Raw genomic sequence first — 56574 nt, forward strand, 5'->3', positions numbered from 1 at the left:
CCCACTCCTCTGCACCAGAACATATCCGGCGAACTTCGCGCCGCGCTCCGCCGACCGGTGCGGGACGCCGGCCTTCGAGTGCTCGAAGCCGTGAACGTCCGCCTGAGAGCGGGCCGGATCCCGATCCCCGACCTGGTCATCACCAACGACATCGATCTGAGCGTGCTCGTGATCGAGGCCAGCGACGTGCACCTGGTTTGCGAGATCGTCTCTCCCAGCAACGCGGCCACCGACAAGGTGCTCAAGATGCACTACTACGCCGCCGCGCGGATCGAGTGGTACCTGCTGATCGAGCAGGAGACCCTGACGATGCACCTCTACCAGCGGCAGGGCGCGCACTACGTCGAGCGGTCCGTCACGAAGGCGGGCGAGGTGCTGGAGCTGACCGAGCCCGTTCGGGCGACGATCCGCCCCGAGGAGCTGCTCGGCTGACGGGTGTCGGTGGGCTCGCCTAGGGTCGGGCGCATGACGGGATTCGACGCGGCGACCGCCGCCGTCCAGGCCGCCCTCGACGCGGGAGCCCGCTACGCGGACGCCCGGGTGATGCACCGCCGCTACGAGTCGATGTCCGCCCGCAACGGCGACATCGAGGAGCTGACCCAGGACGAGAGCATCGGCCTCGGTGTCCGCGCGCTGGTCGGGTCGAGCTGGGGCTTCCACGCCGTACCCGAGCTGTCGGACGCCGCGGCCCGCGACGCCGGCCGGCGCGCCGCGGCGATCGCCACCGCGAGCGCGCGGGTCCCGGGCCCGCCGATCGACCTGGTCCCCGTCGAGGCGACGGTGGCGAGCTGGGCCTCGGGCTGCAAGGTCGACCCGCTCGGCGTGCCGCTCTCCGACAAGGGCGACCTGCTGGTCCGCGCCACCGCGACGATGCGCGAGCACGGCGCCGACCTGGCCGAGGGCCTCTACCAGATCTGGGACACCGCCAAGTGGTTCGTCTCCAGCGAGGGGCACCGCGTCGACCAGCGCATCCGCGAGTGCGGCGGCGGCATCTCGGCCACCTCGATCGGCGACGGCGAGACCCAGCGCCGCTCCTACCCGAGCTACCGCGGTCAGTACGGCACCACGGGGTGGGAGCTGGTCACCTCGCTGGACCTGGCCGCCCACGCCGCCCGGATCGCCGAGGAGTCGCGGGAGCTGCTCACCGCCCCGGAGTGCCCGTCCGGCGAGACCGACCTGATCCTCGGCGGCGAGCAGCTCGCCCTCCAGATCCACGAGTCGGTCGGGCACGCCATCGAGCTCGACCGGATCCTCGGCTGGGAGGCCGCCTTCGCCGGCACGTCCTGGCTGGACCTGACCCGGCTGGGCACGCTGCGCTACGGCTCGGAGCTGATGAACGTCACCATCGACCCGACCATCCCCGGCGCGCTGGGCAGCTTCGGGTTCGACGACGAGGGGTCCCCGGCGGTCAAGCGGGACGCGGTCCGCGAGGGGCGCTGGGTGGGGGTGCTCGCCGGCCGGGACTCGGCCGCCGTCGCCGGCCTCGACTACGGCGGGAGCGTCCGCGCGGACGGCTGGGCGCGGCTGCCGATGGTGCGGATGACCAACGTGGGCCTGGAGCCGGGCCCGCACACGCTCGACGAGATCATCGCGGCGACCGACGACGGGGTGCTCATGGACCTCAACCGCTCCTGGTCCATCGACGACAAGCGGCTCAACTTCCAGTTCGGCTGCGAGGTCGGCTGGGAGGTGAAGAAGGGCCGCCGGGGGCGGATGCTGCGCAACCCCACCTACACGGGGATCGGGCCGACCTTCTGGCGCTCGATGGACATGCTCTCGTCCGAGATCGTGCCGTGGGGCACGCCGAACTGCGGCAAGGGGCAGCCCGGCCAGACCGGGCACACGGGCCATCCGGCCGCCCCGGCCCGTTTCCGCAACGTCCGGGTGGGGGTGCGGGCATGAGCGAGCTGGATCTCGCGGGCCACGTGGTGGAGCTGGTCCGGCGGCTCGCCGGGCCGGACGCCCAGGCCGAGGTGGTGGTGACCCGGGCCGACCTGGCGCTGACCCGGTTCGCCAACTCGTTCATCCACCAGAACGTCGCCGAGTCCGCCACGGCGGTGCGGCTGCGGCTGCACGCCGACGGGCGGACGGCCGCCGGCAGCGGCAGCCTGGTCGACCCCGACGGGTTGGCCGCGCTGGTCGAGCGCACTCTGGCGGCGACCCGGCTCGCCCCGACCGACCCGGCCTGGCCGGGGCTCACCCCGTCGACACCGGTCCCGGCCGGCGCGCCCGTGGACGAGGCCACCGCGGCCGCCTCGCCCGACGAGCGGGCCGCCCGGGTCCGCGCCTTCGTGGACGCCGTCGAGGGGCTCGAGGCCGCCGGCTACTGCCGGACGGCGCACCGATCCGCGGCGTTCGCCAACTCGGCCGGGCACTCGGCGGTGGGACGGTCGGCCGAGGCGGCCATGGACGGCATCGCCCGGGCCGGCGGCGCCGACGGGGTGGCCCGGCACTGCGCCGACCGCCTCGCCGACCTCGACGGCGGGGCGCTGGGTGCCCGGGCGGCCGCGAAGGCGCGGGCCGCGGCGGACCCCGTCGAGCTGCCTCCGGGGCGCTACGAGGTGGTGCTCGAACCGGCCGCCGTGGCCGACCTCCTCGACAACCTCGCCTGGTACGGCTTCAACGGCAAGCGGTACGCCGAACGGCAGTCCTTCGCCGAGCCGGGCGCTGCCCAGTTCGACCCGGCGTTGACCCTCGTGGACGACCCGCTGCACGCCTCCGGGCTGCCGTACGACCTGGAGGGCACGCCCCGGCGGGCGCTGACCCTGGTCGAGGCGGGCACCACCGCCGCGGTGGCGCACGACCGGCGTAGCGGCGCCGAGGCGGGCACCGGGTCAACGGGGCACGGGATGCCGGGCGGGTCGACGTTCGGCCCGCTCCCGCACAACGTCCGCCTGCTGCCGGGCGACGGCCCGGTGGAGGTGGCCGCCGGGCCGCTCAGCGCCGGGGTGACCGGCGCGGTGGCCGACCCGGACACCGCCGCGCTGGTCGCCGGGATGTCCCGTGGGCTGTTGGTCAGCGACTTCTGGTACACCCGCGTGCTCGACGCGAAGCAGCTGGTCGTCACCGGGCTGACCCGCAACGGCGTCTGGCTGGTGGAGGACGGGGTGCCCACGCGGGCGGTGCGCGACTTCCGGTTCACCGAGTCCTACCCGCGGGCGATGGGCCCGGGCCGGGTGCTCGGCCTCGGCCGGTCGCCGGTCCGCCAGCCGGACCGGGTGGACGGTTTCTGGTGGGAGACCCCCGCGCTGCGGCTGGCGTCGTGGAACTTCACCGGTGGCGCGTCCGGCTGACCGCTCAACATATTGATCTTGGTTCGGGTCTTTCCAACCTCCCGGACACACGGGACACTGCGTTGCGCGGCCGGGCCGCGAAGATCGGCGTAACGTGTGTCACTTAGCTGCGCCGGTTCGCCGGTGCGGTCTGATGCGTGCGCAAGACGTGGCAGTGGACGCGGTCTCGCCGGTCCGCTGACCGGTACGGAAGGTGTGATCCGCCGCCCCGTGAGGGCGCCGTCAGGGAGACGACTAATGACATCAACGGCAACGAGGCCGCGGGGAGCGCGGGGGCGCGCCGCCATCGCGGCGAAGACGTTGCGAACGGACCGCTGGTGGTTCGCGCCACTGATCACCGTCGTCGGGCTCAGCGCCTGGGTCATCTACGCGACGGTCCGGGTCTTCATGCACAAGTGGTACTGGGTGGACGCCTACCACTACCTGACGCCGTTCTACTCCCCCTGTGTCACCGACCGGTGCGTGGAGGGCTCCTCGCACTTCGGCAGTTTCCTGCCGGGCTGGTGGATCATCCCGGACGCGGCGCTCACCCTGCCGTTCCTGCTGCTGTTCCGGCTCACCTGCTACTACTACCGCAAGGCCTACTACCGGTCGTTCTGGCTGTCGCCGCCGGCCTGCGCCGTGCCGGACGGGCACCAGGCGTACGGCGGGGAGACCCGGTTCCCACTGCTCGGCCAGAACCTGCACCGCTACTTCTTCTACCTCGCCGCGATCATCTCGCTGATCAACACCTACGACGCGATCTACGCGTTCCACTCCCCCAAGGGCTTCGGCTTCGGCCTGGGCAACGTCATCCTGCTGGTCAACGTGGTGATGCTCTGGGCGTACACCATCTCCTGCCACTCCTGCCGGCACATCATCGGCGGGCGGCTCAAGCACTTCTCCAAGCACCCGCTGCGCTACCGGGCGTGGACCGGGGTGTCCTGGTTGAACGTCCGGCACATGCAGCTCGCCTGGATCACCCTCGGCACCCTGGCGCTGACCGACTTCTACGTCATGGCGGTGGCGGCCGGCTGGTTCAACGACCTGCGGTTCATCAACTGAGAGCCTGGACATGACTGAGACGCGAATCGAACGACACCACTACGACGTCGTCGTGATCGGGGCCGGCGGCGCCGGCCTGCGCGCGGCGATCGAGGCCCGGCTGGCGGGCAAGAAGACCGCGATCATCTCGAAGTCGCTGTTCGGCAAGGCCCACACGGTGATGGCCGAGGGCGGCGCGGCGGCCGCCATGGGCAACGTGAACTCCCGGGACAACTGGCAGGTGCACTTCCGGGACACCATGCGCGGCGGCAAGTTCCTCAACAACTTCCGGATGGCCGAGCTGCACGCGAAGGAGTCGCCGCAGCGGATCTGGGAGCTGGAGACGTACGGTGCGCTCTTCGACCGTACCAAGGACGGGAAGATCTCCCAGCGCAACTTCGGCGGCCACGAGTACCCGCGGCTGGCGCACGTCGGCGACCGGACCGGCCTGGAGCTGATCCGCACCCTCCAGCAGAAGATCGTCTCCCTCCAGCAGGAGGACAAGCGGGAGTTCGGCGACTACGAGGCCCGGATCAAGGTCTTCTCCGAGACCACCATCACCGAGCTGCTGCTCGACAACGACCGGGTGGCCGGCGCCTTCGGCTACTACCGCGAGTCCGGCGAGTTCATCCTCTTCGAGACCCCGGCCGTGGTCCTCGCGACCGGCGGCGTCGGGCGCTCCTACAAGGTCACCTCGAACTCCTGGGAGTACACCGGGGACGGTCACGCCCTCGCGCTGCGCGCCGGCGCCACCCTGATCAACATGGAGTTCCTCCAGTTCCACCCGACCGGCATGGTCTGGCCGCCCTCGGTGAAGGGCATCCTGGTCACCGAGTCGGTCCGCGGCGACGGCGGCGTCCTCAAGAACTCCGAGGGCAAGCGGTTCATGTTCGACTACGTCCCGGACGTGTTCCGCAAGCAGTACGCGGACAACGAGGCCGAGGCGGATCGCTGGTACAAGGACCCGGACAACAACCGGCGCCCGCCGGAGCTGCTCCCCCGCGACGAGGTCGCGCGCGCCATCAACAGCGAGGTCAAGGCCGGGCGGGGTACGCCAGCCGGGGGCGTCTACCTGGACATCGCCTCCCGGCTGCCGGCCGAGGAGATCCGCCGCCGGCTGCCCTCGATGTACCACCAGTTCAAGGAGCTGGCCGACGTCGACATCACGAAGGAGCCCATGGAGGTCGGCCCGACCTGCCACTACGTGATGGGCGGCGTTGAGGTGGACCCGGACTCCGGCGCGGCGTACGGCACGGTGCGCGGGCTCTTCGCCGCCGGTGAGGTGTCCGGCGGCATGCACGGCTCCAACCGGCTCGGCGGCAACTCGCTGTCCGACCTGCTGGTCTTCGGCAAGCGGGCGGGCGGCCACGCCGCCTCGTACGCCGACCAGCTCACGGCGCGCCCGGCGGTGTCGGTGGCGGCGGTGGAGGCCGCCGTGGAGACGGCGCTGGCCCCGCTCCAGCGGGACACCGGCGAGAGCCCGTACACCCTCCAGCAGGACCTCCAGGCCGTGATGGGGAACCTGGTCGGCATCATCCGTCGGGAGGGCGAGCTGGCGGAGGCCCTGGGCAAGCTGGCCGAGCTGCGCGAGCGGGTGGCCAAGGTGAGCGCGGCCGGCGGCCGGCGCTACAACCCGGGCTGGCACCTGGCCCTGGACCTGCGCAACATGCTGGTGGTCTCGGAGTGCACCGCGAAGGCCGCCCTGGAGCGGCAGGAGTCACGCGGCGGGCACACCCGGGAGGACTTCCCGGCCATGGACCCGAAGTGGCGGCGGGTGAACCTGGTCTGCTCGCTGGACGGCGACACGGTGCGGCTGACCCACAAGCCGCTGCCGAAGCTGCGCCCGGAGCTGATCTCGCTGTTCGACCGGGCCGAGTTGTCCAAGTACCTGACCGACGAGGAACTCGCCGAGTTCGACGCCCTCACCGAGGGGGAGCGCTGAGGAATGGCAACTGACAAGACGCAGGCAACCGGCAAGCCGGGCACGAAGCGGCCCTTCCGCATCTGGCGGGGCGACGAGAACGGTGGCGAGCTGCGCGACTACACGGTCGAGGTGAACGAGGGCGAGGTCGTCCTCGACGTGATCCATCGCCTCCAGGCCACCGACGCGCCCGACCTGGCGTGCCGGTGGAACTGCAAGGCCGGCAAGTGCGGCTCCTGCTCCATGGAGATCAACGGCAAGCCCCGGCTGAGCTGCATGACCCGGATGTCGACGTTCGAGGAGGGGGAGACCGTCACGGTCACCCCGCTGCGCACCTTCCCGGTCATCCGGGACCTCGTCACCGACGTCTCGTTCAACTACGAGAAGGCTCGGGAGACCCCGGCGTTCGCGCCGCCGGCCGACGTGGCGCCGGGTGACTACCGGATGCAGCAGGTGGACGTCGAGCGCTCGCAGGAGTTCCGCAAGTGCATCGAGTGCTTCCTCTGCCAGAACGTCTGCCACGTGATCCGCGACCACGAGGAGAACAAGCCGGCCTTCTCCGGTCCCCGATTCTTCATCCGGGCCGCCGAGCTGGACATGCACCCGCTCGACGCGAAGACCGACCGCAAGGAGTACGCGCAGTCCGAGATGGGGCTCGGCTTCTGCAACATCACCAAGTGCTGCACCGAGGTCTGCCCCGAGCACATCAAGATCACTGACAACGGGATCATCCCCATGAAGGAGCGGGTCGTCGACCGCAGGTACGATCCCCTTGTGTGGCTTGGTAGCAAGATCTTCCGGAGGGGTCAGGTGCCTCAGACCAGCGTGACCAGCGGGCATTCGAGCGGCGCCGTGACCGCACCCGCCGCCCACGGCGGGGTGCACTCGCACGCCGGCGGCTCGCACGACACGGCAGCCGAGCGGCAGGCGCAGCAGGGCGTCAACTGGCACCGCGAGGTGCCGCACCCGACCGCCCCCGCCGTCGACGTCAACGGCAAGCTGCCGCTGACCGAACTCACCTTCGACCGGGCCGCCGCGCCGTCGCCGTTCGGTGACGACGTGACCTTCCCGCTGCCGGCGGAGCACCTGAACTTCGCCCACCCGCAGCAGGACGAGCCGAAGCACTGAGCAGCACACCGACAACGACGACGGGGGCCGCGGCACATGCCGCCGGCCCCCGTCCCGTTTCCACCCCCGTGTCCCGCTCCGGTGGGGGAGCGTGCCCCGCTCCCGGCGGTCAGGAACCGCCGAGCCGCGGGCGCAGGGCGGCGACGATCGGCACGTCGGCCGGCAGCCAGGGGACGCTGTCGAGTTCGTCGGCCGCGAGCCAGCGCAGCTCGGAGTGCTCCAGGGCCTTGGGCTGCTCACCGTCGAGGAGGCGGGCCACGTACACCCGGAGGACGGAACGGCCGTGGGCCATCCGCACGTCGCGGCCGAGCCGCGCGCCGATCTCCACCCGGACGCCGAGTTCCTCGGCGCACTCACGGATCAGCGCGTCGGTCTCGATCTCGCCCGGCTCCACCTTGCCGCCGGGAAACTCCCAGCGGCCGGCCACCTCCGGTGGCGCGGAGCGCTCGCAGGCCAGGACCCTGCCGTCCACGATGATCGCCGCCCCGACGACCACCCTCGGCTCCCGCCGGTCCTGCCCGTTCCCGCTAACCCGTTCGGCCCGCACGGGCGTCCAGCGTGCCAGATCAATCGGCGGTTTGGGTAGCTGAGTCGACCGTCAGGTCAGCAGAACACGGAAGTGTGGGCGTGGACACACCATCTGTGCGACGACAGACTAGAGGGCGTCGACTGGGACACGGGATGGCGACGATTTGGCCACAAGCCGGCAACGACGCCTGGGAGGTGCGGTGATGCGGGTGCTGTTCAACGGCCGGGCGAAGCACGACTACCTCAGCGACGCGCTCGCCCTGCTGTCCGGATGGACCCGGGAAGGCGAGCAGATCCGCCGCACGCTCGTCCTCGACGACACCCAGCACGCCGCGCTCACCGAGCGCGTCGCGGTGGTCGCCGACGCGCTGCGCCTGCGCCCGGAGATCAGCCGCCGGGCCGACCACACCCAGATCAGGGTGGGCCACGGCGACGGCGAACCGCTCACCGAGGGCGAGGTGCTGCTGGCCGCGCGCATCGAGGACGCGGTCCGCGCCGTCACCGAGCGCTGAGCCTCCTGAAAGTCTCCTGAAAGTTTCGGGTTAGCAACTAAATCCTCCGGGGTCCACCGACCACGCGCACACCGGCCACCTCGAACGCGACGTCCGGCACCTGCACCGGCACGGTGAGGAGACCAAGCCGGCGTGGAAGACCACCGAGCTGGCCGTCTACCTGCTCTCCGTGATCGGCGTCCTGATCGCCTCGAACGCCGTCGGCGACGGCGCCGCGAACAACGGCGGGGACTACTTCGCGGCCGACAAGGCCTGGTGGTACATCACCCTGCTGACCGTCGGCTACCTGATCAGCCGGGGCCTCGCCGAGGCCGGCAGCCGCAGCCGCGACCACGACCCGCGCGTCGACCACTGACCCCACCCTCGGCGGCCCCGCCCAGCTGGACGGGGCTGCCGGCGATTCCGGGCTGGCGGGCCCCACCTACCGTCGGGGACATGGCCGATCCGACGTACGACCGCAAGGAACAGTTCCAGCAGATCCAGAGCGGGCTCCTGCCCGGCGAGCAGATCATCGCCGTCTACGACGCGATCGGCGCGGGCACCGGGTTCATCGGGCTGACCGACCGCCGGGTCGTCATCCAGGACCGCTCCTTCGTCGGGAAGCGGTACGCCATCACCAGCATCCCGTACGCGAAGATCACCAGCGTGAGCGTGGTGAGCAACAAGTCGTGGGGCGGCTCGTTCTTCTCCACCGGGGCCATCGCCATCCACGTCGGCACGCACACCTACGAGGTGGAGTTCCGGGGCGCGCAGAAGAGCCACCACGTGCACAACGTCATCCTCCACCACATCTCCTGACGTGCCGGTCGACCCGCTACCGAGACGGAGCTGCGGGCCGCCCTGGCCGGGGCCGGCTTCACCGTCGAGCGGGTGCTCGGCGGCTGGGCCGGTGAGCCGGTCGGCGCGGGCGACGACGGAGAGCTGATCGTGCTGGCCCGCGCTACACGGTGACCCGAGGATCAGCGCCGGTAGGTCAGCATGAAGTCGAGCGCCCAGTCGACGCCGTCGGTCGACCGCTCCCAGCGGCCGTCGACGGCGGCGCCGTCCTCGCGGAGTGTCCCGATGAACCGCTGGTGGAAGCCCGGCGCCTCCCGCCACATCCGCCAGACGCCGTCGGCGAAGGTCATCCGGTAGACCCGGTGCACGCCGCGGGCGTCGGCGTAGAGGACGGTGAACTCCTCCCCCGCGTCGTCCAGGCCGATCAGCTGGGTGGTCGGCAGCGGATTGTTCTCCCGCCAGGCACGCGGCGCCGTCTCCGGCACCGGATCGGCGTCGCTGTACTGGCGGAGGAACAGGCCGTCCTCCACCCAGGAGAACTCCGTCCAGCCGACGCCGAGACCCTCGACCTCCGGCTGCACGGTCCACCGTCCGACGAGCGCGTCGAGCCGCGCGAGCGCGGGATGCCGCTCCCCCATCTCGTCCTCCTCGTGTCGCTGGGACTCCGGTGTTCAGCGCCGCCTGACAGAATCGCGCGCATGCGGGGCTTGTTCGCACGGGTGCGGCGATGGTGCACGGACCAGAGACCGACCGTACGCCGGATCCGCCGTACCCTGGTGGTGGTCGTCGCCGGCGCGGCGCTGCTGGCCGGCGGCACCGCGGCCAGCGTGGCGTGGGTCCGCGGCGGCGCGGACGGTCACCTGTTCACCGAGGCCGACGTGCCGGAGGCACCGGTCGCCCTGGTCCTGGGCACCAAGGTGGAGGCCGACGGCACGCCGTCGCCGTTCCTCTCGGCCCGGCTGGAGATCGCGCAGCGGCTCTTCGCCGCCGGCAAGGTCCGGGTCATCCTGGTCTCCGGCGACCACATGAACGACGACTACGACGAGCCCGACGCCATGCGGCGCTGGCTCGTCGACCAGGGTGTGCCGCCGGAGAAGGTGGTACTGGACCACGCCGGCTTCGACACCTACGACTCCTGCGCGCGGGCCCGGCGCATCTTCGGCGTCGAGCGGGCGACCGTGGTGACCCAGTCCTTCCACCTGCCGCGCGCCGTGGCGGTCTGCCGGCAACTCGGCGTGGCGGCGAACGGCGTGGGTGACGACACGGCCCGCCGGTACGCCGACCGCTGGCGGATCAGCGCCACCCGGGAGTACGGCGCCTGTGTGAAGGCCGCCGTGGACGTGTTGTCCGGCCGCGATCCCGTGCACCTGGGCCGCCGGGAGACCGGAGTGGACGAGGCCCTGCGTGCGGGGTGACGTGCGGCCGGCCGGTCGGCGGTAGGGTCGCGGCGTGGTGAAGCTGGCCGAGGAGACCCTGACGGCGGTCGGTCGGATGACCGTCGCGGCAACCGAACTCGAGCACCTGCTGTCCCGGCTCGGTGCCGCCGACGCGGACGCCGACGAGATCTTCGCGCGCGCCGGGGCGCCGCTGCTCGCGGCCCGCGAGGCGGCACGGTCCGCACCGCCGGCCATCCGCGAGGAGTACGCCAACCTGGTCGAGGGAGCAGCCACGCAACTGGCCGTGGGCCAGGCCGCGCTGCGGGCCGTGTGGCGCGGCGGCCGGACCGATGCGGCGCTGTTCGACGAGATCACCGCGCGCCTGCTGCGCTGCCGCGACGCCCTGGACGACCGGATCCCCGTTCCGCACGAGGGTTGACGGGGCCGACCGAGCCTCCGGGAGGACCGACGCCGGCGCTATGGTCGCCCGGTGCCCGAGCTGATCGCGCCCACCACCCGGCTGCACTCCGCCTGGCTGGCGGCCCACCGGGAGTGGGGTCCCGGCCGCCACGAGGACGGTTTCGGGCTGCGCCCCGCCGACGAGGTGGTCTCCCCGGCCGGGTTCGCGGCCTGGGTGGCCCGGTTGACCGACGAGTCCGAGCGGACGCCGGATCCGGGCGGGGTGCGGTGCACGTACCGGTGGATCGTCGAGGGCTGCACCGTGCTCGGCGGGATCGCGCTGCGGCACGAGCTCGACGACTTCCTGCTGCGGGCCGGCGGCCACATCGGCTACGGCATCCGGCCGTCCGCGCGGCGGCGGGGTCTGGCCACCTGGGCGCTGGGCCGGATGCTCGACGAGGCGCGTGGGCTCGGCCTGGACCGGGTGCTGGTCACCTGCGCCGAGGGGAACGTGGCCTCGGCCCGGACCATCGAGCGCCAGGGTGGCGTCCTTGAGGACGTCCGGGACACCGAACTGGGCCGCGTCCGGCGCTACTGGATCACGCTCGAGGTGCCGCGCACGTGCCCCCCACGTTGAGTGAGAGTCCTGGTACATTCGCGCTTCGCCTCGATCGAAAGAGGAACAGCGCATGACCGGCACGGGGGCCGACTCGGGCGCGGGACCGGCCATGGACCCGGTGCCGGGCGCCGGACCAGCGGATCCTTCCGCCCACCATCCACTCGCGCAGCCGCCCGCGTTTCCGCCGCACCCGCCCGCGTTTCCGCCGCAGCCGCCGGTGCCGTGGGCGCCGCCGCCCGGCCCGCGTAACCGCACGTTCGTCGTCGCCGCGGTGATCGTGGGCGTCGTGTTGCTGGTGGGCTGCCTCGGCCTGACCGGCGGCGTGCTCCTGCTGCGCTCGGCGACGACGACCGCGTCCGGGCCGGCGGGGGAGGCGCCCCCGGCGCCGGTCACCGGCCGCAGCCCGGCTGCGACCGCCGCACCCGACGCCAGCGAGGAGCCGGTGCAGGAGGGGCCGGCGGCCAGCGGATACCCGGCCGAGGAGATCTCCGACCTGAACCGGGTGTGCGACGACGACGTCTACTACCCGCAGTCGCCGAAACGCGCCGGCAAGGCGCCCCACCCGGTGGTGCTGCTCATCGGGGACGGCTCGGGCCTGCGCTACCAGAACGGCACCTACTACTTCTCCCAGGGCCTGTCGAAGAAGGTGGAGCAGACCTGGGCGGCGGAGGCGCCCACGAAGGTGCAGATGGTCGCGTGCCTCGACCGGGTGAGCAGCGGCGCGATGATCCGCCGGTGCAAGTACGACGACCCGAAGCCGTTGACGTTGACGCTGCTGACGGCGAGCTGGCGCCTGCGGGTCTACGAGGTGGCGACCGGCCGCAAGCTGCTCGACAAGCCGATGACCGGCGACGACCGGGCATGCCCGTACGTCGTCCTGGCCGGACCGGACAAGAAGATCTACGCCGAGGTCAGTGACCGGGCCGCCGTCGCCGCGCTCCGCAAGCTGGTCAACGGCTCAGCGTGAGGCCGACTCGCGTGCCTCCAGCACGGCCAGGTCGCGCTCCGCGTAGAGCCGGTGTTCCCACTCCTCGTTGAGGACGGTCAGCAGGCACTCCCCCGGATCGGGTACCGGCGTGGCCGCGGCCAGACCGCGCGGCCCGACAATTCGCGGCCCCGGAAGGCGGGGGCAGCGAAGCGCCGGCGTCCTCGGGCAGGATGGCGCGCATGGCTGGCATGGATCATCGACGGCAGCGCCCCGTCGCCCTGGTGACCGGGGCGGGCCGCAGCGCCGGCATCGCCGCGTCGGTGGTGCTGAAGCTGGCGGAGACCGGCTGGGATGTCGCGTTCACCTACTGGACCCCGTACGACGAGCGGATGCCCTGGGGAGCCGATCCCGAGGCCGTGACGCTGCTCGCCGACCAGGCCGGCAGGCACGGGGCGAGAACCGCCGCGATCGAGGCCGATCTCAGCGATCCTGACGCCGCGGCCGGCATCGTCGAGACCGTGGGGCGGAAGCTGGGCCCGGTCGGCGCGATCGTCCTGGCCCACTGCGAGAGCGTCGACTCGGGGCTGCTCGACACCAGCATCGAGAGCTTCGACCGTCACTTCGCGGTCAACACCCGGGCGAGCTGGCTCCTGATCCGCGAATACGCCCGGCAGTTCCGCGGGGAGCACGGCAGCGGACGCATCGTGAGCCTGACCAGCGACGCCACCGTCGGCAACATTCCCTACGGAGCCAGCAAGGGCGCCCTCGACCGGATCACGCTGGCCGCCGCCCGGGAACTGGCCCACCTCGGCGTGACCGCCAACGCCATCGATCCGGGTCCCACCGACACCGGCTGGATGACCGCGGAGATCAAGGATGCCGTCCTGCGGTCCACCCCGCTCGGACGCCTCGGCCGCCCGCAGGACTGCGCGAACCTCGTCGCGTTCCTGTGCTCGCCCGAGGGCGGGTGGATCAACGGGCAACTCCTGCACAGCGACGGCGGCATCGCCTGACCGGCGTCGCGGCGGAGACAGCGGCAGCGCTCACTGCTGCCGCACGTCGGCAGGAGCGCCGATCGCCAGGTTGCGCTCGAAGATGTAGTAGATGGGCACGACACCGACGACGGCCAGCGCCGCGAGAGGGCTGAGAAAGGCGACGGCGATCGCGGTCAGGTACAGGATCGACGCTGTTCCGAACCGCAGCCGCGCCTTCCACCGGGCCCGTTCCGGCACCGGCTGCCGGAGCCGCCCCGGACCCAGGGTCCATTCGAAGATCCCGGCGAAGCTGAGCCCCATCCCCAGGAAGGCCGCCGCGTACAGGATCACCGCGACCCGGGCGTCCTGCCCGCCCAGCGCGAGGTACTCGGACACCGTCGCCGTGTCCACCGGGATGAGGACGACGAACAGCAGCAGGACGAGGTTGAGGAGGGCCAGATTCCGGTCGACGAGCGCCAGGTTCCCGATGAGGGCGTGATGGTTGACCCAGATGAGCCCGATCGTGGCGAAGCTGATCAGGTAGGCGAGAAACGCGGGCCAGTGGTCCCCGACCTGATGGAGGAGCGGGCCGTGGCCCGGGCCGGCCACGGTCAGGTTCAGCGCGAGTAGCGTGATCGCGACCGCGAAGACCGCATCGCTGAACACCTCCAGCCGGGTTCGGCTCACTCCACGGTTCTACCGCAACACCACCGTCTGAGCGGCCGGATCGGGTTCAGACGTCCCGCAGACCTGTCCCTGGTCCGCCGCGCCGCCTCTGAGCACGCCGAACTCGCTTGGAAGACGCTTCGCCCAGCCGCCCGAGCGACCATTCGGCAGCGCGACGAACCTGCTCATGAGGATCGCCGAGCGCCTGGGCGAGGGTACGAACGGGAGCCTGCCGTCCAAGTCTGTCGGGGTTGGCTACCCGCCGTGGATCTGCCGCCACATGATGCGCAGGCCGACGGGACCTTCAGTCGGGTGCACGAAGGCGCCCGGGGCCGTACCGAGGGTGGTGAAACCTTCCGACTCGTAGAGCCGGACGGCGGCGACATTGGTGTCGACGACGGCGTTGAACTGGATGCCGGCGTAGCCGGACCGGGTGGCCCACGCGATCAGGTCGCGGACCAGCGCGCGCCCCACACCCCGCTCGCGTGCCCGGGCGTCGACCATGATGCTGCCCGAGGCGACGTGTGACCCCTGGGCTGGTCGGTTGGCGTACATGTTCGCGGTCCCGAGGATGGTTCCGTCGGGGTCGCAGGCCACCGTGACCCGGCCGGGCGGCGGGGTCATCCAGTCGGCGCGTGCGGTCGCCTCGTCCGGGGTGGCGTCCATCGCGAACGTCTCCCCCGCACGGGCCACCTCGGCGATGATCGGCCAGATGCCGGGCCAGTCCTCCTCGGCTGCCGCACGGACGACGATCGGTCCGGTGTCAGCCATGTGGGCCTCCGTTGACGAGAGGGCCTGCCCGGTGACGAAGTCCGAGTGCTCGGCGATGGTGATGCGCCTCATCCCAGGATCAAACGCGTCTCAGGGACGCGCGGACGGCGGGCCCCGCGGGAAGGGTCAGACGTTGAAGCGGAACTCCACGACGTCGCCGTCCTGCATGACGTACTCCTTGCCCTCGATCCGGACCTTGCCGGCGGCCTTGGCCGCCGCCATCGATCCGGCCTCCACGAGGTCGTGGTAGGAGACCACCTCGGCCTTGATGAAGCCGCGCTGGAAGTCGCTGTGGATCACCCCGGCGGCCTCCGGCGCGGTCGCGCCCACCGGGACGGTCCAGGCCCGCGCCTCCTTGGGGCCGGCCGTCAGGTACGTCTGGAGCCCCAGCGTGCGGAAGCCCACCCGGACGAGCTGGTCCAGCCCCGGCTCGGACTGCCCGATCGACTCCAGCAGCTCCCGGGCCTCCTCCTCGGGCAGGTCCACCAGCTCGGACTCGATCTTGGCGTCCATGAAGACCGCCTCGGCCGGGGCGACCAGGCCGCGCAGCTCGTCGAGGAACTCGGCGTTGCCCAGCTCGGCCTCGTCGACGTTGAAGACGTACAGGAACGGCTTCGTGGTGAGCAGGTGCAGCTCGCGCAGGTGCTCCAGCTCGATCTTGGCGGCGGCGGCGCCCGCGTAGAGGGTGGTGCCGCCGTCGAGGACCTCGACCGCCTTCTTGGCGGCCTCGACGGCGGCGGCCCGGTCCTTGCGGAGCTTGGCCTCCTTCTCCAGCCGGGGCAGCGCCTTCTCCAGGGTCTGGATGTCGGCCAGGATCAGCTCGGTGTTGATCGTCTCGATGTCGTCGGCCGGAGAGACCTTGCCGTCGACGTGCACCACGTTCGGGTCGGAGAAGGCCCGCACCACCTGGCAGATCGCCGAGGCGTCACGGATGTTGGCCAGGAACGCGTTGCCCCGGCCCTGCCCCTTGGAGGCGCCCCGGACCAGGCCGGCGATGTCGACGAACGAGACCGGCGCCGGCAGCACCTTCTGCGAGGAGAAGATCTCGGCGAGCTTGGCCAGCCGCTCGTCGGGCAGCCCGACCACGCCGACGTTCGGCTCGATGGTGGCGAACGGGTAGTTCGCGGCGAGCACGTCGTTCTTGGTCAGCGCGTTGAACAGGGTGCTCTTGCCCACGTTGGGCAGGCCGACGATGCCGATGGTGAGACTCACGACGAGCCAGCTTACGCGGTTCGCGGCGGGAACCGCTCAGGCGGGCCGGGACGGCAGCAGCCGGGGCTCGATCCGGGTCTCCCGGACGGTGCCGTCCTCGGCCCGAACCAGCTCGTAGGCGGCCACGCCCTCCCGATCGGCGACGGCCTCGGCCAGCCGGGTGCCCCGGTAGATCAGCCCGACCCCGTCGTCGGTGCAGTGGCTGGTGGGCAGCGTGCCGTCGGCGACGAGCCGGTGCATGAGCGGCCGGCGCTGGTCCTCGCTGTCGTAGTGCACCCCGTTGCCGTACGGGAGCCAGCCGAGCCCATCGGTGAAGGCGCGCAGGGTGGGGCCGTAGCTGTCGGTGGCGCCGCCGAGGTGCCAGCAGATCGACCCGGCGGAGACGCCGCCGAGCACCACGCCGGCCTGCCAGCACTCGTGCAGGATGTCCGGCAGGCCGTGCACCCGCCACACCGCGCAGAGGTTGGCCACGCTGCCGCCGCCGACCCAGATGATGTCCTGGGCGAGCAGGTGGGCGCGGATGTCCTCGACGTTGGGCATCGGGTAGAGCGCCAGGTGGGACGGGCGGAACCGGGTGCCGGCGAACGCGCCGTAGAACACCGTGAACGAGGTGGGCTGGTCACCGACCGCCTGGTTGAGGTAGCAGACCCGGGGCGCGTCGCCGGCCTGCGCCAGCTCGGCCATCAGGTCGAACAGCTGACTGGGCCGGGCGTCCCACGGGCCGCGGTGCCGGCTGAAGAAGCCCATGCTGGTGGCGACGATGGTGGGTTCAGTGGCGGGCATGGCCGTCCTTCCGGTCGGTAGCGTCGGAGATCATCCTGCCGGATCCGGCGGCTCCGCCTCCGCCGCGGCCAGAAGGGCGCGCAGCAGATCGGCCAGCCGGTCCCGGTCGGCGGGGGGCAGTGCGTCGAGGATCCGCCGCTGCACCTCCAGACCGGCCTCGGCCGACTCCTCGGCCACGCGGCGGCCGGCGTCGGTGAGGCTCACCCGCAGCGCCCGCCGGTCGGCCGGGTCGGGCGCGCGCCGGACCAGCCCGGCCCGCTCCAGCCGGTCGAGCCGGCCGGTCATCCCGCCGGAGGTGAGCATCAGCGAGGCCGCCAGCGCCTTCGGCGCCAGCGTGTACGGCGCGCCGGACCGGCGCAGTGCGGCGAGCACGTCGAACTCGCCCCGGCCGATGCCCCAGCCTGCGTACACCTTCTCCTGACGGTCGCCCACCAGCCGGGCCAGCCGGTAGATGCGACCGAAGACGGCCATCGGCTCGGGCCGCATGCCGGCCCGCTCCCGGCGCCACTGCTCGACGATCAGGTCCACGTCGTCGGTTTCCACGGCTGTCGATTGTGCCCCACCTCGCACTTCCCCTTTCACTCGGCACTGATTAGCTTAGTGCTAAGCTACTTACCACCGAGGAAAGTAGGTCGACATGGCCCGCCGCTGGACGGACATCGCGCTCACCGCCCTCGCCCCGGCCACCTGGGGCACCACCTACCTGGTCACCGCCGAACTGTTGCCCGCCGGCCGGCCGCTCTGGTCCGGCGCGATCCGCGCCCTGCCGGCCGGCCTGCTGCTGCTCGCGCTGACCCGGCGACGGCCGCGCGGCGTCTGGTGGGGACGGGCCGCCCTGCTCGGCGCGCTCAACATCGGGGCGTTCTTCCCGCTGCTCTTCGTGGCCGCGTACCGGCTGCCCGGCGGTACGGCCGCGGTGCTCGGGGCCGCCCAGCCGCTGCTGGTCGCCGCGCTCACCGTCGCGCTGCTCCGGGAGCGGCCCGGCCGGCCGGCCCTGCTCGCCGCGCTCGCCGCCCCGGCCGGGGTCGCCCTCGTGGTGCTGCGGCCCGGCGCCGGCCTCGACCCGCTGGGCGTCGCCGCGGGGCTGGCCGGCACGGCCGCCATGGCCGCCGGCCTGGTGCTCACCCGCCGCTGGGGCCGGCCGGACGGGGTGGACACCCTGGCCGCGACCAGCTGGCAACTCGTCGCGGGCGGCCTGCTGATCGTGCCGGTCGCCGCCGCCGTCGAGGGCGCGCCGCCCGTGCCGGACGGACCGGCCCTGCTCGGGTACGCGTGGCTCGGGCTGGCCGGCACCGCGCTGGCGTACGTGCTCTGGTTCCGCGGCGCGGCCCTGCTCCCGGTGACCCGCGTGTCGGTGCTCGGGGCGCTCAGCCCGCTGACCGCCGCGACGCTCGGCTGGCTGGTGCTCGGGCAGGCGCTCAGCCCCACCCAGCTCGCCGGTTTCGCGGTGGCGGTCGGCGCCATGGTGCTCGGCCAGCTTCCCGGCCGCGCCGCGCCCGGTGACGGCGCCCGTCAGCCGGCGCGCAGCCGGCGCCAGTCGCCGGCCGGGACGTCGGTGGCCACGCCCTCGGGCAGCGCCCCGGGCGGCAGCTCCGCCGCGGCCGCCAGGGGGAGGGTGAAGCGGTGCGCCGCGGCCGGCGCGGCCGCGTGCGACTGGTCGAACAGCCAGCGCACCTCGTCGACCGTCCAGCCCAGCCCGGCCCGGCCGGCCAGCTCCCGCACCAGCCGCAGGCCGACCCGGGTGTCGTCGTCGTAGAAGCGCATGCACCAGTGGTGCGCCCACATGCCGAGCGCGCGCAGCCCGGCGGCGTCGAGCGAGCCGACCAGCCGGCCGCAGGCGGTGTCGGCGAAGGGGCGCCCGGGGTCGTCGGCCCGGTCCCGCTCGATCGCGCCGTAGGCGGCCGCCGCCACCACCCGCATCCGTTCGTAGAAGCTCTGCACCACCGCGGCGTCCAGCCGTGCCCGCCCCGACCGCATCAGCGGACACCCCGCCCGGCCACGCTCGCCATGCCCCGCACCTTTTCTTGAGTTGGTGGCGCGACGGTACCGGCCACTACCGACACTTTGCGCGGCGAAATCCGTTGCCACGCCAGGGATAGCTGGCCTGAGCTGGTGCGTCTGTACTGGTGACGACGACGAGCGGGAGGGTGGGTGGACGAGGACGACCGGGCCCGGCTGGCCGAGTTCGTGACCAGCCGCACGCCGGCGCTGATGCGGGTGGCGTACCTGCTCACCGGCGACCGGCACGCGGCCGAGGACCTGTTCCAGTCGGCGCTGGCGAAGACCATCCCGAGGTGGCGGGCGCTGCGGCACGCCGACCCCGAGGGCTACCTGCGCACGGTCATGTACCGGGAGCAGGTCAGTTGGTGGCGGCGGCTGGGGCGACGCCGGGAGACGGCGCTCACCCCGGCCGACGAGGCCGTCCAGCCGGACAGCAGCGGCGGCACCGACGTACGCCTGGCGATGCGGGCGGCGCTGCGGCTGCTGCCGCCGGCCCAGCGCACGGTGCTGGTCCTGCGCTACTACGAGGACCTCACCGAGACCCAGGTCGCCGAGGTGCTGGGCTGCACGGTCGGCACGGTGCGCAGCCGGACCCACCGGGCGGTGGCCCGGCTGCGCCAGCTCATGCCGGACGTCGAACTCCTGGAGGTACGGCGGTGACCACGCCCTTCGAGGACCTCATCCGCACCACCCTTTCCGACCTGGCCGAGGAGGCACCGAGAGTGCAGGACCAGTTGACCCCGGCGGAACGCCGGTTCCGGAACCGCCGGCGTACCACGGTGACGCTCGGCGCGGCGGGCGTGATGGCCGCCGTGCTGATCGGCGCACCCATCGCGGTGGCGGCCGGCGGCGGGAACGCGCCCCGCCCGGCAGCGCCGCCGACGCCCGCGGCCGTGTCCCCGTCCCCCGTCGACCCCACGGTGGCGCCGTCGCCCAGCGGGCCGCCCACCGCCGTGCCGAGCCCGTCCGGTGACGCGACGGCCCCGCCCGTGCCCAGCCCCTCGCGGCCGGGCCCGCCGGGCCGGCCCGCTCCGGGCCCGGGCCGGCCCGGCGCGCCCACCGCCGTCCCCTCCCCCTCCGACCCCGGTGGCGGCCCCGGCCCCCTGCCCACCCCGTCCCCGAGCCCACGCCGCTGACCCCCGGGGGACTCGCGGGCGCCGTCGCCGGCGCCCGCGGGTCCCGGTTCCGGAGCGCGGGCGGAGGTCCGCGCACGGCCGCGTCCGAATCCCGCCAGCCGACGGCCGGACCTGCGAGGCAGGATCGGTGTCATGGAACTCGACTTCGAGCGGTGCTACCGGGCCGTCGACAGCCGCGACCAGCGGTTCGACGGCTGGTTCTACACCGGCGTGACGTCGACCGGGATCTACTGCCGGCCGTCCTGCCCGGCGACAACGCCGAAGCGGCAGAACGTCCGGTTCTTCCCGTCGGCCGCCGCCGCGCAGGGCGCCGGGCTGCGCGCCTGCCGCCGTTGCCGCCCCGACGCGGCCCCCGGCTCGCCCCAGTGGGACGTCCGGGCCGACGTGGTCGGACGCGCCATGCGGCTGATCGCCGACGGGGTGGTCGACCGGGACGGCGTGCCGGGGCTGGCGGCGCGGCTCGGCTACACGGAGCGGCACCTGCACCGGATGCTCCGGGCCGAACTGGGCGCGGGGCCGCTGGCGCTGGCCCGGGCGCAACGGGCGCAGACCGCCCGGATCCTCATCGAGACCACCGGCCTCGGCCTGGCGGAGGTGGCGTTCGCCGCCGGGTTCGGCAGCGTCCGGCAGTTCAACGACACCGTCCGGGAGGTGTACGGGGCCACCCCGTCCGAGCTGCGGGTCAGCCGGGGCGGCCGGCGGGTGACCGGCGGGGCGGGCACCATCACGCTGCGGCTGGCGTACCGGCCGCCGTTGCACGCCGGGGCCCTGCTGGACTTCCTCGCGCTGCGCGCGCTGCCCGGGGTCGAGGAGGTGCGCGACGGGGCGTACCACCGGGGGTTGCGGTTGCCGCACGGGCCCGGCACCGTGTCGCTGGCCCCGGCCGACGGGCACGTGGCCGCCACCCTGCGGCTGGCCGACATGCGCGACCTGGCCCCGGCGGTGGCCCGCTGCCGCCGCCTGCTCGACCTGGACGCCGACCCGGCCGCGGTCGACGCCACCCTGGCGGCGGACCCGGCCCTCGCGCCCGCGGTGGCCGCCGAACCCGGCGTCCGCCTCCCGCACGCCGTGGACGGGTTCGAGATGGCCGTCCGCGCGATAACCACCCAGCAGATCTCCCTCCGGTCGGCGCGGACGACCCTGACCCACCTCCTGGCGGCCACCACCCCGCCCGCCGATCATGAGGTTGACGGCGAAGTCGATCTCCTGGACGGCAGTCAACCTCATGATCGACCGCTCGGGCTGCGGGCGTTCCCGAGCGCCGAGGAGGTGCTCTCGGTGGACGACGGCGCCTTCCGGATGCCGGGGGCGCGGCGGGAGACGATCCGGGCGGTGGCCCGGGCCGTCGCGGACGGCTCGCTGGACCTGGCTCCCGGTGGGGACCGGGAGGAGGCGGTGCGGCGGCTGACCGCGCTGCCCGGGGTCGGTCCGTGGACCGCGGGCTACGTGGCCATGCGCGCGCTCGGCGACCCCGACGTCCTCCTCCCCACCGACCTGGGCGTACGCCGGGGCGCCGCCGCCCTCGGCCTGCCCGACGACCCGAAGACCCTGAACGCGTACGCGGACCGCTGGCGCCCCTGGCGGTCGTACGCGGTGATCCGACTCTGGAGAGCGGCATGACCACACTGGACAGCACCGTCATCGACACCCCCGCCGGCCCCCTGAGCGTGCTCGCCGGCCCCGACGGGGCGGTACGCGCGGCCGGCTTCACGGCCGACCCGGCGACCCTCGTGCCCCTGGTCCACCCCGGACTGCGCGGCGCGCTGCGCGAGCGGGCGGACCTCGGCCCGGTCACCGCCGCCGTCCGCGCCTACCTGGACGGGGACCTGGCCGCGATCGACCCGGTCCCGGTCGAGCAGCGGACCGGCGGCGCCTTCATGGCCCACGCCTGGCAGGTGCTGCGGGACGTCAGGCCGGGCGACCCGGTGACGTACACCGGTTTCGCCGCGCTGGCCGGGCGGCCGCCGGCGGTCCGCGCTGCGGCGGCCGCCTGTGCCCGCAACGCCGCGGCGCTCTTCGTGCCCTGCCACCGGGTGCTGCGCACCGACGGCACGCTCGGCGGCTACCGGTGGGGCCTGGACGTGAAGAAGTGGCTTCTCGGGCATGAGGGACGGGTGACCGCTAGCTGACAGCGGTGCTGTCGCCCCCTGCCGCTACCGTCGGGTAGTGCCTGCGCTGAGCGACGGCAACCCCGTGGCGCCCCCCGACGCCCGTCCCCACCCGCTGCGCAACCTCTGGCGACTGCGGCCCTACCTGCGCCCCTACGCGTCGGAGTTCGCCTGGCTGCTGCTCGCCGCCCTGGCCGCCACGGCGGCGAGCCTGGCCGTGCCCCTGGTCGTGCAGCGGGTGGTGGACGGGCCGGTGGCCCGGCACGACGTGGCCGGGCTGCTCCGGCTCGGCGCCCTCGCCCTGCTGCTCGGCCTGGCCGAGGCGGTGCTGATCTTCATCCGGCGGTGGACCCAGTCCTCCTCCTCGGTCGGCATGGAGGCGGCCATCCGGGCCGACATCTACGCCCACCTGCAACGCCTGCCGACCGACTTCCACGACCGGTGGCAGTCCGGTCAACTGCTGTCCCGGGTCACCAGCGACCTGTCGGTGCTCCGCCGGTTCCTCTCCTTCGGCCTGCTGTTCCTGGTGCTCAACCTGGTCACCTACGCGGCCGTCGTGGTGCTGCTGGTCCGGTTGCACCCCTGGCTCGGGCTGCTCGTGGCGGCCAGCGCCGTCCCGCTGTTCCTGATCAGCCGCCGGTTCGCCCGGCACTACCACGCGGCGTCCCGCCGGATGCAGGACCAGCAGGGCGACGTGGCCACGCTGGTCGAGGAGACCGCGCAGGGGCTGCGCACGATGCGGGCGTACGGGCGGGGGCCGGAACTGGCCGCCCGGTTCGCCACCGGCGCCCGCCGGCTGCACGACACCGGGATCCGCAAGGCCCGGCTGCTGGCCCGCAGCTCCGCCCTGTTCGACCTGGTGCCCAACCTGACCCTCGGGGTGGTGCTGGTGGCCGGCGCCGCCGCCGTCGCCCGCGGCGGGCTCACCATCGGCGCGCTGGTCGCCTTCGTCAGCCTCCAGCTCATGCTGATCTGGCCGGTGCAGTCGCTCGGCTGGATCATCGCCAACGGGCAGGAGGCGGCGACCGCCGCCGACCGGATCCAGGAGGTGCTGGACACCCCGCCCTCCATCGTCGACGCCCCGCACGCCCGCGCGCTGGACCGGGCCGAGGTGCGCGGCCGGCTCCGCTTCGAGCGGGTGAGCTTCCGCTACCCCGGCGGCCCGGCGCCGGTGCTGCGCGAGGTGGAGCTGACCGTGGAGCCGGGCGAGACGCTGGCCGTCGTCGGGGCGACCGGCTGCGGCAAGACCACCCTGCTGTCCCTGGTCCCCCGGCTGCACGAGGTGACCGGCGGCCGGGTCACGCTGGACGGGCACGACCTGCGCGACCTGCGGCTCGGGTCGCTGCGCCGGCTGGTCGGGGTGGCCTTCGAGGAGCCGACGCTGTTCTCCATGTCGGTCTGGGAGAACCTGACGCTGGGCCGGCCGGAGGCCGGCGAGGAGGAGGTCCGGGCCGCGCTCGCGCTGGCCCAGGCGGAATTCGCGTACGACCTGCCGTGGGGGCTGGCCACCCGCGTCGGCGAGCAGGGGCTCTCCCTCTCCGGCGGGCAGCGGCAGCGGCTGGCACTGGCCCGGGCGGTGCTCGGCCGGCCCGCCCTGCTCGTGCTCGACGACCCGCTCTCCGCGCTCGACGTGCACACCGAGGCGCTGGTCGAGGCGGCCCTGCGCCGGGTGCTGCGGGACACCACGGCCCTGCTCGTGGTGCACCGGCCGTCCACGGTGGCGCTGGCCGACCGGGTGGCGCTGCTCGACGGCGGCCGGATCGTCGCCGTGGGCACCCACTCTGAGCTGCTGGCCGGGGTCCCGGCCTACCGGGCGGTGCTGTCCGCCGAGCCGGAGCGGCGGACGGACGGCGCCGGCCTGGTGCGGTCGTGACCGGACCCGCGGTGCCGCCCCGGATCCCGCGGCAGCGCGGCGACCCCGCCCTCGACCGGTCGCGGCAGGGCGGCGACCCCGACCGCGGCCCGGCGCGGCAGCGCGGCGACCCCGGCCTCGACCTGGGGCGCTGGCGCGGGCGGGCCACCGATCCCGACGCCGACCGCAGCCGGGCCGAGGACTCGTCGCCGGAGGCGGTGGCCCGGCTCCGGCGTCGCAGCCGGGCCCTGCTCCGCGACCTGCTCCGCCCGCACCGGGCCCGGCTCGGGGTGGCCGTCTCCCTGCTGCTGGCCCAGAACGCCGCCGCGATGGCCGGTCCGTACCTCGTGATGCTCGGCATCGACCGGGGCATCGGCCCGCTGCGCGACGGCGACGCGGGCCCGCTGATCGCCGTCGCCGCCGCGTTCGTCGTCGCCACCGGCACCGAGTACGCGACCCGGCGCGCCTTCCTCTCCCTCGCCGCCCGGATCGGCCAGGCCGTCCTGCTCGACCTCCGCGAACGGGTGTACGGCCACTTCCTCCGCCTCGACGTCGGCTTCCACGAGCGCTACACGTCGGGCCGGATGGTGTCCCGGCTGACCAGCGACCTGGACTCCATCGCCGAGCTGGTCGACGGCGGGATCGACAAGCTGGTGATGGCCGCGCTGTCGGTGCTGTCGGTGGCGGGCATCCTGCTCTGGCTGGATCTGCCGCTGGCCGCGGTCACCCTGCTCGCCTTCCCGTTCCTGTTCTGGCTGTCCCGCTGGTTCGCCCGCGCGTCCGCCGGGGCGTACCGGCGGACCCGGGAGGCGGTGGCGCTGGTCATCGTGCACTTCGTCGAGTCGCTGCGGGGGATCCGGGCGGTGCAGGCCTACCGGCGGGAGCCCCGCAACCAGCGCATCTTCGCCGCCGTGAACGACGACTACCGGCGGGCCAGCCTGCGCGCGTTCCGGCTCATCGCGGTCTACTCGCCGGGCATCCGGCTGATCGGCAACCTGACCGCCGCGGCGGTGCTCGGCTATGGCGGCTGGCGGGTGCTGGGCGGGCGGACCGAGGTCGGGGTGCTCGCCGCGTTCCTGCTCTACCTGCGCCGGTTCTTCGAGCCGATGGAGGAGCTGAGCCAGTTCTACAACGCGCTGCAGTCGGCGACCGCCGCGTTGGAGAAGCTCGCCGGTGTGCTGGACGAGCGGCCCGCCGTGGCCGAGCCGGCACGGCCGGTGCCGCTGCCGGCCGGCCCGGGGCGGGGGGCCGTGGCCTTCCGCTCGGTCCACTTCGGCTACCGGCCCGAGGCCCCGATCCTGTCCGGCCTGGAGCTGACCGTGCCGGCCGGGCAGACGATCGCGCTGATCGGGCCCACCGGTGCCGGCAAATCCACCATCGCCAAGCTGCTGGCCCGGTTCCACGACCCGGCGTCCGGCACCGTGAGCCTCGACGGGGTGGACCTGCGGCACCTGGCCGACGCCGAGCTGCGCCGGGCCGTGGTGCTGGTCACCCAGGAGAACCACCTGTTCAGCGGCTCGATCGCGGAGAACATCCGGTTCGGCCGCCCCGACGCCGACGACGCGACCGTGGAGGCCGCCGCCCGCGCCATCGGCGCGCACGACTTCATCACCGCGCTCCCCGACGGGTACGCCACGGACGTGCACCGGCGCGGCGGCCGGCTGTCCGCGGGGCAGCGGCAGCTCGTCGCGTTCGCCCGGGCGTTCCTGGCCGACCCGCGGGTGCTGATCCTCGACGAGGCCACCTCGTCGCTGGACGTGCCCACCGAGCGCCTCGTGCAGCGGGCGCTGCACAGCGTCCTGCGGGACCGCACCGCGCTGGTGATCGCGCACCGCCTCTCCACCGTGGAGATCGCCGACCGGGTGCTGGTCCTCGACGGCGGCCGCATCGTGGAGGACGGCTCGCCGGTCGAGCTGGCCGCCGCCGGCGGCCGGTACGCCGCCCTGCACCGCCAGTGGCGCGACTCCCTGATCTGACGCCACCTTCGCGCACCCCCCCTCGAGATCTTGGCGAGTTGCCGTTCCCCTCGAACGACAACTCGCCAAGATCGCGCTGCTCGCCGCAGGTTCGGCGACAGGTCCGGCTCGCGTCAGGGGGCGTCGGGTTCTTCCCGCTCCGCCTGCCCGGCGGACGCCGAGGGCGGGGCGGCCGGTGTCGAGAGCTGGGCGGTGGTCAGGGCGGCCTCGGCGCGCAGGTCGCGGCGGATGCGGTCGACCGCCCGGCCGAAGCCGAAGAGCAGCACCAGGACCAGCGCGGCCACCCCGACGAGGACCGGGATGGTCAATGGCGGCTCGCCACCCCGGCCGTTCGCCCAGCCGCTCAGCAACGGCGGGGCCAACGCCAGGGCGGAGAGCACCAACGCGGCCATCCCGAGCGCCAGCACCCCGGCCACCCGCCCCGACTCCTCCACGCCACCGTCGGCCACGCCCCCGCCCGGCACGCCACCAGCCGGCGCGGTGGCGGCCGGGGCGGTCGTGTCGGAGGTGGTGGCGGTGAGCGTCAGGCCGAAGCCCACGGCCAGGCCGAGCCCGATCGCCGAGAGCAGCGGCGACACCTGCCCCGTGGCCGGCAGCTCGGCGCGGACCACCGGCGCGGCGAGCGGCATCGCCAGCGCGGCCAGCAGCAGGCCGGCCGCGTCCCAGGGCAGCAGGCCCGACCTGAAGCGGGCCAGCGCCGCGCCGCCGGCGACCGCCGTCAGGCCGGCCAGCACGACCGGGTAGGCCTGTGCCCGGTCGCCGGCGAAGGCGAGCTGGAGCCCGACGAGCAGGAGCGGCCCCGCGGCGAAGCCGAGCACCACCCAGCGGGCGGCCACGGCCCGACCGGCCCGGTACGCGTAGCCGAGCAGGACCAGCGCGGCCACGATGGCGACGGCGACCGGCGAGAAGTAGGCGAAGGACCCCACGAACTGCTCCCGGCGCGGCCCGACCAGGCCGTCCCGGCTGAGCCGGAACACGTCGACCACCCACCAGCGGATCACCAGCCCGCCGAGGGTGAGCAGCGCCGCCACGGCGGCCGCCACCAGTGGGCCGATCCGGGGCCGGCCGGAGCGTGCGGCCGGGCCGGGCCGGTCGAGGTGGGCGAGCACGGCGGCCACGACCACGATCAGCAGGGTCACCCCGACCTGGAGCGGCCAGGCGCGCCCGCCGTCCGGGTAACCCACCACCCCCGCCCCCAAGCGGAGCAGGTCCTCGACGGCGGAGTGCAGCACCAGTCCGGCGGCCAGCCCGGCGGCGAGCGGCCAGCGCAGCGATCGGGTGGGCCGGGACAGCGCCAGCAGCGCCCCGCCCAGCACCAGCCCCGCCGCGAGGGCACTGGCCAGCACGGTCAGCACCTGCCCGGTGGTGGGCGACTGGCGGGGCACCAGCCCGGCGCCGTGGTCGAGGGCCAGCTCGCCGACCAGGTAGTCGAGCGCCAGTCCGGCCGCGGTGACGGGCCAGCCGGGCAGCCGGCCGAACGCGGCGACGCCGGCCGGCACGACGGCGAGCAGCGCGCCGCCCGCCAGCGCGACGAGCGTGACGGTGAACTCCGACGGCCCGAACGGGAAACCCTGGGCCAGGTCGGCGAAGCCGGTCTGCCGGGCCACCGCGAGCCCGCGAGCCCCGAAGAAGGCCCCGACGGCGACCGCCGCGAGGGCGCCGGCCACTGTGGACCGGATCCCCGAGGGTGTGGGTGCGGTGTCGTCCATGGCGATGCCTCCCCCGCGTCCGTGGACGGGGCAGATGCTGTCACACGCCGCGACGGCGCGCTGCCCCTCCGGACGGGGGTGCCGGATACCGCCACGAGGCCGAAAGTCGTGGAGCGGCGCGCGCCGGCTGCCTACGATCGGCTGATGACCGACACGGCGAGGACGGCCCGCGCCGGCGTCCCCGAGCGTCCGACCCTGGACGGCATCGAGGAGACCTGGGCGCGCCGCTGGCAGGAGGACGGGACGTACGCGTTCGACCGCTCGAAGGAGCGATCGGACGTCTACGCGATCGACACCCCGCCGCCGACCGTATCGGGCGAGCTGCACATGGGGCACGTCTTCTCCTACACGCACACCGACACGGTGGCCCGCTTCCAGCGGATGCGCGGCCGCACGGTCTTCTACCCGATGGGCTGGGACGACAACGGCCTGCCCACCGAGCGACGGGTGCAGAACGTCTACGGGGTGCGCCCCGACCCGGCGCTGCCCTACGACCCGGGCTGGCAGCCGCCGGCCGCGCCGGTGAGCGAGGCCGCCCGGAAGGACCCGGTGGCGATCTCCCGGCGCAACTTCATCGAGCTGTGCGAGGTGCTCACCGCGGAGGACGAGAAGGTCTTCGAGGCGCTGTGGCGGCGGCTCGGGCTGTCGGTGGACTGGTCGCTCACCTACACGACGATCGGGCGGGTGGCCCGGGCGACCAGCCAGCGCGCGTTCCTGCGCAACCTGGCCCGGGGCGAGGCCTACCAGGCCGAGGCGCCGACCCTCTGGGACGTCGGCTTCGCCACCGCGGTGGCCCAGGCCGAGCTGGAGGACCGGGAGCGCCCGGGCGCCTACCACCGACTGCGCTTCCACGCCCCCGGCGGGCGCGAGGTGCTGATCGACACCACCCGGCCGGAGCTGCTGCCGGCGTGCGTGGCGCTGGTCTGCCACCCCGGCGACGACCGCTACGCGGAGCTGGTGGGCACCTCGGTGCGCACCCCGGTCTTCGGCGTCGAGGTGCCGGTGCACGCGCATCCGCTTGCGGACCCGGCCAAGGGCACCGGCATCGCGATGGTCTGCACCTTCGGCGACCTGGCCGACGTGACCTGGTGGCGGGAGCTACGGCTGGACACCCGGGTGGTGATCGGCCGGGACGGCCGGCTGCTGCCGGAGGCGCCGGCCGGCGTGCCCGCCGGGCCCTACGCGGCGCTGGCGGGGCAGACCGTGAACGGCGCCCGCCGCACGATCGTCGAGTTGCTGGCCGACGCGGGCGACCTGGTGGGCGAGCCCCGCCCGATCACCCACCCGGTGAAGTTCTACGAGCGCGGCGACCGGCCACTGGAGATCGTCTCCACCCGGCAGTGGTACCTGCGCAACGGTGGCCGCGACCTCGACCTGCGCGAGGAGCTGCTGGCCCGCGGGCGGGAGCTGCGCTGGGTGCCGGAGCACATGCGGCACCGCTACGAGCACTGGGTGGGTGGCCTCACCGGTGACTGGCTGGTCAGCCGGCAACGCTTCTTCGGGGTGCCGGTGCCGGTGTGGTACCGGCTCGACGACGCTGGCGAGCCGGACTGGTCCCAGCCTCTCACACCGGATGAGCCGATGCTCCCGGTCGACCCGTCGAGCGACGCGCCGCCGGGCTACGAGGAGGCACAGCGCGGGATGCCGGGCGGGTTCGTCGGCGACCCGGACGTGCTGGACACCTGGGCCACCTCGTCGCTGACGCCGCAGATCGTCGGCGGCTGGGAGACGGACGAGGACCTGTTCCGGCGGGTCTTCCCCATGGACCTGCGCCCGCAGGGGCAGGAGATCATCCGCACCTGGCTCTTCGCCTCGGTGGTGCGGGCGCACCAGGAGCAGGGTGTGCTGCCCTGGCGGGACGCCGTGCTCTCCGGCTGGATCCTCGACCCCGACCGGAAGAAGATGTCCAAGTCCAAGGGCAACGTGGTCACCCCGATGGGCCTGCTGGAGCAGCACGGTTCGGACGCGGTCCGCTACTGGGCCGCCAACGGCAAGCCCGGCATGGACCTGGCCTTCGACCCGGCGCAGATCAAGGTTGGCCGGCGGCTCGCCACGAAGCTGCTCAACGCCTCGAAGTTCGCCCTCGGGCTGGGCGCGGCGGACGCCCTTCGCGCCCCGGTGACCGCGCCGTTGGACACCGCCATGCTGGCCGAACTGTCCGGCGTGGTCGCCACGGCGACCACCGCCTTCGACGCGTACGACCACACGGCCGCGCTCATCGCCACGGAGGCGTTCTTCTGGCGCTTCTGCGACGACTACATCGAGCTGGTGAAGGAGCGCGCCTACGGCACCGGGCCGGGTGCCGACTCGGCCCGGGCGGCGCTGGCCACCGCGCTCTCGGTGCAGTTGCGGCTCTTCGCCCCGGTGCTGCCCTTCGTCACCGAGGAGGTCTGGTCCTGGTGGCGCTACGGCTCGGTGCACCGTGCGCCCTGGCCCACCACCTACGAGGTGGGCCGGGCGGTGCAGGCGCCGGGTGACCCGGAGCTGCTGCGGCTGGCCGCGGACGCGCTGGGCCAGGTGCGCCGGGCCAAGTCGGAGCGGAAGCTGTCGATGAAGGCCGAGGTGCCGCTGGCCGAGGCGCTCGGGCCGGCCGCCCTGCTCGACCGGCTCACCCTGGTGGCCGACGACGTCCGGGCGGCGGGCCGGATCGCCAAGCTCGACCTGCTCCCCGATCGCACGACCGAGCTGGTCATCGCCTGCGCCTTCTGAGCCCCCGCAGGCTCGGTCCCCCGGGAACGGAGTGGCTCTGGGTCACTCCGTTCCCGACGGGCGGCCGGCTCAGGTGGCCGAACAGGCCGTCTCGAGCTGCTTCACGGCGTCGGTGAGCGGGGCCTTGCTCGGCGCCTTCTTCGGAGCGGTCGCCCACGTGTCGGCCAGGTCCGACATCGCGGTCGCGACCCCCTTCACGGCGTCGTTGACCGTGTCGCTCGTGGTGAAGGCGTTCACGTAGAGCGAGGCGGCACCGGCGGAGTACTGGGCGCTGACCGCGGAGTGCCCGGCCGGCGGCCCGATCTTCTCCGCCGAGGCGACCTTCTTCAGCGCGGCCTTGATGTCCTTGTCGGCGGCCGTGCAGGCGGCCTTCGTGGCGGCGTCCATGGCCGGCGTGGCCGGCGCGGTGGCGCTCGGCGGGGCGGCCGGCGCCGTGGTGGTCGCCGCGTCGCTGCCGCCGGACGCCGCCGGCTTGTCGCCGTCGTCGCAGCCGGCCATGACGAGCGTCGCCACGGCGGCCGGAACCAGCAGTGCGAGCCGAGTTGAGCGCATTCGTTTCTCCCCGTTGGTGTCGTGCTTCGGCCCGCCGGAAGCTACCAGACCTGAGGGTCGTCCCGGTGCCGGATTCGGGCGGCCCCGGCAGGCTGCGGTCCACTGAGGACGCGGGGTGCCCGCTGACACGTGCGGGGCCCGCTCGGCGCACCTGGTGTCGGCGGCGCCGAGCGGGCCCGTTCCCGCCTGGGTCAGCTGGTCTCGCCGGCCACGCTGAACGAACGGAGGCGGTCCACGGCGAGCGCCGTGAAACCGACCGCGATCAGCGCGCTCATCACCGAGGCGACCGGCACGGACACGTTCGTGGCGAGCAGGTCAGTCGGTGCGATCCGGTCGGCGAGGGCGATCACGTACTGCTGGATCGAGAGCACCTTCGTGCCGCTCACGAAGTTGCCGAGCAGCCCCTCCCAGATCAGCACGTAGACGAGGCCGAGCAGCACCGGCCGCCGGGTGAGCAGGCTGAGCGCCACGAAGAAGGCGCAGTAGGCCAGCGACCCGATCGACGCGGCGACGGCGAGCCCCAGGCCGAGGCGTACCGAATGGGCGAGCACGCCCGCGACGTAGAGCGGCACGGCGACGGTGACCGCCGTGACGGCGGCGGCCACGGCCAGCTTCGGCAGGATGATCTGCCAGCGCGGCAGCGGCTTGGTGAGGATGTGCACCACCGTGCCGTCGTCGATCTCCGCGCCGAGCACACCGGTGCCGACGATCAGCGCGACCACCGGCAGCACGACGGCCAGGCCGAGCCCGACCAGCACGGCGGGCCCCCACTCGCCCGGGTCGACGCCGAGCGAGCGGGAGAGGATCGCCAGCGTCAGCAGCAGGACGGGCAGCGGGAGGAGCAGCAGGAAGCGGCGCCGGCCGAACAGGCCACGCGCGGTGATCCAGGAAACGGTCGACATGCTCAGCTCCCCACCAGGTAGGAGAAGACGCTCTCCAGCGATTCGTCCTCGGGCGTCAGCGACCGGACCCGGACGCTGCGGGCCAGCGCGATCTTCGGCAGCGCGCGGGTGAAGGCGCCGTAGTCGCCGGCGCGCACGGTCAGCCCGTCCCGGCCCAGTTCCACCCCGGTCACCGACTGCTCGGCCATCAACGCGACCGCGAGGGCCCGGTCGTCGGTGGAGCTGACCCGGAAGACGTGCGGCCGGTTGGTCATGAGCCGGCGGATGGTGCGGTAGTCGCCGGAGGCGGCCAGCCGGCCGGCGACCATCACCTGCACGGTGCCGGAGACCTGCTCGACCTCCTCCAGGATGTGCGAGCTGAACAGGATGGTCCGGCCCGCGTCACCGAGGCGGTGCAGCAGGGCCATCATGTGCAGCCGCTGCCGCGGGTCCATGCCGTTGAACGGCTCGTCGAGCAGCAGGGCCTGGGGGTCGTGCACCAGGGCGGCGGCCACGCGGGTGCGCTGCCGCATGCCCTTGGAGTAGGTGCCGATCTTCCGGTCCTGCGCGGGCTCCATCTCGACCAGCGCGATGGCCCGGCGGGCCGCGGCCTCCGGGTCGGGCAGCCGGTGCAGCTTGGCGCTGGCCAGCACGAACTCGTACGCGCTGAGGAAGGTGTGCACCGCCTCCCGCTCGCTGACCAGGCCGAGCCGCCGGTAGACGTCGGGGTTGCGCCAGGTCGGCGTGCCGTCGAGGGTGACCGCGCCGCGGGACGGGGCCAGGAAACCGGCCATCATGTGCAGCAGGGTGGTCTTGCCCGCGCCGTTCGGGCCGAGCAGGCCGGTCACCCCGGGACCGAGCCGCATGGTGACGTCGTTGACCGCCACCACGTTGCCGTACCAGCGGGAGACGCCGGCCAGGTCGAGGGTGGAGGCGGGGGTCGCCGGGGCCGCCGGCTCCGCGCTGATCGTGGTCATCGGGCGGCCACCTTCCGGTATCGCAGCAGCAGCAGGGTGACGCAGCCGGCGACCAGCAGCACGGCGACGGCCACGTAGACCGGCCCGAAGCCGCCGATCTGCGTTTCGGGATCTCCGCCGGGGACGAGCAGGTCGCCGAGGGTGTACTGGCCGACGGCATGGATCAGGGCGGTGGGCGAGCCGAGCATGGCCAGCTCGTTGACCGTGCGGGACGGCATGATCGAGAGGATGCCGACGATCGGGGCGGTCATCAGGAACACGGCCACGATGCCGCCGGCCGCGAACGCCCGCTTGCCGGTGAGCGAGGCGATCAGCAGCCCGACCGAGGCGAAGACCACCGCCCACAGGGCGGCGTAGAGCAGACCGGGCAGCAGGTCGAGCAGCTCGTCCCAGACCCCGCCCATCCCGTCCTTGGTGGTGAACGCGGCGCCCAGGAACATCACCAGCTGCGGCGCGCCGAGCAGCAGCCAGAGCGCGGTGACCAGCGACCCGAGCTTGGCCAGGGCGTAGTCGCCGCGCGGCAGCGGGCGGGAGAAGTAGAGCGGCAGCACGCCGCTGTGCAGGTCGCGGGAGACCAGCTCCGGCCCGACCACCGCGACGAAGAAGATGACCAGCCAGCTCATCGCGTCGGCGAACTGGGCGTACGTCATGACGACCGTGCCGGTCTGGGTGCGTACCGCGGTCAGCCCGGCGGCGACGATCAGCACGATGCCGACCACCAGCCAGGGGAAGATCTTCGCCTTGGCGGACCGGCCGAGACCGAAGGCGGTGCGTACGCCGTGCAGGTAGAGCGCGCCGAAGACGTGCCGGCGGCCGAGCCGCGGGCCGGTGTAGCGCTGGTAGCCGATGTCGTGGATGACGCCGGTCGGCTCAGACATGGCTGGGCTCCCTCGTGGCGAAGAGTTCGGCCACCCGGTGCCGGCGCTGGTCGAGCCGGTGCAGCGGCAGGTCCAGCTCGGCGACCGCGCCGATGATCAGGTCGTAGGTGGCGTCGTCGGCGAGCGGGACGAGCAGCAGCCGCCCCTCCCGGGACACCGGCAGGTCGAGCGCGGCGAGCCGGGCGGCGAGTTCGTCCGTGCCCTCGCTCACCTCGACCGCGAGCACGTCGGTGGCGGAGGTCATCGCGGAGATGCGGTCGGCGCGCAGCAGCCGCCCGCCGTCGATGGCGACCAGGGTGTCGCAGATCCGCTCGACCTCGCCGAGCAGGTGCGAGCAGACGACGACCGAGATGCCGAACTCGGTGCCGATCCGGTGGATCAGGCTGAGCATGGCGTCCCGGCCGGCCGGGTCGAGACCGTTGGTCGGCTCGTCGAGCAGCAGCAGGTCGGGGTCGTGCACCAGGGCCTGGGCGAGCTTCACCCGCTGCTTCATGCCGGTGGAGTAGCCACCGACGGCCCGGTGCCGCTCCTCGTGCAGGCCGACGTGGCGCAGCGCCTCGGAGGCCCGCTCCCGGGCGACCGTGCGGGGCAGACCGCTGATCCGGCCGAGGTGGGTGACCATCTCGGCGGCGGAGAGGTCGGGCGGGAGGGCGTCGTGCTCGGGCATGTAGCCGACCCGGGCGCGGACGGCCGCGGGGTCGGTGGTCGGGTCGAGGCCGAGCACGGAGACCCGACCGCTGGTCGGGGCGAGCAGGCCCAGCAGGATCTTGATCAGGGTGGACTTGCCGGCGCCGTTCGCGCCCACCAGCCCGATGATCCCCGGCTCGACCGACACGGTGAGGTCGGCCAGCGCGGTGACCCGGCCTCCGTACGTCTTGGTCAGCGACTCGGTCGCGAGCAGTGTCACGCGGCAAGCGTAGGTAGCGCGCGCCCCTCCGGGTATCGGGAAACGCTCGGGGTTGCCCCTGATTCCGCCCCGACGGTGGCCGACCGGCCGGTCCGGGCCGGTCCGTCCGGCCGGCGGAGCGCCGAGGACGGCCGGTTTGCCGGCCGGTGACCGGGAGGTGGAGTGGCGCTCTCGACCGATCGCCGGTGGGCTGAGAAACTGTGTGCCGGCCGGTGAGTTGGGGGTTTCATGAGCAACGGGTGGGTGCTGCCCGAGGATGTGCTGCGGGACGCGCCGGCGTACGCGCCAAGGCCCGCTGAGCTGGCCGACCTGGGGTTGCTGCTGACCGGGGCGTACGCCCCGCTGACCGGCTTCATGACCCGCGCCGACCTGGCCTCGCTGAGCCGGCGCGGCCGGCTCGCCGACGGCACGCCGTGGCCGGTGCCGGTGACGCTCCAGGTGCCGGCCGCGCTCGTCGAGGGGCTGGTGCTGGACGACCCGCTGCGCCGGGCGCTGGTGCTCACCGACGGCGAGGGCGCGCCGGTGGCCGCGATGGACGTGACCGACGTCTGGCCGGTCCGCGAGGGCACGGTCGGCGTGGGCGGTGCCGTACGCCGGCTCGGCGACGGCGGCCACGGCCCGTTCCAGCGGCTGCGGCGCAGCCCGGAGGAGGTCCGGGGGCTGCTGCCCCCGGGGCGGGTGCTCGGCGTCTTCGCCGACCGTCCGCTGCACCGGCCGCAGCTCGCGCAGATCGCACACGCCGCCCGCACGCTCGGCGCGCACCTGCTGGTGCTGATCCCGGTGGGTGAGGAGGCGACCGGCGGGCTGCCGTCCGAGGCGCTGGTGCGCAGCGTGTTCGCCGCCCGGGACCGGATGCCCCCGGCCACCCTGGTGGCGGTGCCGCTGGCCCGGCGGCGCGACGAGATCAGCGACGCGCTGCTCCGGGCGCGGGTCGCCGCCGCCTACGGGGTGACCCACCTGCTCTCGACCGAGGGCATGCTCTCCGGGGCCGGCCTGCGGGTGCTGGTGCCCCGCGAGCTGGCCTACGACAGCCGTGACGGGCAGTGGCGCTGGCGGGAGGACATCCCGCCGCGCAACCGGAAGCTGGCGCTCAGCCAGGCGGAGATCGACGACCTGCTGGACCGGGGCTTCCCGCTGCCCGAGTGGCACACCCCGCCGGCGGTGGCCAAGGAGCTGGCCCGGGCCCGCCCGCCGCGCCGGCACCGCGGCCTGGTGATCTTCCTGACCGGCCTCTCCGGTTCCGGCAAGTCGACCATCGCCCGCGGTCTCGCCGACCAGCTGCGCGAGGGCGGCGACCGGAGCATCACCCTGCTCGACGGCGACGTGGTGCGCCGGGAGCTCTCGGCCGGGCTGGGCTTCAGCAAGGCCGACCGCGACCTCAACGTGCGCCGGATCGGCTGGGTGGCCGCCGAGATCGCCCGCCACCGGGGTGTGGGCATCTGCTGCCCCATCGCCCCGTACGCGGCGGCCCGGGCCACCGCCCGGGAGATGGCGCACGCCGCCGGTGCGGGCTTCCTGCTGGTGCACGTGGCCACCCCGCTGGAGGTCTGCGAGCAGCGCGACCGCAAGGGCCTGTACGCGCGCGCCCGCGCCGGCCTGATCACCGGGATGACCGGGATCGACGACCCGTACGAGGAGCCGACCGACGCCGACCTGGTGGTGGACACCACCGACATGACCGTCGAGGAGGCGGTCCAGCGGGTGATGGAGCACCTCACCGAGACCGGCTGGGTGGAGCCCCGCCTCCAGCCCGCCTGATCCGGCGCCACCGACGCCCGGCCGCCGCCGCCCCGCGAGGGGACGGCGGCGGTTCCGCGTTCGCTTCCGTTGTCCTCCGTTGCGCGCTAGTGTTCATCTTTGTTGGAACGCGTTCGACCACGTGGAGACGGGGTCGATAGTCGGGAGGTGACGGCGGGGTGCTGGCGCGGCAGCGGCAGGCGGTCATCCTGGAACGGGTCCGCGCCGCCGGGGGCGTCCGGGTCACCGAGCTGGCCGCCGAATTCGGCGTCTCGGACATGACCATCCGGCGCGACCTGGAGACGCTGCACGACCAGGGTCTGCTCGCCAAGGTGCACGGCGGGGCGACGCTGGCCGGCCCCGGCTCGACCGACGAGCCGGGCTTCCGCGCCAAGTCGGTCCGCCAGTCCGCCGAGAAGGCGGCCATCGCCGAGCGCGCCGCGCAGCTGGTCCGTCCCGGCGCCGCCGTCGCGCTCTCGGCCGGCACCACCACCGCCGAGCTGGCCCGCCGCCTGACCGACGTGCCGGGCCTCACCGTGGTGACGAACTCCCTGCCGGTGGCCGAGATCCTGCACGTCGGCGGTCGGCCGGACCAGACCGTCGTGCTCACCGGCGGGGTGCGCACCCCCTCGGACGCGCTGGTCGGCCCGCTGGCCGTGGCCGCGATCGGCGCGCTCCACCTGGACCTGCTCTTCCTCGGCGTGCACGGGATCAGCGAACGGGCCGGGTTCACCACCCCCAACCTCATGGAGGCGGACACCGACCGGGCCCTGGTGGCGGCCGCCGACCGGCTCGTGGTGCTCGCCGACCACAGCAAGTGGGGCACGGTCGGCATCTCCTCGATCGTCGGCCTGGACGCGGCGGACGTGCTGGTCAGCGACGACCGGTTGGGGGTCGACGCGCGACGGGTACTCGAGGACAGGGTGGGCGAACTGGTGATCGTGCGGGGCACGGAGGGTGCGGAGTGAAGCGTACGCAGATCGAGCTGGCCGACGGCCGCGAGTTGATCTACTTCGACGAGCGGGACGACGCGGTGCGTGACCAGCCGGACCGGCGGGAGCTGCCCCCGCCCCCGCACGCGTCGCAGCTCCGGTACGACCCGCTGACCGACGAGTGGGTGGCGGTCGCCGTGCACCGGCAGACCCGCACATTCCTTCCCCCGGCCGACCAGTGCCCGCTCTGCCCCTCCCGGGGCGACCGGCTCAGCGAGATCCCCGCCCCCGACTACGACGTGGTCGTCTTCGAGAACCGGTTCCCGTCGCTGAGCCAGCGGGTCGCCGAGGAGCCGGCCGAGATCACCCCGTTCACGCCGGTCCGCCCCGGGCGGGGCAAGTGCGAGGTGGTCTGCTTCACCGACGACCACAACGCCTCGTTCGCCAGCCTCTCCCCCGGCCGGGTGCGCACCGTTCTCGACGCCATCGCCGACCGCACGACCGCGCTGGGCGAGCTGCCCGGGGTGGAGCAGATCTTCCCGTTCGAGAACCGGGGCGTGGAGATCGGGGTGACGCTGCACCACCCGCACGGCCAGATCTACGCGTACCCGTTCGTCACGCCCCGGACCCGGACCATGCTGGCCGCCGCCCGGCGGCACTTCGAGCGCACCGGGGGCAACCTCTACGCCGACGTGCTCGCCGCCGAACGCGCCGCCGGCGACCGGGTGGTGGCGAGCAACCAGCACTGGACGGCGTACGTGCCGGCGGCGGCCCGCTGGCCGTTCGAGGTGCACGTGGCCCCGCACCGCCCGGTGCCCGACATCCCGGCCCTGGACGACGCCGAGCGCGACGCCTTCGGGCCGCTCTACCTCGACGTGCTCCGCCGCTTCGACGGGCTCTTCGACCTGCCGATGCCCTACATCGCGGCCTGGCACCAGGCCCCGGTGCACGTCGACCGCGAGCTGGGGCACCTGCACCTGCAGTTGTTCAGCATCCGGCGCGCCAAGGACAAGCTGAAGTACCTGGCCGGCTCCGAGTCGGGGATGGGCGTGTTCATCAACGACATCGCTCCCGAGCGGGCCGCGGAACTGCTCCGCGCCGCCTGAACCTCCCGCCCCACAACAGGGCGCGGGGGGCCCGGGACAGGGCCCCCCGCGAGGGAAGGGACGGCTGGCTGTGCGTGACAGCCGGGAAGGCTGGCTGATCGGCGCTCAAGCCGCGAGGCGACCGCGGTCAACCTTCCTGGACGGGACTGGCATCACGTCCACCCTGCTCAACGAGGCGCGCCCGTCCCGGGTGACGCCAGGACGCGGACACGACGGAGCCCGCCGGCTCGCGCCGGCGGGCTCCGGTGTGAACGGCGAGGGTCAGGCCGACAGCTTGCGGGCCAGGTTCTCGTCCAGCGCGTTCATGAACTCGTCGGTGGTCAGCCACGGGGCGTCCCGCGAGATGAGCAGCGCGAGGTCCTTGGTCATCTGGCCGCCCTCGACGGTCTCCACGATGACCTGCTCCAGGGTGTTGGCGAACTCGGTGACCGCCGGGGTGCCGTCCAGCTTGCCCCGGTGGGCCAGGCCCCGGGTCCAGGCGTAGATCGAGGCGATCGGGTTGGTCGAGGTCTTCTCGCCCTTCTGGTACTGCCGGTAGTGCCGGGTGACCGTGCCGTGCGCGGCCTCGGCCTCGACGGTACGGCCGTCCGGGGAGAGCAGGACGGAGGTCATCAGGCCCAGCGAGCCGAAGCCCTGCGCGACGGTGTCGGACTGCACGTCACCGTCGTAGTTCTTGCAGGCCCAGACGTAGCCGCCCTCCCATTTGAGCGCGGCGGCGACCATGTCGTCGATGAGCCGGTGCTCGTAGGTGATGCCGGCGGCATCGAACTCGGCCTTGAACTCGTTCTCGAAGACCTCGGCGAACAGGTCCTTGAACCGGCCGTCGTACGCCTTGAGGATGGTGTTCTTGGTCGACAGGTAGACCGGGTACTTGCGGTCCAGGCCGTACCGGAACGAGGCGCGGGCGAAGTCCCGGATCGACTCGTCGTAGTTGTACATGCCCATGGCGATGCCGCCGCCGGGGAAGTTGGCGACCTCCATCTCCATCGGGGCGCCACCGTCGGCCGGGGTGTAGGTGATGGTCACCTTGCCCGGGCCGGGGACGACGAAGTCGGTGGCCTTGTACTGGTCGCCGTGCGCGTGCCGGCCGATGACGATCGGCTTGGTCCAGCCGGGGACCAGCCGCGGCACGTTCGACATGATGATCGGCTCGCGGAAGACCACGCCGCCGAGGATGTTGCGGATGGTGCCGTTCGGCGACCGCCACATCTTCTTCAGGCCGAACTCCTCCACCCGGGCCTCGTCCGGGGTGATGGTGGCGCACTTGACGCCGACGCCGTGCTCTTTGATGGCGTTCGCGGCGTCGACGGTGACCTGGTCGTCGGTCGCGTCGCGGTGCTCAATCGACAGGTCGTAGTAGTGCAGGTCGACGTCGAGGTAGGGCAGGATCAGCTGCTCCCGGATCTGCTTCCAGATGATCCGGGTCATCTCGTCGCCGTCGATCTCCACGACCGGGTTGTTTACCTTGATCTTCGCCATCGGCCGGCGCTCCTCTCGGGGGACACGTGCTCAAGCAGTACGAGCGTACTGGAAACTGACCGGGGCTCCCCAGCCGGCCTCACCCCGAGGGAGAACGGGGTCGCCCGGGACGGGCCGCGGTGACATCCTTCCCGGATGCCGCTCACTCACACGGTCGGGTCTATCACGGTCACCGCGCTGGTCGACGGGGCGGGTCCCTTCTTCCAGCCGCGCGCCGAGGCGTTCCCGGACGCCACCGCCGAGCAGTGGCGCGAGGCCGACCGGCGGGACCCGGAAACAGTCACCCCGGACGGCCGCTGGTGGCTGCCGTTCCGCGCGTTCGCGCTGCGTACCGGGGACGGGCCGGTCACCCTGGTCGACGCCGGGATCGGCCCGGCCGACGCGCTCGCCGCGAGCTGGGCGCCGGTGCCGGGCCGGCTGCCGGCCGAGCTGGCCGCCGCCGGCATCGACCCGGCGGACGTGCGCACCGTCGTGCTCACCCACCTGCACACCGACCACGTCGGCTGGGCGGGCCCGCTCTTCCCGAACGCGGACCACCTGCTGCAGCGCGCCGAGCTGGCCGCGCTGGAGCTGTTCCACCCCGAGCTACCGGCCCGGCTGCTGGGGCCGTTGCGCGCCGCCGGCCAGCTCCGGGTGGTCGACGGCGACACCACCCTGACCCCCGGGGTACGCGTGCTGAGCACCCCCGGTCACACCCCCGGCCACCAGTCGGTGCTGGTGCAGGACGGCGAGAACCGCCTCCTGGTGACGGGCGACCTCCTGGTCCACACCCTCCAGTTGATCGACCCGACGCTGCGCTACGCCCACGAGGAGAACCCGTCCCAGGCCCGCGCCTCCCGCGAGACCCTCCTCAAAACCCTGCCCCCACTGACCCTGGCCACCCCCCATCTGGGCAATCCCTTCACGGCCCTCCCCTCCCCCCACCCCGTTGATCATGAGGTTCGCGGCGGTGTCGATCTCCATTAGTGCCGCCAACCTCATGATCAACGGGGTGCGAGCGCCGGCGGGATGCGCGAAGGGCGGGTCGGCGTCAGCCGGCCCGCCCTTCCGCGGTGGTTCATGGGGTCACATGTTGGCTACGTCGGACTGCTTCGCGCGGACGGCCTCGGCGGCCTCCTTCAGGGCGGCCAGCTCGTCGGCGTCCAGGTCGGTCTCGACGACCCGCTTGACGCCCTCGGCGCCGATCTCGGCCTCGACGCCCAGGTAGACGCCGGAGATGCCGTACTGCCCGTCGACCCAGGCGCAGACCGGCATGACCTCGCCGGAGTCCTCGGCCACGGCCTTGGCCATCCGGGCGGCGGCGGCCGACGGGGCGTAGTACGCCGAGCCGGTCTTCAGCAGGGCCACGACCTCGGCGCCACCGTTGCGGGTCTTGACGACCAGCTCCTCGATCTGCTCGGCCGGCATGGCCTCGCGCAGCGGCTTGCCGTCGACCGTGCTCTTCGACGGGACCGGCACCATGGTGTCGCCGTGCGAGCCCAGGGTCAGGGTCTTCACGGACTTCACCGGGACGTTCAGCGCCTCGGCCACGAAGTTGGTGAAGCGGGCGGTGTCCAGCATGCCGGCCTGGCCGAGCACCCGGTTCTTCGGGAACTGGGTGGCGAGCTGGGCCAGCGCGGTCATCTCGTCGAGCGGGTTGGAGACGACGATGACGACGGCGTTCGGGGCGTACTTGGCGACGTTCTCGGAGACCTGCCGGACGATCTTGGCGTTGGTCTCCAGCAGGTCCATCCGGCTCATGCCGGGCTTGCGGGGCAGGCCGGCGGTGATGACGACGACGTCGGAGCCCTCGATGGCCTCATAACCCTCGCCGTTGGGCCCGGTGGTGACGCCCACGACCTTGGTCTCGAAGCCCTCGACGGCGCGCGACTGGTTGAGGTCCAGCGCGAGACCCGCCGGCTTGCCCTCCACGATGTCGGTGATCACGACGGTGTCGAAGACGTCGTACTCGGCCAGGCGCTGTGCGGTGGTGGAGCCGTAGAAGCCGGCCCCGACGACAGTGACCTTCTTACCCATGGTCGTCCCACTCCCTGATACCAGTCGGTTTTCCGGACCGTATCAGCCATCCTGGCACCGATCGGGCCAGGGGCGGACGGTTATGACGTGCCTGGGCGGTCAGTCCTGCCGCTCGGCCCGCTCCACGACGTTCGTCAGGAGCATGGCCCGGGTCATCGGGCCGACCCCGCCGGGCATCGGCACCAGCTTGCCGGCCACCCCGGCCACCTCCGGGTCGACGTCGCCCGTGTAGCGGCCCTTGCCATCGGCCCCGATCACCCGGGTGATGCCGACGTCGACCACGGTCGCGCCCGGGTTGACCATGTCGGCGGTGAGCAGCCCCGGCACGCCGGCCGCGACGATGACGATGTCGGCCTCCCGGGTCTGCGCGGCGAGGTCCAGCGTGCCGGTGTGGCAGAGGGTCACGGTGGCGTTCTCGCTGCGCCGGGTGAGCAGCAGGCCGAGCGGCCGGCCCACCGTGTTGCCCCGGCCGACCAGCGCGACCTTCGCGCCGCGCAGCGGCACGTCGTGCCGGCGGAGCAGCTCGACGATGCCGCGCGGGGTGCAGGGCAGCGGGGCGTCGTAGCCGAGCACCAGCCGGCCCAGGTTGACCGGGTGCAGGCCGTCGGCGTCCTTGTCCGGGTCGATCAGCTCCAGTGCCCGCTGGGTGTCCAGGTGGGCCGGGAGCGGCAGCTGGACGATGTAGCCGTGGCAGCCGGGGTCGGCGTTCAGCTCGGTCAGCACCGCGTCGAGCTGTTCCTGGGTGGCGTCGGCCGGCAGCTCGCGACGGATCGAGGCGATGCCCACCTCGGCGCAGTCGCGGTGCTTGCCGTTGACGTACGCCTGGGAGCCGGGGTCCTCGCCCACCAGGACGGTGCCGAGCCCGGGGGTGATGCCGCGCTCCGCCAGCGCCTTGACCCGTGTCCGCAGCTCGTCCTTGATCTCCGCCGCGGTCGCCTTGCCGTCCAGGATCGTCGCCGTCACGAATGGATCGTCTCACGCTCCGGGGCCGCCCGGCCGACGACGGCAAAGGGTGACGAACTGTGACGTGGGGATAGTCACTGAGAGTCACCAAATGTGCCTCGCACCACAGGCCGGGACCGGCAGATCGCGCCGGACGCGACGCGCCGGACGGCGGTGCCGAAACCACCCGAGCGCCTCGTGACCTCCACGGACGGCACGGCCGGGCGGCGACGAAGACCCTGGTAGAGGCGCTGGGAAGTTTTGCCGTAGCAGGCCGGCCCGGCGATGACAAGCCCGGTCCGCACGTTCTGTTATCGGTTCGCAACGCTCTCGTTGTCGAAGCGCCGATCGCGACCTACCGTTACCGCTCGTTGCGCAGCGTCACCCAGCGCCGGGCCTGACTGCGCAGCGTGAGGAGATGAGGAGAGTTCATGCGTGTTCGTAGACTCGCCGCCTGGACCGCCCTCCCGCTCGTGGTGACGCTGGGCCTGGCGGCCTGCGGCAGCGGCGGGGACGGCGGATCGAGCGGTGGCCAGGACGCGGCGGTCAGTATCCAGATTTCCGAGCCGCAGCACCTGGTCCCGACCAACACCACCGAAACGTCCGGCTCGCAGGTGCTCGCCGGCCTGTTCAGCCCGCTCGTCGACTACGACGCGCAGAACAAGCCGTACGAGGTCGCGGCCCAGTCGGTGACGTCGTCCGACAACAACAAGGTCTGGACGATCAAGCTCAAGGACGGGTTCACCTTCCACAACGGTGAGAAGGTCACGTCCGACGACTACATCAACGCCTGGAACTACGGCGCGTACGCGCCCAACGGCCAGGGCGCCAGCTACTTCTTCGAGAAGATCGCCGGCTACCAGGACCTGCAGGGCGAGAAGCCGAAGGCCAAGACGATGTCCGGCCTCAAGAAGGTCGACGACCTCACCTTCCAGGTGACGCTGGCCGAGCCGTACATCGACTTCAAGTCCATGCTCGGCTACACCGCGTTCTACCCGCTGCCGGAGGCCGCGTTCTCCGCGCCGGGCGTGCTCAACGACTCGTACGAGCAGGCGCCGATCGGCCAGGGCCCGTTCAAGATGAAGGGCACCTGGCAGCACGACAGCAAGCTCGACGTCGAGCGCTACGACGCGTACCCGGGCGAGAAGCCCCAGGTGAAGGACGTCGAGTTCCGGGTCTACCAGCAGCTCACCGCGGCGTACTCGGACCTGCAGTCGGACAACCTCGACGTGCTGCCGACGATCCCGACCGAGAACCTGAGCACCGCGCAGAGCGACCTGGGCGAGAACTACCAGACCAGCCCGATGTCGTCGTTCCAGTTCCTGGCCTTCCCCACCTTCGAGAAGGACTACAGCAAGCCGGACGTGCGCAAGGCCATCTCGATGGCGATCGACCGTGACGAGATCACCAAGTCGATCTTCAAGGGCTCGCAGCAGTCGGCCCGCTCGTTCGTCTCGCCGGTCCTGCCGGGCTACCGGGACAACACCACCGGCGCCGCCGGTCAGTTCAACCCGACCGAGGCCAAGAAGCTCTACCAGGCCGCCGGTGGCCCGTCGAAGATCACCATCTCCTACAACGGGGACGGCGGTCACAAGGACTGGGTCGACGCGACCTGCAACCAGCTCAAGGCCAACCTGGGCGTCGACTGCGTCGGCTCGGCCGAGCCGAAGTTCGCCGACCTGCTGACCAAGGTCGAGAAGAAGCAGCCGGTGGGCCTGTTCCGGATGGGCTGGGTCATGGACTACCCGTCCATGGAGGACTACCTCGGCCCGCTGTACAGCACCAACGGTTCGTCGAACTACTACGGCTACAGCAACCCCGAGTTCGACCGCCTGGTCAAGGAGGGCGCGGCCGCGCCGACCCAGGCCGAGGCGATCAAGAAGTACCAGCAGGCCGAGGACATCCTGGCCAAGGACATGCCGGTGATCCCGCTCCGCTTCGGCGAGAACGTGTACGGGCACTCCAGCAAGGTCAAGAACGTCCAGATGGACCTGTTCCAGCGGGTCAACCTCGTCAAGATCGAGGCGGCCGGCTGACCTGACCGCGGCACGGGCCACCCGGGGCGACCCGGGTGGCCCGGACCACGTGAGGGGCCGGGCCGGGGGCACCGGCCGCCGATTTCCGGTACGCCAGAGATGTCATCCAGCGCACCATTCGCGTTTTTCCAGAGAGACTGGGAAGCATGTTCCGCTTCATCCTGCGGCGCCTCCTGCAGATGGTCCTCGCGTTCTTCGGGACCACGCTGATCGTCTACGCGCTGATGTTCGCCGGGCAGAGCGACCCGATCCAGGCCCTCGCCGGGGAGCGGCCGGTGACGGCGGCCCAGCGGGCATACCTGACGGAGAAGTACCACCTGGACCAGACCGGCGTGGGCGGCTTCTTCTACCGCTACCTCGACTACGTGAAGAACCTGCTCCAGGGCGACCTGGGCCAGTCGCTCACGGGCCGGCAGATCGGCGACATCCTCCAGCAGGCCTGGCCGGTCACCGTGCGCCTGGCGCTCATCGCGCTGGCCGTGGCCATCATCTTCGGCGTCACCGCCGGTGTGATCGCCGGCATCCGCCGGGCCGGCGTCTTCGACAACTCGACGCTGGTGCTCACCCTGCTGGTGCTGGGCATCCCGACCATCGTCCTGGCCCCGATCGCGCAGTACTTCCTCGGCGTCAGGTGGCAGCTCTTCCCGCCCACCGCCGGGGCCCAGCCGAGCTTCTACGCACTGCTGCTGCCCGGCATCGTGCTCGGCTCGCTGTCGCTGGCCACCGCCCTGCGGCTGACCCGTACCTCGGTGGCCGAGAACCTGCGCGCCGACTACGTCCGGACCGCGCGGTCGAAGGGCCTGGTCAAGCGGCGCATCGTGAGCGTCCACGTGCTGCGCAACTCGCTCATCCCGGTGGTCACCTTCCTCGGCGTCGAGCTGGGCAACCTGATGAGCGGCGCGATCATCACCGAGGGCGTGTTCAACATCCCCGGCGTGGGCTTCAACCTCTTCCGCGGCATCCGCACCGAGGACGGCCCGCTGGTGGTGGGCATCGTCAGCGTGCTCGTCGTGGTCTACCTCCTCTCCAACCTGGTGGTGGACGTGCTCTACGCCGTACTCGACCCGAGGATCCGCTATGAGTGAGCGCAGCGAACGAATCGCCGACGCAGTGTGGTCGCTCGTGACCGCGCCGAGCCGAGCGAGGTGCGGGCATGAGTGACTTCGAGACTGTCGCGGCCACCGAGGACCAGGCCGCGCGGCGGGGCGTCTCCGGGGAGCCCGCCACCCCCGACCGGATCGGCGCGCCCCAGCGGGCGCGCAGCCTCGCCGGCGACGCCTGGCGGGACCTGCGCCGCAACCCGATCTTCTGGGTGAGCCTGGCGCTGGTCGTGGTGGCCGCCGCGATGGCCGCCGTGCCGTCGCTGTTCACGGCCAACGATCCGCGGGACTGCCTGCTCTCCCGGCAGCACGCCGGGCCGTCCGGCGGGGCCGTCTTCGGGTACGACTTCCAGGGCTGCGACGTGTACGCCCGGGCGGTCTACGGCACCCGCGCCTCCCTCCTCGTCGGCGCCCTCGCCGCGCTGGCCACCGGCGTGATCGCGCTGGTCGTCGGCATGCTGGCCGGCTACTTCGGCGGCTGGGTGGACGCGGTGCTCTCCCGCGTGATCGACATCGTGCTCGGCATCCCGCTGCTGCTCGCCGCGATCGTGCTGCTCAAGCGGCTCAGCACCAGCAGCGACAACGTCCGGCTGTTCGCCGTGATCTTCGTGCTGGCGGTGCTCGGCTGGACCACCGCGGCCCGGGTGATCCGCTCCTCGGTGATCACCGCCAAGGAGCAGGACTACGTCTCCGCGGCCCGGATGCTCGGCGCCAGCAACGGCCGGATCATGTGGCGGCACATCCTGCCGAACGCCCTCGCCCCGGCGATCGTGGTGCTCACCATCGCGTTGGGCTCGTTCATCGCGGCTGAGGCGACGCTGAGCTTCCTCGGCATCGGCCTGAAGGCCCCGACCATCTCCTGGGGCCAGGACATCGACACCGGCCGCATCCACATGCGAGAGGCGGCGACCCCGCTGATCGTGCCCTCGGCCTTCCTCGCGCTGACCGTGCTCGCCTTCATCATGCTGGGCGACGCGATCCGCGACGCCTTCGACCCGAAGCTCCGGTGAGGAACCCGTGCGAGCGCGAGGAGTGAGCGAAGCGAGCCCCGCAGTCGCGAGCGAAAGGCAGACTCTGTGACCCAGTCCGCGGTCCGGCCCACGCCGGCCTCCCCCACCCCGCCCGGCGGCCACCTGCTCGACGTCCGGGACCTGCACGTCGAGTTCCGCACCCGCGAGGGCGTGGCCAGGGTGATCAACGGGGTGTCGTACCACCTCGACGCCGGCGAGACCCTGGCCGTGCTCGGCGAGTCCGGCTCCGGCAAGTCGGTGACCGCCCAGGCGATCATGGGCATCCTGGACACGCCTCCGGCGCACGTCACCTCGGGCCAGATCCTCTACCAGGGCCGGGACCTGCTGGCCCAGTCCGAGGAGCAGCGCCGGCAGGTGCGCGGCAAGGAGATCGCGATGATCTTCCAGGACGCGCTGTCGGCGTTGAACCCGGTCTTCCCGGTCGGCTGGCAGATCGGCGAGACGCTGCGCCAGCGGGAGGGGATGTCCCGGGGCGGCGCCCGCCGGCGGGCCGTCGAGCTCATGGACCTCGTGAAGATCCCCGCGGCTGCGAAGCGGCTCGGCGACTACCCGCACCAGTTCTCCGGCGGCATGCGGCAGCGCGTCATGATCGCCATGGCGCTCGCCCTGGACCCGAAGGTGCTGATCGCCGACGAGCCCACCACGGCGCTGGACGTCACCGTGCAGGCCCAGATCATGGACCTGCTGGCCGACCTGCGCCGCGACCTGAACATGGCGATGATCCTGATCACCCACGACCTCGGCGTGGTCGCCGGCGTCGCGGACCGGATCGCCGTCATGTACGCCGGCCGGATCGTCGAGCACGCCGACGTGCGCTCGCTGTACCGGGCGCCGGCCCACCCGTACACCAAGGGGTTGCTGGAGTCGATCCCGCGCCTGGACGTCCGCGGCCAGGCCCTGTCGACGATCAAGGGGTTGCCGCCGAACCTCATGCGGATCCCCTCCGGCTGCCCGTTCCACCCCCGGTGCCCGTACGTGCAGCAGGTCTGCGTGGACGTGGTGCCGCACGACCTGGTCCTCGGCGACGGCCGGACCAGCGCGTGCCACTTCGCGCAGGAGGTTCGTGATGACAGCGCCCGCTAGCCCGACCAAGGTCCGCGGCGAGACCATCCTCTCCGTCGACAACGTGGTGAAGCACTTCCCGATCAGCCGGGGCGTGCTGTTCCAGAAGCAGATCGGCGCGGTCAAGGCGGTCGACGGGGTCAGCTTCGAGCTGCGCCGCGGCGAGACGCTCGGCGTGGTCGGCGAATCCGGCTGCGGCAAGTCGACCCTGGCCCGGCTGCTCATGCGCCTGGAGACGCCGACCAGCGGCCGGGCCACCCTGGAGGGCCGGGACCTGTTCAAGGCGTCCGGCTCCGAGCTGCGCCGGCTGCGCCGCAACATGCAGATGGTGATGCAGGACCCGTACACCTCGCTCAACCCGCGGATGACGGTCGGCGACATCATCGGCGAGCCGTTCTCGATCCACCCCGAGGCGGCGCCGAAGGGCAGCCGGCAGCGGCGCGTGCAGGAGCTGCTGGACGTGGTCGGGCTGAACCCCGAGCACATCAACCGCTACCCGCACCAGTTCTCCGGCGGCCAGCGTCAGCGCATCGGCATCGCCCGGGCGCTGGCCCTGCGGCCGGAGGTCATCGTCTGCGACGAGCCGGTGTCGGCCCTGGACGTCTCCATCCAGGCCCAGGTGATCAACCTGCTGGAGCAGCTCCAGGACGAGTTCGGGCTGTCGTACATCTTCATCGCGCACGACCTGTCGGTGGTCCGGCACATCTCCGACCGGGTCGCGGTCATGTACCTCGGCAAGATCGTCGAGATCGGCACCGAGGAGGAGATCTACGAGCGGGCGACCCACCCGTACACCCAGGCGCTGCTCTCCGCGGTGCCGGTGCCGGACCCGGACGCCCGCGAGGAGCGGACCATCATCCGGCTCACCGGCGATGTGCCCAGCCCGGCCGACCCGCCGTCGGGCTGCCGGTTCCGCACCCGCTGCTGGAAGGCGCAGGAGGTCTGCGCCACCCAGGAGCCGCACACGGTGCTCCGCGCGGCCGACCCGCACCCCTCGGCCTGCCACTTCGCCGAGGTACGCCCCGGCGCCTGAGCCCCGCGCACGACGGAGGCCCCGTCCCCCGGAGGAAGGGGGGACGGGGCCTCTGCACGGGGCGTCCCGGTCAGAGCTGGGCGAGGGGGAACGCCCAGATGCCGCGGCCGTGGGTCGCGACGTAGACCGAGTTGTCGGCCGCGTTGTACTCGACGTCCATGCCGACGGTCAGCGGCAGGCCGGCGCCGAGCCGCTGCCAGGCGGTGGCGCCCGGAGCGCGGTAGAACGTGGCCAGGTCGGTGGCCAGCACCAGACCTCCGTTGGACAGCTCCTTGATCGAGCTGGCCGGCACGTCCGGCAGGTTCGCCGAGACGTCCTTCCAGGTCGCGCCCGCGTCGGTGGTCTCAAAGACGTGGCCGAAGCCGGCGCCCGGACCCTCGGTGAAGCGGCGGGAGAAGCCGTTCACGGCGACGTAGGCGTGCGACGGGTTCGCCGGGTCGATCCCGACGCCCTGGAGGAACCGGTTGGGGAAGTCACCCGGCAGGGTGACCTGGTGCCAGCTCGCCGGGTCGGTGACCTTGCCGACCGCGAGGCCCCGGGCGAAGCCGGCGTTGTTGCAGGGGCCGCACCAGCCGACGTACGCGGTGCCGCCGGAGACCGCCACCGAGGTGGCGGTGTGACCGGCGCCCAGGTCGAACACGTTGGTCCAGCCCTTGCCGTTCTGGATCGAGTAGCCCTTGGTGTTGACCCAGACGTGCTGCCCACCGGCGACCCAGACGTTCGCGTCGTGGTCGTCGGGCGCGAACGGCGCGATGAACCGGGCCAGCTCGTCGCCGGGCGCGTTGGTGTACGGCTGGATGTCCCGCGAGGTGGAGTCCGCCTGCGTGCCCGAGCCGGTGTTGGCGTTGCAGTTCTCGGTCACCCGCATGGCCAGGTTGGTGTACTCCTGGACCTGCCGGCAGCCGTTCGCCGGGTCGGCCTGGGAGTCGCCGCCGTCACCGCCGAAGTGCGAGCCCATCACGGTGTCGCCGGGGCGCAGGATCGAGGTGCCGTTGTCCTGGAGGCCGCCGGAGACGATGGTGCCGGCCTTCGCCGGGTCCTTGCCCAGCGCCACCGAGTAGTACTGGAGCGCGTCGATGGCGCCGTCGTTGAGGCTCTGCCAGTCGGTGGCGTGCCCGTCCCGGTCGGTCTTCCCGTTGATCGGCCGCCGGTAGACGCCGCCGTCGTTGCCGACGTAGACGAAACCGTTGCCCACGGCCACCGAGTGCTGGTCGGAGTGGGTGGTCTTGCTGCAGGTGTTCTGCGCGTCGTGGATGTTCCAGCAGGGGAAGTTGAAGTTCCAGTACGGGCCGACGGTCTTCCAGTTGGCGCCGGCGTCGGTCGACTCGTAGACCTCCTCGAGGCCCGCCCAGAGGTGGTTCGGGTTGGCCGGGTCCACCGCCAGGAACTGGTTGTACCAGGCCTGGATGCCCGGGCCGTAGCCCTTGCCCATCACGGTCTGCTTGAGCGCAGAGCCGGAGTTGCCCAGCTTCGACGAGTCGGCGATCTTGTTCCAGGGGCCGGCCGGGTTGCCGGTGTTGGAGACGTAGATGCCGTCGAGGTAGCTGTTCACGTTGCCGGCCGGCTTGTTGAGCAGCTTCGGCGACTGGTTGATCGCGTACAGCTTGCCGCCGTCGGCGGAGAAGGCGAACGTCACGTAGCCGATGTCGTCGGCCGGCATGGCGCCGGTCGGGTTGACCTTCGCCCAGCCGCCGGCCGTGTAGTCGGCGGTCTCGTAGAAGCCGTTGTAGCTGTCGCCGGAGCGCCAGGCGGAGGCCGCGATCACGTGCTTCGGGTTGCGCGGGTCCTGGGCCACGTCGTTGACGATGTTCTTGTACGCGGCGTTCGCGTCTCCAGCCTTCGCCCCGCCCGGCAGGTATTCCGCGTTCGGCGCGAACTCCAGCTTCCAGGCGCCCGAGGTGCTGCCCATCGCGTGCGAGAACAGGCCCCGGTTGGTGGCGACCCAGACCTTGCCGTCGAAGAAGCGCAGCTTGTTGATGACCGTGCTCTCCAGCTCGGTCCCGCCGACCCGGTCGGTCGCCTTGAACGCGCCGGACTTCGGGTCGGCCAGCCGGTAGACGCCGGCGCCGACGTACGAGGTGCCGCCGGTGTTGCCCTCGCCGGTCGCGTACCAGAGCGAACCGTCGCCGGCCAGCACGACGTCGCCGCTGGACAGGGTGGGCAGCGCGTCCGTGATCGGCGTCCAGCTCCCGCCGCCGATCGAGGAACGCCACACGCCGCCGTCCGCGCCGGCCGCGTACACGTGGCCGCTGTTGTCCGACGCGAGGCCCGTGATCCGGCCGGTGACCAGGCCCGCGCCCCCGGACGAGTTGGACGCGTAGTCGCGGTAGCGCGGGTCGTCGCCGTCGTACTTGATCTTCGTGACCTCGCGCCAGTTGCCCTTGGTGACGGGCATCGCGTTGAGCTGGCTCAACGCGTTGGCGTACGCCCCCGGCGCGACGATGCCCGGGGCGTAGCGGGCCTGGGCGAACTGCTCGGCGATGGTGCGGGCCTCGAAGGCCTCCTCGCCGGCCTCCTCCGACGACTCGCCGGCGGCCATCTCCATGAACTCTCTGGGGTGCCAGGGCATGTTGGCGCCCGGCTCGTCGGCCAGGCCCAGCTTCTCCTGCACCTCGTGGTTGGTGGCGACCACGCCACCGAGCGCGGCGGTGAGCACCAGCGCGCCCGCTATCGTCGCCGGCCTGCGCCAGCGTGACTGCGACATGTGAATCCTCCCGGATTCGAGGGGGTACGGGCCTGCGGCCCGGGATGGAAGACGAGGGACGGATGACGCACGACGGCGCCACCGCGGTCGGACGGTCACCGTCCGAGAGGGACCCCGAGCCGGCGGAACGCCCGGACGGACCTCGGGTCACGTCCGGCGGAGGCGGGCGGGGTCAGGCGGAGGCCGGTGGGCCGCGGGTGGCCAGGGTGCCGCGTGGCGGCAACGGGAGGGCCGGCTGACCACGGGTGCTCGTGACGGCCACCCGCTCGGGCGTGCCGCCGACCCGCGGGGGCGCGGCCGGAAGGACGTCGTCCGGTCCGTCGCCGACGGTGACACCTGCGCGGTGGTCACCGCAGGGCCCGCCGGCGAACGCCGTCCGCAGCTCCGGCGGAGCGTCGCCGGGCGCGTGGGGGGCGGCGGCGGCACCGTGCTCGCCGACGTGGGCGGCGGCGTGCGCGGCGGTGACCGTCGCGCCGGGCGGATGGTGGTTGGCGCAGCCGGGCGCGCCCAGGCCGGCCAGGACGAACGCCAGCGCGACGACGACGGTGCTCAACCGGTCGACTGCGCGCATGGGCAAACCTGTCCGAGGGGGTGGCCGCTCGAGCGGGCGGCGCGTCGGCCGCGGGGCGGGAGCGAGTCGAGCAGAAACGGGGAGGGTCGATCGCTTGCTGCGGGACAACGCTAGCAACAGCTGTCACAACCCGGCAATGGTGGACAGTCGTCCTTTCGGCTGGTCAGCCGTCCACTCGTGACATCGCTCGAATCAAGGCGGGCACCACATGAAACAGGGGCGCGGCCGGTCGGCCGCGCCCCTGCCGGGTTCGGTGCAGATCAGTGGAAGAAGTGCCGGGTGCCGGTGAGGTACATGGTCACCCCGGCCTCCTTGCAGGCGGCGATGGTCTCCTCGTCGCGGATCGAGCCGCCGGGCTGCACGATGGCCCGGACGCCGGCGTCGATGAGGATCTTCGGGCCGTCGGCGAACGGGAAGAAGGCGTCCGAGGCACAGACCGAGCCGCGGGCCCGCTCGGCGCCGGCCCGGGAGACCGCGAGCTGCGCCGAGTCGACCCGGTTGACCTGGCCCATCCCCACGCCGACCGTGGCGCCGTCCCGCGCCAGGAGGATGGCGTTGCTCTTCACGGCCCGGACCGCCCGCCAGGCGAACGCCAGGTCACGCAGGGTGGCCTCGTCGGCCGCCTCACCGGTGGCCAGCGTCCAGCTCGCCGGGTCGTCGCCCGCGGCGTCGATCTTGTCCCGCATCTGCACCAGCACACCGCCGGTGACCTGCCGCCACTCGGCCGGCAGCGGATCGAACTCCGGGGCCCGCAGCAGGCGGATGTTCTTCTTCGCCCGGAGGACCTCCAGGGCGCCCTCATCGAAGCCGGGCGCCACCAGCACCTCGGTGAAGATCTCCGCGACCTGCCGGGCCAGCTCGACCGAGACCGGCCGGTTGACCGCGATCACCCCGCCGTACGCGGACACCGGGTCGCAGGCGTGCGCCCGGCGGTGCGCCTCGGCCACGTCCGCCCCGACCGCGATGCCGCACGGGTTGGCGTGCTTGATGATCGCCACCGCCGGCTGCTCGGGGAAGTCGTTCGCGGCCCGCCAGGCGGCGTCGGCGTCGACGTAGTTGTTGTAGGACATCTCCTTGCCGTGCAGCTGCTCGGCCTGCGCCAGGCCGGCCGGGCTGGCCGGGTCGGCGTAGAGGGCGGCCGCCTGGTGCGGGTTCTCGCCGTAGCGCAGCACCGCCTGGCGGCGCAGCGCCAGCCCGGCGAACGCGGGCCACCCGTCGGCGGCGGGTGCCAGCTCGCGGGCGAACCACTCGGCGACGGCCACGTCGTAGTCGGCGATGTCGGCGAACGCGCGGGCCGCGAGGGCGCGGCGCTGGGAGAGGGTGAAGCCGCCCTCGGCCAGCGCCTCCCGCAGCGCCGGGTAGGCCGCCGGGTCGGTCACCACGGCCACCGAGGCGTGGTTCTTGGCCGCGGCCCGGACCATCGCCGGACCGCCGATGTCGATCTGCTCGACGCACTCGTCCTGGCTCGCCCCCGAGGCGACCGTGGCCTGGAACGGGTAGAGGTTGGAGACCAGCAGGTCGATGCCGGCGATGCCGTGCTCGTCGAGCTGGGCGGCGTGCGCGTCCTTGCGCAGGTCGGCCAGGAGGCCGCCGTGGATCTTCGGGTGCAGCGTCTTCACCCGGCCGTCGAGGATCTCCGGGAAACCGGTCACCTGCTCGACCGGGGTCACCGGCACGCCCGCCCCGGAGATCGTCGACGCGGTGCTGCCGGTCGAGACGATCTCCACCCCCGCCTCGTGCAGGGCCCGGGCCAGCTCGACCAGCCCGGTCTTGTCGTAGACGCTGACCAGCGCCCGCCGGATCGGGCGGCGCACGTCCTCAGTGGTGCTCACGGCACGGTGACCTTTCTGCCGGTGATCGTCCAACCTTCACGGACCAGCCGACCGACCTGCTCGACGAGCTGGCGCCGCTCGGCGGACTTGATGCGCTCGGTGAGCGTCTCCTCGTCGTCGTCATCCCGCACCGGCACGGCGACCTGGGCGACGATCGGGCCGGTGTCCATCCCGGCGTCGACGAAGAACAGGGTGGCTCCGGTGACCTTGACGCCGTACGCCAGCGCGTCCCGCGGGCCGTGGATGCCGGGGAACGCCGGCAGCAGGGTGTTGTGCGTGTTCAGGTAGCGGTCCCCGAACGCGGCCAGGAACTGCGGGCCGACAAGCTTGAGGAAACCGGCGCTGATGACCAGGTCCGGCCGGTGCTCGGCGACCCGGGCGGTGAGCGCCTTGTCCCAGTCCTCGCGGGTCGGGTGGTCCTTCAGCCGCTCGACGAAGGCCGGCACACCGGCCGCGGCGGCCCGGTCCAGGCCGGCGATCCCGTCGCGGTCGGCGCCCACGGCCACCACCCGGGCCCCGTACGCGGGGTCGGCGGCGGCGTCCAGCAGCGCCTGGAGGTTGCTGCCGGAACCGGAGACGAGGACGACGAGGCGGGCGACGGACGCGGGCTCGGTCACGCGGCAACCCTATCGGGCCGGGCGGGGTGTCCGACGGCTGGGCGGCGGCCGCGCGGGTGATCTCCCTCGTGGCGCCGGCACGATACGCTGCCGTCGCCCGGTGCCGTGCGTACGCCCGGCCCGGTGTCGGCATCGTGACCTCGGTCCCGGGCCCGTCGTGCCGCGGCGTCCCATGGACCGTCGACCCCCCAGTTTGAGGAGCGCTCCGCAGATGCAGCCCGGTTACCCCGGTCAGGACCCCTACGGCCAGCAGCAGCCGAACCAGGACCCGACCTCCCCGCAGTACAACCCGTACGGCCAGCAGCCGCAGGCGCCGCAGTACGGGCAGCAGCCCACCTCGGGCCAGCCGTACGGGCAGGACCCGTACGCCCAGCCGCCACAGGCCCCGCAGTACGGCCAGCAGCCCACCTCCGGCCAGCCGTACGGCCAGCAGCCGAGCTCCGGCCAGCCCTACGGCCAGGACCCGTACGCGCAGCAGCAGCCGTACGGCGCCGCGCCGCAGTACCCGCAGGCCGGCTACCCCACCGGCGGCGGCCAGAACAACACGCTCGGCCTGGTGTCGATGATCCTGGGCATCGCGTCGATCCCGATGGTGTGCTGCCTCTACCTGGGGATCCCGCTCGGCATCGCCGGTGTGGTCACCGGCTACCTGGCCAAGCAGAAGGCGGACCGGGGCGAGGCCAGCAACGCCGGCCAGGCCAAGGTCGGTCTCATCTGCGGCGCGGTCGGCGCCGGTCTGGGCATCCTGCTGCTCATCCTCGCCGTCGTCGCCAACGTGAACCTGCCGACCGAGCCCTGATCATCTCCGGTGGCGGAAGGGGCGTCCCGCGAGCAACGGGGCGCCCCTTCACCGTCTGCGGGCCCGGCGCGGATTCAGCGGGCCGGGGTGCGGGTGAGGGTGCGGCCGGCGGCGGCGCCGAGGAGTGCGCCGACGGCGACCACCAGCGTGGCCACGCCCGCCACCAGCCAGGGCGACGGGCCGATCTCGGCCAGCCGGCCGCCGCCGAGCGGACCGCCGGAGGCCGCCGCGGCCAGGCCGAGCAGCAGCCCGGCGACCGGACCGGCGAGCGCCGCCGGGACGAGCAGGGTGGACCACCCGACCGGGGCGCGGTCGTCGGCCGCGAGCCGCAGCAGCCGCCGGGCCAGCAGCCAGCCGGCCGCCATGGCGGCCAGCACGGGCACCGCGAGCAGCGCGGCGCCCAGCCCGTCCACCGGGCCACGCGGCAGGCCGGCCAGCAAGGGTACGGCCGGCAGCGCGCCGACGGACACCTCGCTGGTCCGCACGGCGGTGTCGGTGCCCACGGCGAACCCGGGCCCGAGCAGGTAACTCGCCGACCAGACGGTGGCGTTCGGCGCGTAGGCGAGGCTCACCAGGGTGATGCCCGCCTGACCGGCCACCCCCGTCCGGTACGCCCCGATCATGTCGGCCGCGTCGCCGCCTCCGGTGGCCACGGCCAGCCCGGCCGCACCGGCGCCCGCCCCGAGCAGCAGCAGGACGGCGACCAGCCCGGTGCGCACGCCGTCACGCAGCGCCGCCGGGGAACGGCGGGTCAGCAGGACCCAGACACCGGTGGTCCGCAGCGCACCGGCCAGGGCCGCGAGCCCACCGAGGACCGCGAAGGTCAGCCCGGCCCGGACCGGGGACACCCGCAGCCCGCCCACGCCGACCGCGAGCGCGGCGAGGGTGCCGAGCACCCCGTACGCGAGGCCGACCGCGACCGCGACGGTGAGCGCCCGGCCCGGCGAGCGCCGGCCCCGCGCGCCGATGGCGCGGCTCACG

The 56574-nt window shown here is 73.0% G+C and carries 52 protein-coding genes and 3 pseudogenes (2 of these 55 cut by a window edge); 33 read left to right on the top strand and 22 right to left on the bottom strand.

Annotation, left to right across the window (positions count from 1 at the left end):
• From GCE86_RS21240 to GCE86_RS21265, 6 genes are all read left to right on the top strand, one after another.
• Positions 1–432, top strand: the 3' portion of a protein-coding gene (locus GCE86_RS21240) for a Uma2 family endonuclease (RefSeq protein WP_154228580.1). Its footprint begins 117 nt before the window's first position; the window shows 432 of its 549 coding nt (coding positions 118–549); the start codon falls outside the window, past its left edge; it ends in the stop codon at positions 430–432.
• A 33-nt stretch (positions 433–465) separates the two neighbouring features.
• Positions 466–1902 (top strand): TldD/PmbA family protein, encoded by a 1437-nt coding sequence (locus tag GCE86_RS21245; protein ID WP_154228581.1) that lies wholly within the window; start codon positions 466–468, stop codon positions 1900–1902.
• The gene (locus GCE86_RS21250; RefSeq protein WP_154228582.1) at positions 1899–3293 is read left to right on the top strand and encodes a TldD/PmbA family protein; all 1395 of its coding nucleotides are present in this window, start codon (positions 1899–1901) and stop codon (positions 3291–3293) included. The genes GCE86_RS21245 and GCE86_RS21250 overlap by 4 nt, the downstream gene beginning before the upstream one ends.
• A gap of 237 nt (positions 3294–3530) precedes the next feature.
• Complete coding sequence (locus tag GCE86_RS21255) at positions 3531–4337, top strand: hypothetical protein (RefSeq protein WP_154228583.1); 807 nt, start codon at positions 3531–3533, stop codon at positions 4335–4337.
• Positions 4338–4347: 10 nt separating this feature from the next.
• Positions 4348–6258: a fumarate reductase/succinate dehydrogenase flavoprotein subunit gene (locus tag GCE86_RS21260; RefSeq protein ID WP_154228584.1), complete on the top strand. Its 1911-nt coding sequence runs from the start codon at positions 4348–4350 to the stop codon at positions 6256–6258.
• Between the two features lie 3 nt (positions 6259–6261).
• Complete coding sequence (locus GCE86_RS21265; protein ID WP_154228585.1) at positions 6262–7365, top strand: succinate dehydrogenase/fumarate reductase iron-sulfur subunit; 1104 nt, start codon at positions 6262–6264, stop codon at positions 7363–7365.
• A 109-nt stretch (positions 7366–7474) separates the two neighbouring features.
• Here GCE86_RS21265 and GCE86_RS21270 read toward each other — a convergent pair whose 3' ends face one another.
• Positions 7475–7912, bottom strand: a complete 438-nt coding sequence (locus GCE86_RS21270; RefSeq protein WP_208818033.1) for a (deoxy)nucleoside triphosphate pyrophosphohydrolase — start codon at positions 7910–7912, stop codon at positions 7475–7477.
• Between the two features lie 184 nt (positions 7913–8096).
• Here GCE86_RS21270 and GCE86_RS21275 point away from each other — a divergent pair, with 184 nt between their 5' ends.
• The 3 genes from GCE86_RS21275 to GCE86_RS21285 all read left to right on the top strand — a co-directional run bounded on the left by GCE86_RS21275 (position 8097) and on the right by GCE86_RS21285 (position 9203).
• Positions 8097–8405 carry a 4a-hydroxytetrahydrobiopterin dehydratase gene (locus GCE86_RS21275; RefSeq protein ID WP_091262502.1) on the top strand — a complete coding sequence of 103 codons (309 nt, stop codon included), beginning with the start codon at positions 8097–8099 and terminating at the stop codon, positions 8403–8405.
• 169 nt (positions 8406–8574) lie between these two features.
• Complete coding sequence (locus GCE86_RS21280) at positions 8575–8760, top strand: hypothetical protein (RefSeq protein ID WP_239543306.1); 186 nt, start codon at positions 8575–8577, stop codon at positions 8758–8760.
• A gap of 80 nt (positions 8761–8840) precedes the next feature.
• Entirely contained in the window at positions 8841–9203 is a 363-nt protein-coding gene (locus tag GCE86_RS21285) for a PH domain-containing protein (RefSeq protein ID WP_091262504.1), read from the top strand.
• A gap of 161 nt (positions 9204–9364) precedes the next feature.
• Here the strand turns inward: GCE86_RS21285 and GCE86_RS21290 are convergent, their stop codons facing one another.
• On the bottom strand, positions 9365–9820 hold the full coding sequence (locus GCE86_RS21290) for a hypothetical protein (protein ID WP_154228587.1): 456 nt from the start codon (positions 9818–9820) through the stop codon (positions 9365–9367).
• 60 nt (positions 9821–9880) lie between these two features.
• Here GCE86_RS21290 and GCE86_RS21295 point away from each other — a divergent pair, with 60 nt between their 5' ends.
• From GCE86_RS21295 to GCE86_RS21315, 5 genes are all read left to right on the top strand, one after another.
• Complete coding sequence (locus GCE86_RS21295) at positions 9881–10597, top strand: SanA/YdcF family protein (RefSeq protein ID WP_154228588.1); 717 nt, start codon at positions 9881–9883, stop codon at positions 10595–10597.
• A gap of 34 nt (positions 10598–10631) precedes the next feature.
• Positions 10632–10997 carry a hypothetical protein gene (locus tag GCE86_RS21300; protein WP_154228589.1) on the top strand — a complete coding sequence of 122 codons (366 nt, stop codon included), beginning with the start codon at positions 10632–10634 and terminating at the stop codon, positions 10995–10997.
• Between the two features lie 51 nt (positions 10998–11048).
• Positions 11049–11594 carry a GNAT family N-acetyltransferase gene (locus GCE86_RS21305; RefSeq protein WP_154228590.1) on the top strand — a complete coding sequence of 182 codons (546 nt, stop codon included), beginning with the start codon at positions 11049–11051 and terminating at the stop codon, positions 11592–11594.
• A gap of 52 nt (positions 11595–11646) precedes the next feature.
• Complete coding sequence (locus GCE86_RS21310; RefSeq protein WP_154228591.1) at positions 11647–12543, top strand: hypothetical protein; 897 nt, start codon at positions 11647–11649, stop codon at positions 12541–12543.
• A 200-nt stretch (positions 12544–12743) separates the two neighbouring features.
• On the top strand, positions 12744–13517 hold the full coding sequence (locus GCE86_RS21315; protein WP_154228592.1) for an SDR family oxidoreductase: 774 nt from the start codon (positions 12744–12746) through the stop codon (positions 13515–13517).
• Positions 13518–13547: 30 nt separating this feature from the next.
• Here GCE86_RS21315 and GCE86_RS21320 read toward each other — a convergent pair whose 3' ends face one another.
• From GCE86_RS21320 to GCE86_RS21340, 5 genes are all read right to left on the bottom strand, one after another.
• Positions 13548–14165, bottom strand: coding sequence for a TMEM175 family protein (locus GCE86_RS21320; protein ID WP_154228593.1), 618 nt, complete (start codon positions 14163–14165; stop codon positions 13548–13550).
• Between the two features lie 234 nt (positions 14166–14399).
• Positions 14400–14915: a GNAT family N-acetyltransferase gene (locus GCE86_RS21325; RefSeq protein ID WP_154228594.1), complete on the bottom strand. Its 516-nt coding sequence runs from the start codon at positions 14913–14915 to the stop codon at positions 14400–14402.
• A gap of 126 nt (positions 14916–15041) precedes the next feature.
• Positions 15042–16127, bottom strand: coding sequence for a redox-regulated ATPase YchF (ychF, locus tag GCE86_RS21330; RefSeq protein ID WP_154228595.1), 1086 nt, complete (start codon positions 16125–16127; stop codon positions 15042–15044).
• A 36-nt stretch (positions 16128–16163) separates the two neighbouring features.
• Positions 16164–16910, bottom strand: coding sequence for a Type 1 glutamine amidotransferase-like domain-containing protein (locus GCE86_RS21335; protein WP_154228596.1), 747 nt, complete (start codon positions 16908–16910; stop codon positions 16164–16166).
• A 30-nt stretch (positions 16911–16940) separates the two neighbouring features.
• The gene (locus tag GCE86_RS21340; RefSeq protein ID WP_154228597.1) at positions 16941–17453 is read right to left on the bottom strand and encodes a MarR family winged helix-turn-helix transcriptional regulator; all 513 of its coding nucleotides are present in this window, start codon (positions 17451–17453) and stop codon (positions 16941–16943) included.
• 94 nt (positions 17454–17547) lie between these two features.
• Between GCE86_RS21340 and GCE86_RS21345 the strand changes: the two are divergent.
• A pseudogene (locus tag GCE86_RS21345) lies at positions 17548–18321 on the top strand (EamA family transporter); the annotation flags it as partial.
• Between the two features lie 101 nt (positions 18322–18422).
• On the opposite strand, the gene GCE86_RS32165 reads toward GCE86_RS21345, so the two are convergent.
• Positions 18423–18887: a hypothetical protein gene (locus GCE86_RS32165; protein WP_239543304.1), complete on the bottom strand. Its 465-nt coding sequence runs from the start codon at positions 18885–18887 to the stop codon at positions 18423–18425.
• A gap of 174 nt (positions 18888–19061) precedes the next feature.
• Between GCE86_RS32165 and GCE86_RS21350 the strand changes: the two genes are divergently transcribed.
• From GCE86_RS21350 to GCE86_RS21375, 7 genes and pseudogenes are all read left to right on the top strand, one after another.
• The gene (locus GCE86_RS21350; RefSeq protein WP_154228599.1) at positions 19062–19571 is read left to right on the top strand and encodes a SigE family RNA polymerase sigma factor; all 510 of its coding nucleotides are present in this window, start codon (positions 19062–19064) and stop codon (positions 19569–19571) included.
• Positions 19568–20047 carry a hypothetical protein gene (locus GCE86_RS21355; protein ID WP_154228600.1) on the top strand — a complete coding sequence of 160 codons (480 nt, stop codon included), beginning with the start codon at positions 19568–19570 and terminating at the stop codon, positions 20045–20047. Before GCE86_RS21350 ends, GCE86_RS21355 begins: the two co-directional genes overlap by 4 nt.
• 132 nt (positions 20048–20179) lie before the next feature.
• Positions 20180–21202 (top strand): annotated as a pseudogene (locus GCE86_RS21360) (bifunctional transcriptional activator/DNA repair enzyme AdaA); the annotation flags it as partial.
• Between the two features lie 84 nt (positions 21203–21286).
• Positions 21287–21667: pseudogene (locus tag GCE86_RS32625) on the top strand (DNA-3-methyladenine glycosylase family protein); the annotation flags it as partial.
• Entirely contained in the window at positions 21664–22176 is a 513-nt protein-coding gene (locus tag GCE86_RS21365; RefSeq protein WP_154228602.1) for a methylated-DNA--[protein]-cysteine S-methyltransferase, read from the top strand. The pseudogene GCE86_RS32625 and the gene GCE86_RS21365, both read left to right, overlap by 4 nt.
• Positions 22177–22213: 37 nt before the next feature.
• Positions 22214–24028, top strand: coding sequence for an ABC transporter ATP-binding protein (locus GCE86_RS21370; protein WP_154228603.1), 1815 nt, complete (start codon positions 22214–22216; stop codon positions 24026–24028).
• 122 nt (positions 24029–24150) lie between these two features.
• The gene (locus GCE86_RS21375; protein ID WP_204343128.1) at positions 24151–25983 is read left to right on the top strand and encodes an ABC transporter ATP-binding protein; all 1833 of its coding nucleotides are present in this window, start codon (positions 24151–24153) and stop codon (positions 25981–25983) included.
• Between the two features lie 113 nt (positions 25984–26096).
• Here the strand turns inward: GCE86_RS21375 and GCE86_RS21380 are convergent, their stop codons facing one another.
• On the bottom strand, positions 26097–27692 hold the full coding sequence (locus tag GCE86_RS21380) for a hypothetical protein (protein WP_154228605.1): 1596 nt from the start codon (positions 27690–27692) through the stop codon (positions 26097–26099).
• Positions 27693–27836: 144 nt separating this feature from the next.
• On the opposite strand from GCE86_RS21380, the gene valS reads away from it, so the two are divergent.
• Complete coding sequence (valS, locus tag GCE86_RS21385; protein ID WP_154228606.1) at positions 27837–30401, top strand: valine--tRNA ligase; 2565 nt, start codon at positions 27837–27839, stop codon at positions 30399–30401.
• Between the two features lie 69 nt (positions 30402–30470).
• On the opposite strand, the gene GCE86_RS21390 is transcribed toward valS, so the two are convergent.
• The 5 genes from GCE86_RS21390 to GCE86_RS21410 form a co-directional block, all read right to left on the bottom strand.
• A complete protein-coding gene (locus tag GCE86_RS21390; protein WP_154228607.1) occupies positions 30471–30953 on the bottom strand; it encodes a hypothetical protein in 483 nt (160 codons plus the stop codon).
• Positions 30954–31144: 191 nt separating this feature from the next.
• On the bottom strand, positions 31145–31855 hold the full coding sequence (locus tag GCE86_RS21395) for an ABC transporter permease (RefSeq protein WP_154228608.1): 711 nt from the start codon (positions 31853–31855) through the stop codon (positions 31145–31147).
• A 2-nt stretch (positions 31856–31857) separates the two neighbouring features.
• Entirely contained in the window at positions 31858–32811 is a 954-nt protein-coding gene (locus GCE86_RS21400) for an ABC transporter ATP-binding protein (RefSeq protein WP_154228609.1), read from the bottom strand.
• Positions 32808–33689, bottom strand: a complete 882-nt coding sequence (locus GCE86_RS21405) for an ABC transporter permease (protein ID WP_154228610.1) — start codon at positions 33687–33689, stop codon at positions 32808–32810. Before GCE86_RS21405 ends, GCE86_RS21400 begins: the two co-directional genes overlap by 4 nt.
• Complete coding sequence (locus GCE86_RS21410; RefSeq protein ID WP_154228611.1) at positions 33682–34596, bottom strand: ABC transporter ATP-binding protein; 915 nt, start codon at positions 34594–34596, stop codon at positions 33682–33684. Before GCE86_RS21410 ends, GCE86_RS21405 begins: the two co-directional genes overlap by 8 nt.
• A gap of 228 nt (positions 34597–34824) precedes the next feature.
• Between GCE86_RS21410 and cysC the strand changes: the two genes are divergently transcribed.
• From cysC to galT, 3 genes are all read left to right on the top strand, one after another.
• Positions 34825–36354, top strand: coding sequence for an adenylyl-sulfate kinase (cysC, locus tag GCE86_RS21415; protein WP_154228612.1), 1530 nt, complete (start codon positions 34825–34827; stop codon positions 36352–36354).
• Between the two features lie 158 nt (positions 36355–36512).
• A complete protein-coding gene (locus tag GCE86_RS21420; RefSeq protein WP_154228613.1) occupies positions 36513–37301 on the top strand; it encodes a DeoR/GlpR family DNA-binding transcription regulator in 789 nt (262 codons plus the stop codon).
• Positions 37298–38371, top strand: a complete 1074-nt coding sequence (galT, locus tag GCE86_RS21425; RefSeq protein ID WP_154228614.1) for a galactose-1-phosphate uridylyltransferase — start codon at positions 37298–37300, stop codon at positions 38369–38371. Before GCE86_RS21420 ends, galT begins: the two co-directional genes overlap by 4 nt.
• Before the next feature lie 261 nt (positions 38372–38632).
• Here galT and GCE86_RS21430 read toward each other — a convergent pair whose 3' ends face one another.
• Positions 38633–39850, bottom strand: coding sequence for an NADP-dependent isocitrate dehydrogenase (locus GCE86_RS21430; protein ID WP_154228615.1), 1218 nt, complete (start codon positions 39848–39850; stop codon positions 38633–38635).
• Between the two features lie 135 nt (positions 39851–39985).
• Here GCE86_RS21430 and GCE86_RS21435 point away from each other — a divergent pair, with 135 nt between their 5' ends.
• The gene (locus GCE86_RS21435) at positions 39986–40816 is read left to right on the top strand and encodes an MBL fold metallo-hydrolase (protein ID WP_154228616.1); all 831 of its coding nucleotides are present in this window, start codon (positions 39986–39988) and stop codon (positions 40814–40816) included.
• A gap of 99 nt (positions 40817–40915) precedes the next feature.
• Here GCE86_RS21435 and mdh read toward each other — a convergent pair whose 3' ends face one another.
• Entirely contained in the window at positions 40916–41866 is a 951-nt protein-coding gene (gene mdh / locus GCE86_RS21440) for a malate dehydrogenase (RefSeq protein WP_154228617.1), read from the bottom strand.
• A gap of 99 nt (positions 41867–41965) precedes the next feature.
• Positions 41966–42829, bottom strand: a complete 864-nt coding sequence (locus GCE86_RS21445; RefSeq protein ID WP_154228618.1) for a bifunctional methylenetetrahydrofolate dehydrogenase/methenyltetrahydrofolate cyclohydrolase — start codon at positions 42827–42829, stop codon at positions 41966–41968.
• 410 nt (positions 42830–43239) lie between these two features.
• On the opposite strand from GCE86_RS21445, the gene GCE86_RS21450 reads away from it, so the two are divergent.
• The 5 genes from GCE86_RS21450 to GCE86_RS21470 all read left to right on the top strand — a co-directional run bounded on the left by GCE86_RS21450 (position 43240) and on the right by GCE86_RS21470 (position 49070).
• Positions 43240–44844, top strand: coding sequence for a peptide ABC transporter substrate-binding protein (locus tag GCE86_RS21450; protein WP_154228619.1), 1605 nt, complete (start codon positions 43240–43242; stop codon positions 44842–44844).
• Between the two features lie 146 nt (positions 44845–44990).
• Positions 44991–45929 (top strand): ABC transporter permease, encoded by a 939-nt coding sequence (locus tag GCE86_RS21455; RefSeq protein ID WP_154228620.1) that lies wholly within the window; start codon positions 44991–44993, stop codon positions 45927–45929.
• A gap of 68 nt (positions 45930–45997) precedes the next feature.
• A complete protein-coding gene (locus GCE86_RS21460) occupies positions 45998–46954 on the top strand; it encodes an ABC transporter permease (RefSeq protein ID WP_154228621.1) in 957 nt (318 codons plus the stop codon).
• Between the two features lie 66 nt (positions 46955–47020).
• The gene (locus tag GCE86_RS21465; protein ID WP_154228622.1) at positions 47021–48058 is read left to right on the top strand and encodes an ABC transporter ATP-binding protein; all 1038 of its coding nucleotides are present in this window, start codon (positions 47021–47023) and stop codon (positions 48056–48058) included.
• A complete protein-coding gene (locus tag GCE86_RS21470) occupies positions 48042–49070 on the top strand; it encodes an ABC transporter ATP-binding protein (protein WP_154228623.1) in 1029 nt (342 codons plus the stop codon). The genes GCE86_RS21465 and GCE86_RS21470 overlap by 17 nt, the downstream gene beginning before the upstream one ends.
• 70 nt (positions 49071–49140) lie before the next feature.
• Here GCE86_RS21470 and GCE86_RS21475 read toward each other — a convergent pair whose 3' ends face one another.
• The 4 genes from GCE86_RS21475 to purN all read right to left on the bottom strand — a co-directional run bounded on the left by GCE86_RS21475 (position 49141) and on the right by purN (position 54794).
• On the bottom strand, positions 49141–51774 hold the full coding sequence (locus tag GCE86_RS21475; RefSeq protein ID WP_154228624.1) for a beta propeller repeat protein: 2634 nt from the start codon (positions 51772–51774) through the stop codon (positions 49141–49143).
• A 172-nt stretch (positions 51775–51946) separates the two neighbouring features.
• The gene (locus GCE86_RS21480) at positions 51947–52345 is read right to left on the bottom strand and encodes a hypothetical protein (RefSeq protein WP_154228625.1); all 399 of its coding nucleotides are present in this window, start codon (positions 52343–52345) and stop codon (positions 51947–51949) included.
• A gap of 260 nt (positions 52346–52605) precedes the next feature.
• Positions 52606–54177: a bifunctional phosphoribosylaminoimidazolecarboxamide formyltransferase/IMP cyclohydrolase gene (gene purH, locus GCE86_RS21485; RefSeq protein ID WP_154228626.1), complete on the bottom strand. Its 1572-nt coding sequence runs from the start codon at positions 54175–54177 to the stop codon at positions 52606–52608.
• Positions 54174–54794 (bottom strand): phosphoribosylglycinamide formyltransferase, encoded by a 621-nt coding sequence (gene purN / locus GCE86_RS21490; protein ID WP_154228627.1) that lies wholly within the window; start codon positions 54792–54794, stop codon positions 54174–54176. The genes purH and purN overlap by 4 nt, the downstream gene beginning before the upstream one ends.
• Positions 54795–55005: 211 nt before the next feature.
• On the opposite strand from purN, the gene GCE86_RS21495 reads away from it, so the two are divergent.
• Positions 55006–55593, top strand: a complete 588-nt coding sequence (locus tag GCE86_RS21495; RefSeq protein WP_154228628.1) for a DUF4190 domain-containing protein — start codon at positions 55006–55008, stop codon at positions 55591–55593.
• Between the two features lie 74 nt (positions 55594–55667).
• Here GCE86_RS21495 and GCE86_RS21500 read toward each other — a convergent pair whose 3' ends face one another.
• Positions 55668–56574 carry the 3' portion of a cell division protein PerM gene (locus GCE86_RS21500; protein ID WP_154228629.1) on the bottom strand. 386 nt of this gene lie beyond the right edge of the window, so the window shows 907 of its 1293 coding nt (coding positions 387–1293); the start codon falls outside the window, past its right edge — the gene reads right to left on this strand; the stop codon is at positions 55668–55670.

The sequence above is a fragment of the Micromonospora terminaliae genome (genome assembly GCF_009671205.1).
Taxonomy (GTDB): domain Bacteria; phylum Actinomycetota; class Actinomycetes; order Mycobacteriales; family Micromonosporaceae; genus Micromonospora; species Micromonospora terminaliae.

What these genes read in the sequence shown, in the direction of transcription:
- GCE86_RS21245 (WP_154228581.1), top strand. Translation starts at nt 466, where the DNA reads ATGACGGGATTCGACGCGGCGACCGCCGCCGTCCAGGCCGCCCTCGAC.
- GCE86_RS21250 (WP_154228582.1), top strand. Translation starts at nt 1,899, where the DNA reads ATGAGCGAGCTGGATCTCGCGGGCCACGTGGTGGAGCTGGTCCGGCGG.
- GCE86_RS21255 (WP_154228583.1), top strand. Translation starts at nt 3,531, where the DNA reads ATGACATCAACGGCAACGAGGCCGCGGGGAGCGCGGGGGCGCGCCGCC.
- GCE86_RS21260 (WP_154228584.1), top strand. Translation starts at nt 4,348, where the DNA reads ATGACTGAGACGCGAATCGAACGACACCACTACGACGTCGTCGTGATC.
- GCE86_RS21265 (WP_154228585.1), top strand. Translation starts at nt 6,262, where the DNA reads ATGGCAACTGACAAGACGCAGGCAACCGGCAAGCCGGGCACGAAGCGG.
- GCE86_RS21275 (WP_091262502.1), top strand. Translation starts at nt 8,097, where the DNA reads ATGCGGGTGCTGTTCAACGGCCGGGCGAAGCACGACTACCTCAGCGAC.
- GCE86_RS21285 (WP_091262504.1), top strand. Translation starts at nt 8,841, where the DNA reads ATGGCCGATCCGACGTACGACCGCAAGGAACAGTTCCAGCAGATCCAG.
- GCE86_RS21290 (WP_154228587.1), bottom strand. Translation starts at nt 9,820, where the DNA reads ATGGGGGAGCGGCATCCCGCGCTCGCGCGGCTCGACGCGCTCGTCGGA.
- GCE86_RS21295 (WP_154228588.1), top strand. Translation starts at nt 9,881, where the DNA reads ATGCGGGGCTTGTTCGCACGGGTGCGGCGATGGTGCACGGACCAGAGA.
- GCE86_RS21310 (WP_154228591.1), top strand. Translation starts at nt 11,647, where the DNA reads ATGACCGGCACGGGGGCCGACTCGGGCGCGGGACCGGCCATGGACCCG.
- GCE86_RS21315 (WP_154228592.1), top strand. Translation starts at nt 12,744, where the DNA reads ATGGCTGGCATGGATCATCGACGGCAGCGCCCCGTCGCCCTGGTGACC.
- GCE86_RS21325 (WP_154228594.1), bottom strand. Translation starts at nt 14,915, where the DNA reads ATGGCTGACACCGGACCGATCGTCGTCCGTGCGGCAGCCGAGGAGGAC.
- GCE86_RS21335 (WP_154228596.1), bottom strand. Translation starts at nt 16,910, where the DNA reads ATGCCCGCCACTGAACCCACCATCGTCGCCACCAGCATGGGCTTCTTC.
- GCE86_RS32165 (WP_239543304.1), bottom strand. Translation starts at nt 18,887, where the DNA reads ATGCGGTCGGGGCGGGCACGGCTGGACGCCGCGGTGGTGCAGAGCTTC.
- GCE86_RS21365 (WP_154228602.1), top strand. Translation starts at nt 21,664, where the DNA reads ATGACCACACTGGACAGCACCGTCATCGACACCCCCGCCGGCCCCCTG.
- GCE86_RS21380 (WP_154228605.1), bottom strand. Translation starts at nt 27,692, where the DNA reads ATGGACGACACCGCACCCACACCCTCGGGGATCCGGTCCACAGTGGCC.
- valS (WP_154228606.1), top strand. Translation starts at nt 27,837, where the DNA reads ATGACCGACACGGCGAGGACGGCCCGCGCCGGCGTCCCCGAGCGTCCG.
- GCE86_RS21390 (WP_154228607.1), bottom strand. Translation starts at nt 30,953, where the DNA reads ATGCGCTCAACTCGGCTCGCACTGCTGGTTCCGGCCGCCGTGGCGACG.
- GCE86_RS21395 (WP_154228608.1), bottom strand. Translation starts at nt 31,855, where the DNA reads ATGTCGACCGTTTCCTGGATCACCGCGCGTGGCCTGTTCGGCCGGCGC.
- GCE86_RS21400 (WP_154228609.1), bottom strand. Translation starts at nt 32,811, where the DNA reads ATGACCACGATCAGCGCGGAGCCGGCGGCCCCGGCGACCCCCGCCTCC.
- GCE86_RS21405 (WP_154228610.1), bottom strand. Translation starts at nt 33,689, where the DNA reads ATGTCTGAGCCGACCGGCGTCATCCACGACATCGGCTACCAGCGCTAC.
- cysC (WP_154228612.1), top strand. Translation starts at nt 34,825, where the DNA reads ATGAGCAACGGGTGGGTGCTGCCCGAGGATGTGCTGCGGGACGCGCCG.
- GCE86_RS21430 (WP_154228615.1), bottom strand. Translation starts at nt 39,850, where the DNA reads ATGGCGAAGATCAAGGTAAACAACCCGGTCGTGGAGATCGACGGCGAC.
- GCE86_RS21435 (WP_154228616.1), top strand. Translation starts at nt 39,986, where the DNA reads ATGCCGCTCACTCACACGGTCGGGTCTATCACGGTCACCGCGCTGGTC.
- mdh (WP_154228617.1), bottom strand. Translation starts at nt 41,866, where the DNA reads ATGGGTAAGAAGGTCACTGTCGTCGGGGCCGGCTTCTACGGCTCCACC.
- GCE86_RS21450 (WP_154228619.1), top strand. Translation starts at nt 43,240, where the DNA reads ATGCGTGTTCGTAGACTCGCCGCCTGGACCGCCCTCCCGCTCGTGGTG.
- GCE86_RS21455 (WP_154228620.1), top strand. Translation starts at nt 44,991, where the DNA reads ATGTTCCGCTTCATCCTGCGGCGCCTCCTGCAGATGGTCCTCGCGTTC.
- GCE86_RS21460 (WP_154228621.1), top strand. Translation starts at nt 45,998, where the DNA reads ATGAGTGACTTCGAGACTGTCGCGGCCACCGAGGACCAGGCCGCGCGG.
- GCE86_RS21470 (WP_154228623.1), top strand. Translation starts at nt 48,042, where the DNA reads ATGACAGCGCCCGCTAGCCCGACCAAGGTCCGCGGCGAGACCATCCTC.
- GCE86_RS21475 (WP_154228624.1), bottom strand. Translation starts at nt 51,774, where the DNA reads ATGTCGCAGTCACGCTGGCGCAGGCCGGCGACGATAGCGGGCGCGCTG.
- GCE86_RS21480 (WP_154228625.1), bottom strand. Translation starts at nt 52,345, where the DNA reads ATGCGCGCAGTCGACCGGTTGAGCACCGTCGTCGTCGCGCTGGCGTTC.
- GCE86_RS21495 (WP_154228628.1), top strand. Translation starts at nt 55,006, where the DNA reads ATGCAGCCCGGTTACCCCGGTCAGGACCCCTACGGCCAGCAGCAGCCG.